Annotated in this window: 58 protein-coding genes and 1 riboswitch (1 of these 59 only partly in view); of the genes, 30 read left to right on the top strand and 28 right to left on the bottom strand. The window is 64.6% G+C overall.

Features of this window, described 5'->3' with window-relative positions; translation table 11 throughout:
- Window positions 1–240 precede the first annotated feature (240 nt).
- Together ACSU1G_RS24690 and ACSU1G_RS24695 are read left to right on the top strand one after the other, a co-directional pair.
- A complete protein-coding gene (locus tag ACSU1G_RS24690; protein WP_439282681.1) occupies window positions 241–1,287 on the top strand; it encodes a hypothetical protein in 1,047 nt (348 codons plus the stop codon).
- Entirely contained in the window at window positions 1,284–1,694 is a 411-nt protein-coding gene (locus ACSU1G_RS24695; protein WP_439282682.1) for a GntR family transcriptional regulator, read from the top strand. The genes ACSU1G_RS24690 and ACSU1G_RS24695 overlap by 4 nt, the downstream gene beginning before the upstream one ends.
- A gap of 228 nt (window positions 1,695–1,922) precedes the next feature.
- Here ACSU1G_RS24695 and ACSU1G_RS24700 read toward each other — a convergent pair whose 3' ends face one another.
- Both ACSU1G_RS24700 and ACSU1G_RS24705 read right to left on the bottom strand, forming a co-directional pair.
- Window positions 1,923–2,516, bottom strand: coding sequence for an RNA polymerase sigma factor (locus ACSU1G_RS24700; RefSeq protein WP_439283117.1), 594 nt, complete (start codon window positions 2,514–2,516; stop codon window positions 1,923–1,925).
- Complete coding sequence (locus tag ACSU1G_RS24705; RefSeq protein WP_439282683.1) at window positions 2,516–3,121, bottom strand: hypothetical protein; 606 nt, start codon at window positions 3,119–3,121, stop codon at window positions 2,516–2,518. The genes ACSU1G_RS24700 and ACSU1G_RS24705 overlap by 1 nt, the downstream gene beginning before the upstream one ends.
- Window positions 3,122–3,451: 330 nt before the next feature.
- Here ACSU1G_RS24705 and ACSU1G_RS24710 point away from each other — a divergent pair, with 330 nt between their 5' ends.
- Window positions 3,452–3,808 carry a hypothetical protein gene (locus tag ACSU1G_RS24710; protein WP_439282684.1) on the top strand — a complete coding sequence of 119 codons (357 nt, stop codon included), beginning with the start codon at window positions 3,452–3,454 and terminating at the stop codon, window positions 3,806–3,808.
- Window positions 3,809–4,031: 223 nt separating this feature from the next.
- Here ACSU1G_RS24710 and ACSU1G_RS24715 read toward each other — a convergent pair whose 3' ends face one another.
- From ACSU1G_RS24715 to ACSU1G_RS24725, 3 genes are read right to left on the bottom strand one after another with little or no spacing between them, the layout of a single operon-like run.
- Entirely contained in the window at window positions 4,032–4,430 is a 399-nt protein-coding gene (locus ACSU1G_RS24715) for a VOC family protein (protein ID WP_439282685.1), read from the bottom strand.
- A gap of 19 nt (window positions 4,431–4,449) precedes the next feature.
- Complete coding sequence (locus tag ACSU1G_RS24720; RefSeq protein ID WP_439282686.1) at window positions 4,450–5,211, bottom strand: hypothetical protein; 762 nt, start codon at window positions 5,209–5,211, stop codon at window positions 4,450–4,452.
- Window positions 5,208–5,588, bottom strand: a complete 381-nt coding sequence (locus tag ACSU1G_RS24725) for a hypothetical protein (protein ID WP_439282687.1) — start codon at window positions 5,586–5,588, stop codon at window positions 5,208–5,210. Before ACSU1G_RS24725 ends, ACSU1G_RS24720 begins: the two co-directional genes overlap by 4 nt.
- A 360-nt stretch (window positions 5,589–5,948) precedes the next feature.
- On the opposite strand from ACSU1G_RS24725, the gene ACSU1G_RS24730 reads away from it, so the two are divergent.
- The 3 genes from ACSU1G_RS24730 (at window position 5,949) to ACSU1G_RS24740 (ending at window position 7,776) form a co-directional block, all read left to right on the top strand.
- On the top strand, window positions 5,949–6,530 hold the full coding sequence (locus ACSU1G_RS24730; protein ID WP_439282688.1) for a hypothetical protein: 582 nt from the start codon (window positions 5,949–5,951) through the stop codon (window positions 6,528–6,530).
- 108 nt (window positions 6,531–6,638) lie between these two features.
- A complete protein-coding gene (locus ACSU1G_RS24735; protein ID WP_439282689.1) occupies window positions 6,639–7,208 on the top strand; it encodes a dihydrofolate reductase family protein in 570 nt (189 codons plus the stop codon).
- Window positions 7,150–7,776: an alpha/beta fold hydrolase gene (locus ACSU1G_RS24740; RefSeq protein ID WP_439282690.1), complete on the top strand. Its 627-nt coding sequence runs from the start codon at window positions 7,150–7,152 to the stop codon at window positions 7,774–7,776. The genes ACSU1G_RS24735 and ACSU1G_RS24740 overlap by 59 nt, the downstream gene beginning before the upstream one ends.
- Window positions 7,777–7,797: 21 nt before the next feature.
- On the opposite strand, the gene ACSU1G_RS24745 is transcribed toward ACSU1G_RS24740, so the two are convergent.
- The 5 genes from ACSU1G_RS24745 to ACSU1G_RS24765 all read right to left on the bottom strand — a co-directional run bounded on the left by ACSU1G_RS24745 (window position 7,798) and on the right by ACSU1G_RS24765 (window position 12,586).
- Entirely contained in the window at window positions 7,798–8,892 is a 1,095-nt protein-coding gene (locus ACSU1G_RS24745) for an ABC transporter ATP-binding protein (RefSeq protein WP_439282691.1), read from the bottom strand.
- Window positions 8,893–8,969: 77 nt separating this feature from the next.
- Entirely contained in the window at window positions 8,970–9,560 is a 591-nt protein-coding gene (locus ACSU1G_RS24750; RefSeq protein WP_439282692.1) for an NADPH-dependent FMN reductase, read from the bottom strand.
- A gap of 65 nt (window positions 9,561–9,625) precedes the next feature.
- Window positions 9,626–10,309 (bottom strand): NADPH-dependent F420 reductase, encoded by a 684-nt coding sequence (locus ACSU1G_RS24755; protein ID WP_439282693.1) that lies wholly within the window; start codon window positions 10,307–10,309, stop codon window positions 9,626–9,628.
- 42 nt (window positions 10,310–10,351) lie between these two features.
- Window positions 10,352–11,437 (bottom strand): LLM class flavin-dependent oxidoreductase, encoded by a 1,086-nt coding sequence (locus ACSU1G_RS24760; RefSeq protein WP_439282694.1) that lies wholly within the window; start codon window positions 11,435–11,437, stop codon window positions 10,352–10,354.
- A gap of 36 nt (window positions 11,438–11,473) precedes the next feature.
- Complete coding sequence (locus ACSU1G_RS24765) at window positions 11,474–12,586, bottom strand: LLM class flavin-dependent oxidoreductase (protein ID WP_439282695.1); 1,113 nt, start codon at window positions 12,584–12,586, stop codon at window positions 11,474–11,476.
- Window positions 12,587–12,675: 89 nt separating this feature from the next.
- Here ACSU1G_RS24765 and ACSU1G_RS24770 point away from each other — a divergent pair, with 89 nt between their 5' ends.
- Window positions 12,676–13,158 carry a MarR family winged helix-turn-helix transcriptional regulator gene (locus ACSU1G_RS24770; protein WP_439282696.1) on the top strand — a complete coding sequence of 161 codons (483 nt, stop codon included), beginning with the start codon at window positions 12,676–12,678 and terminating at the stop codon, window positions 13,156–13,158.
- A gap of 25 nt (window positions 13,159–13,183) precedes the next feature.
- Here the strand turns inward: ACSU1G_RS24770 and ACSU1G_RS24775 are convergent, their stop codons facing one another.
- From ACSU1G_RS24775 to ACSU1G_RS24785, 3 genes are read right to left on the bottom strand one after another with little or no spacing between them, the layout of a single operon-like run.
- On the bottom strand, window positions 13,184–13,867 hold the full coding sequence (locus tag ACSU1G_RS24775; protein ID WP_439282697.1) for an NAD(P)H-dependent oxidoreductase: 684 nt from the start codon (window positions 13,865–13,867) through the stop codon (window positions 13,184–13,186).
- Window positions 13,867–14,001, bottom strand: a complete 135-nt coding sequence (locus tag ACSU1G_RS24780; protein WP_439282698.1) for a hypothetical protein — start codon at window positions 13,999–14,001, stop codon at window positions 13,867–13,869. Before ACSU1G_RS24780 ends, ACSU1G_RS24775 begins: the two co-directional genes overlap by 1 nt.
- 41 nt (window positions 14,002–14,042) lie before the next feature.
- Window positions 14,043–14,621: a small multidrug efflux protein gene (locus ACSU1G_RS24785; protein ID WP_439282699.1), complete on the bottom strand. Its 579-nt coding sequence runs from the start codon at window positions 14,619–14,621 to the stop codon at window positions 14,043–14,045.
- Window positions 14,622–14,855: 234 nt separating this feature from the next.
- Between ACSU1G_RS24785 and ACSU1G_RS24790 the strand changes: the two genes are divergently transcribed.
- Window positions 14,856–17,624 (top strand): helix-turn-helix transcriptional regulator, encoded by a 2,769-nt coding sequence (locus ACSU1G_RS24790; RefSeq protein WP_439282700.1) that lies wholly within the window; start codon window positions 14,856–14,858, stop codon window positions 17,622–17,624.
- Window positions 17,625–17,768: 144 nt separating this feature from the next.
- A complete protein-coding gene (locus ACSU1G_RS24795; RefSeq protein WP_439282701.1) occupies window positions 17,769–18,419 on the top strand; it encodes an NAD(P)H-binding protein in 651 nt (216 codons plus the stop codon).
- Between the two features lie 29 nt (window positions 18,420–18,448).
- On the opposite strand, the gene ACSU1G_RS24800 is transcribed toward ACSU1G_RS24795, so the two are convergent.
- A complete protein-coding gene (locus tag ACSU1G_RS24800) occupies window positions 18,449–18,676 on the bottom strand; it encodes an RNA-binding S4 domain-containing protein (RefSeq protein ID WP_439282702.1) in 228 nt (75 codons plus the stop codon).
- Window positions 18,677–18,817: 141 nt separating this feature from the next.
- Between ACSU1G_RS24800 and ACSU1G_RS24805 the strand changes: the two genes are divergently transcribed.
- The 12 genes from ACSU1G_RS24805 to murQ all read left to right on the top strand — a co-directional run bounded on the left by ACSU1G_RS24805 (window position 18,818) and on the right by murQ (window position 31,941).
- Complete coding sequence (locus ACSU1G_RS24805) at window positions 18,818–20,056, top strand: MFS transporter (RefSeq protein WP_439282703.1); 1,239 nt, start codon at window positions 18,818–18,820, stop codon at window positions 20,054–20,056.
- Window positions 20,053–21,069, top strand: a complete 1,017-nt coding sequence (locus ACSU1G_RS24810; protein WP_439282704.1) for a DUF2804 domain-containing protein — start codon at window positions 20,053–20,055, stop codon at window positions 21,067–21,069. The genes ACSU1G_RS24805 and ACSU1G_RS24810 overlap by 4 nt, the downstream gene beginning before the upstream one ends.
- A 97-nt stretch (window positions 21,070–21,166) precedes the next feature.
- Window positions 21,167–22,165 carry a hypothetical protein gene (locus ACSU1G_RS24815; protein ID WP_439282705.1) on the top strand — a complete coding sequence of 333 codons (999 nt, stop codon included), beginning with the start codon at window positions 21,167–21,169 and terminating at the stop codon, window positions 22,163–22,165.
- Window positions 22,162–22,476: a PadR family transcriptional regulator gene (locus ACSU1G_RS24820; protein ID WP_439282706.1), complete on the top strand. Its 315-nt coding sequence runs from the start codon at window positions 22,162–22,164 to the stop codon at window positions 22,474–22,476. The genes ACSU1G_RS24815 and ACSU1G_RS24820 overlap by 4 nt, the downstream gene beginning before the upstream one ends.
- A 174-nt stretch (window positions 22,477–22,650) precedes the next feature.
- Window positions 22,651–23,775: an exo-beta-N-acetylmuramidase NamZ family protein gene (locus ACSU1G_RS24825; RefSeq protein WP_439282707.1), complete on the top strand. Its 1,125-nt coding sequence runs from the start codon at window positions 22,651–22,653 to the stop codon at window positions 23,773–23,775.
- Window positions 23,776–23,822: 47 nt separating this feature from the next.
- The gene (locus ACSU1G_RS24830; protein ID WP_439282708.1) at window positions 23,823–24,518 is read left to right on the top strand and encodes a PIG-L deacetylase family protein; all 696 of its coding nucleotides are present in this window, start codon (window positions 23,823–23,825) and stop codon (window positions 24,516–24,518) included.
- A gap of 37 nt (window positions 24,519–24,555) precedes the next feature.
- Window positions 24,556–25,524 (top strand): GNAT family N-acetyltransferase, encoded by a 969-nt coding sequence (locus ACSU1G_RS24835; protein WP_439282709.1) that lies wholly within the window; start codon window positions 24,556–24,558, stop codon window positions 25,522–25,524.
- Window positions 25,525–25,574: 50 nt separating this feature from the next.
- Entirely contained in the window at window positions 25,575–27,227 is a 1,653-nt protein-coding gene (locus tag ACSU1G_RS24840; protein WP_439282710.1) for an ABC transporter substrate-binding protein, read from the top strand.
- Window positions 27,228–27,303: 76 nt separating this feature from the next.
- Window positions 27,304–28,281, top strand: coding sequence for an ABC transporter permease (locus ACSU1G_RS24845; RefSeq protein ID WP_439282711.1), 978 nt, complete (start codon window positions 27,304–27,306; stop codon window positions 28,279–28,281).
- 2 nt (window positions 28,282–28,283) lie between these two features.
- Window positions 28,284–30,152 (top strand): dipeptide/oligopeptide/nickel ABC transporter permease/ATP-binding protein, encoded by a 1,869-nt coding sequence (locus tag ACSU1G_RS24850; RefSeq protein ID WP_439282712.1) that lies wholly within the window; start codon window positions 28,284–28,286, stop codon window positions 30,150–30,152.
- The gene (locus ACSU1G_RS24855) at window positions 30,149–31,000 is read left to right on the top strand and encodes an ABC transporter ATP-binding protein (protein WP_439282713.1); all 852 of its coding nucleotides are present in this window, start codon (window positions 30,149–30,151) and stop codon (window positions 30,998–31,000) included. The genes ACSU1G_RS24850 and ACSU1G_RS24855 overlap by 4 nt, the downstream gene beginning before the upstream one ends.
- A complete protein-coding gene (gene murQ, locus ACSU1G_RS24860) occupies window positions 30,997–31,941 on the top strand; it encodes an N-acetylmuramic acid 6-phosphate etherase (RefSeq protein ID WP_439282714.1) in 945 nt (314 codons plus the stop codon). The genes ACSU1G_RS24855 and murQ overlap by 4 nt, the downstream gene beginning before the upstream one ends.
- A 30-nt stretch (window positions 31,942–31,971) precedes the next feature.
- Here murQ and ACSU1G_RS24865 read toward each other — a convergent pair whose 3' ends face one another.
- Window positions 31,972–33,471: a glycoside hydrolase family 3 protein gene (locus tag ACSU1G_RS24865; RefSeq protein WP_439282715.1), complete on the bottom strand. Its 1,500-nt coding sequence runs from the start codon at window positions 33,469–33,471 to the stop codon at window positions 31,972–31,974.
- Window positions 33,472–33,533: 62 nt separating this feature from the next.
- Window positions 33,534–34,712: a serine hydrolase domain-containing protein gene (locus ACSU1G_RS24870; protein WP_439282716.1), complete on the bottom strand. Its 1,179-nt coding sequence runs from the start codon at window positions 34,710–34,712 to the stop codon at window positions 33,534–33,536.
- A gap of 53 nt (window positions 34,713–34,765) precedes the next feature.
- Between ACSU1G_RS24870 and ACSU1G_RS24875 the strand changes: the two genes are divergently transcribed.
- A complete protein-coding gene (locus ACSU1G_RS24875) occupies window positions 34,766–35,359 on the top strand; it encodes a GNAT family N-acetyltransferase (protein ID WP_439282717.1) in 594 nt (197 codons plus the stop codon).
- Between the two features lie 47 nt (window positions 35,360–35,406).
- Here the strand turns inward: ACSU1G_RS24875 and zapE are convergent, their stop codons facing one another.
- From zapE to pnuC, 3 genes are read right to left on the bottom strand one after another with little or no spacing between them, the layout of a single operon-like run.
- A complete protein-coding gene (gene zapE, locus ACSU1G_RS24880; RefSeq protein WP_439282718.1) occupies window positions 35,407–36,351 on the bottom strand; it encodes a cell division protein ZapE in 945 nt (314 codons plus the stop codon).
- Window positions 36,348–37,298 carry a J domain-containing protein gene (locus ACSU1G_RS24885; RefSeq protein WP_439282719.1) on the bottom strand — a complete coding sequence of 317 codons (951 nt, stop codon included), beginning with the start codon at window positions 37,296–37,298 and terminating at the stop codon, window positions 36,348–36,350. The genes zapE and ACSU1G_RS24885 overlap by 4 nt, the downstream gene beginning before the upstream one ends.
- Window positions 37,298–38,014: a nicotinamide riboside transporter PnuC gene (gene pnuC / locus ACSU1G_RS24890; protein ID WP_439283119.1), complete on the bottom strand. Its 717-nt coding sequence runs from the start codon at window positions 38,012–38,014 to the stop codon at window positions 37,298–37,300. The genes ACSU1G_RS24885 and pnuC overlap by 1 nt, the downstream gene beginning before the upstream one ends.
- 73 nt (window positions 38,015–38,087) lie before the next feature.
- Window positions 38,088–38,216: riboswitch (FMN riboswitch) on the bottom strand.
- A gap of 135 nt (window positions 38,217–38,351) precedes the next feature.
- On the opposite strand from pnuC, the gene ACSU1G_RS24895 reads away from it, so the two are divergent.
- The 3 genes from ACSU1G_RS24895 to ACSU1G_RS24905 are packed head-to-tail and all read left to right on the top strand — an operon-like array spanning window position 38,352 to window position 39,709.
- Window positions 38,352–39,086, top strand: coding sequence for a hypothetical protein (locus tag ACSU1G_RS24895; RefSeq protein ID WP_439282720.1), 735 nt, complete (start codon window positions 38,352–38,354; stop codon window positions 39,084–39,086).
- Window positions 39,087–39,134: 48 nt separating this feature from the next.
- Window positions 39,135–39,371, top strand: coding sequence for an antitoxin MazE-like protein (locus ACSU1G_RS24900; RefSeq protein WP_439282721.1), 237 nt, complete (start codon window positions 39,135–39,137; stop codon window positions 39,369–39,371).
- The gene (locus ACSU1G_RS24905) at window positions 39,368–39,709 is read left to right on the top strand and encodes a type II toxin-antitoxin system PemK/MazF family toxin (RefSeq protein ID WP_439282722.1); all 342 of its coding nucleotides are present in this window, start codon (window positions 39,368–39,370) and stop codon (window positions 39,707–39,709) included. The genes ACSU1G_RS24900 and ACSU1G_RS24905 overlap by 4 nt, the downstream gene beginning before the upstream one ends.
- 27 nt (window positions 39,710–39,736) lie before the next feature.
- Here ACSU1G_RS24905 and ACSU1G_RS24910 read toward each other — a convergent pair whose 3' ends face one another.
- The gene (locus tag ACSU1G_RS24910) at window positions 39,737–41,434 is read right to left on the bottom strand and encodes a DUF222 domain-containing protein (RefSeq protein WP_439282723.1); all 1,698 of its coding nucleotides are present in this window, start codon (window positions 41,432–41,434) and stop codon (window positions 39,737–39,739) included.
- 180 nt (window positions 41,435–41,614) lie between these two features.
- Between ACSU1G_RS24910 and ACSU1G_RS24915 the strand changes: the two genes are divergently transcribed.
- The gene (locus ACSU1G_RS24915) at window positions 41,615–42,223 is read left to right on the top strand and encodes a protein-L-isoaspartate O-methyltransferase family protein (RefSeq protein ID WP_439282724.1); all 609 of its coding nucleotides are present in this window, start codon (window positions 41,615–41,617) and stop codon (window positions 42,221–42,223) included.
- 109 nt (window positions 42,224–42,332) lie between these two features.
- Here the strand turns inward: ACSU1G_RS24915 and ACSU1G_RS24920 are convergent, their stop codons facing one another.
- Window positions 42,333–43,250: a DUF808 domain-containing protein gene (locus tag ACSU1G_RS24920; protein ID WP_439282725.1), complete on the bottom strand. Its 918-nt coding sequence runs from the start codon at window positions 43,248–43,250 to the stop codon at window positions 42,333–42,335.
- Window positions 43,251–43,357: 107 nt separating this feature from the next.
- Window positions 43,358–44,188 carry an SDR family NAD(P)-dependent oxidoreductase gene (locus ACSU1G_RS24925; protein ID WP_439282726.1) on the bottom strand — a complete coding sequence of 277 codons (831 nt, stop codon included), beginning with the start codon at window positions 44,186–44,188 and terminating at the stop codon, window positions 43,358–43,360.
- A 104-nt stretch (window positions 44,189–44,292) separates the two neighbouring features.
- Between ACSU1G_RS24925 and msrA the strand changes: the two genes are divergently transcribed.
- On the top strand, window positions 44,293–44,835 hold the full coding sequence (msrA, locus tag ACSU1G_RS24930) for a peptide-methionine (S)-S-oxide reductase MsrA (protein ID WP_439282727.1): 543 nt from the start codon (window positions 44,293–44,295) through the stop codon (window positions 44,833–44,835).
- A 107-nt stretch (window positions 44,836–44,942) separates the two neighbouring features.
- Here the strand turns inward: msrA and ACSU1G_RS24935 are convergent, their stop codons facing one another.
- The 5 genes from ACSU1G_RS24935 to ACSU1G_RS24955 all read right to left on the bottom strand — a co-directional run bounded on the left by ACSU1G_RS24935 (window position 44,943) and on the right by ACSU1G_RS24955 (window position 48,498).
- The gene (locus tag ACSU1G_RS24935) at window positions 44,943–45,248 is read right to left on the bottom strand and encodes a transcriptional regulator (RefSeq protein WP_439282728.1); all 306 of its coding nucleotides are present in this window, start codon (window positions 45,246–45,248) and stop codon (window positions 44,943–44,945) included.
- Window positions 45,235–45,690 (bottom strand): hypothetical protein, encoded by a 456-nt coding sequence (locus ACSU1G_RS24940; protein ID WP_439282729.1) that lies wholly within the window; start codon window positions 45,688–45,690, stop codon window positions 45,235–45,237. The genes ACSU1G_RS24935 and ACSU1G_RS24940 overlap by 14 nt, the downstream gene beginning before the upstream one ends.
- Window positions 45,691–45,882: 192 nt before the next feature.
- Window positions 45,883–46,929 carry an NAD(P)-dependent alcohol dehydrogenase gene (locus ACSU1G_RS24945; RefSeq protein WP_439282730.1) on the bottom strand — a complete coding sequence of 349 codons (1,047 nt, stop codon included), beginning with the start codon at window positions 46,927–46,929 and terminating at the stop codon, window positions 45,883–45,885.
- A gap of 123 nt (window positions 46,930–47,052) precedes the next feature.
- Window positions 47,053–47,853, bottom strand: coding sequence for an alpha/beta fold hydrolase (locus ACSU1G_RS24950; protein ID WP_439282731.1), 801 nt, complete (start codon window positions 47,851–47,853; stop codon window positions 47,053–47,055).
- Window positions 47,854–47,928: 75 nt separating this feature from the next.
- Window positions 47,929–48,498, bottom strand: coding sequence for a TetR/AcrR family transcriptional regulator (locus ACSU1G_RS24955; RefSeq protein WP_439282732.1), 570 nt, complete (start codon window positions 48,496–48,498; stop codon window positions 47,929–47,931).
- Between the two features lie 76 nt (window positions 48,499–48,574).
- Between ACSU1G_RS24955 and ACSU1G_RS24960 the strand changes: the two genes are divergently transcribed.
- Both ACSU1G_RS24960 and ACSU1G_RS24965 read left to right on the top strand, forming a co-directional pair.
- Window positions 48,575–51,127, top strand: a complete 2,553-nt coding sequence (locus ACSU1G_RS24960; RefSeq protein ID WP_439282733.1) for an MMPL family transporter — start codon at window positions 48,575–48,577, stop codon at window positions 51,125–51,127.
- 154 nt (window positions 51,128–51,281) lie between these two features.
- A complete protein-coding gene (locus tag ACSU1G_RS24965; protein ID WP_439282734.1) occupies window positions 51,282–51,641 on the top strand; it encodes a hypothetical protein in 360 nt (119 codons plus the stop codon).
- A 5-nt stretch (window positions 51,642–51,646) separates the two neighbouring features.
- Here ACSU1G_RS24965 and ACSU1G_RS24970 read toward each other — a convergent pair whose 3' ends face one another.
- Window positions 51,647–53,362 carry an AMP-binding protein gene (locus tag ACSU1G_RS24970; RefSeq protein WP_439282735.1) on the bottom strand — a complete coding sequence of 572 codons (1,716 nt, stop codon included), beginning with the start codon at window positions 53,360–53,362 and terminating at the stop codon, window positions 51,647–51,649.
- A gap of 134 nt (window positions 53,363–53,496) precedes the next feature.
- On the opposite strand from ACSU1G_RS24970, the gene ACSU1G_RS24975 reads away from it, so the two are divergent.
- A protein-coding gene (locus ACSU1G_RS24975; protein ID WP_439282736.1) for an MATE family efflux transporter crosses the window boundary here: on the top strand, window positions 53,497–54,663 show its 5' portion. 306 nt of this gene lie beyond the right edge of the window; the window shows 1,167 of its 1,473 coding nt (coding positions 1–1,167); its start codon is at window positions 53,497–53,499; its stop codon lies beyond the right edge, outside the window.

A 54,663-nucleotide genomic window follows, 5' to 3' on the forward strand; every position in this document is an offset into this window, starting at 1 on the left:
GCACGACGTCGTCACGGAACTCCTTGGGAAACGCTTTGGGCATGATGCCATCCTTCCAGGCCAGCCTCCGGGCTAGCCAGCTCAGATGTCACCTATCCGTGCAGCAGTCCCTTTCTCGTCTTCACCGCGCCAGATGGCGGCTCGTATAGGCCTTGCCATTCCACCAGTCATAGAGCTTGTACTTATGTCCTGTTACAACTTGTGGTAGACATATGACACAACAAGTGAAGCGGAGACAACATGTCGCAGAATATCTTCTCGTACGGTTTGGCCGGACTTGTGGGCGCGGCCCTCACATTGCCTGCGGTGTCCTTGCTGCTCGCGTTGATCCTCACGGTGGGCATTGCCACTTTCACGAGGGGACCAAACGCGGATCGTCGTCTTGCGAATCTCTCCGATGATGCGGCGATAGCGGTCAACTCCCGGTACACGCGAGAACGTCGTGCGCTCGGCATCTCTGCGCTTGTGGTAATCGTCATCTTTATGGCTGAGAACATCGTCCGGGGCTACTTCCTGAATACGTACAACGTCGTCTCATGGTGGCGGTTTGCCCTCCCGGTCTTTGTTGCGTTCGTCGGGTTAGGTGTGCTGCTCGCTGTAATCCGCTTCGGAGGGACGGCACGGCCCGCACAGCCCTCCGTCCTTGCTGCCCGGCGCACCTGGACAAGCTTCGCTCCGCGCGCAGGCCTGGTGGGAGCGGGCGTCGCCGTGGTCGCTCTGTTGGTGACGACGGTCACCGCCGGATTGGCATCATCGCCCGATAGCCAGGGCCGATACATCTATCTTGAGATCCCGATACCGAACGAGTCGATTGACCCAATCCGTCCGTGGTTCTACGGCTGGGCCTATGGGGTGCCTGTCCTCGCATGTCTCGTCGCTCTGACAGCAGTGACCCTGGTAGCGCTGCACCGCAATGCGGTGCGACCCTTCCTGCGTCCGGAAACTGCCGGTGTCGAGCAGACTGCTCGGTCTGGGATTGCTGCCGGGGCCGTGCGACTCGCGACCGCCGGTGTGCTGCTCGCACTTGCTGGCGCGTGGCGCTTCATCGCCAGCTCGGGGTCTATTTCAGGGCTGGTCGTTGAAGGTGACACACCGCAATCGGGAACCTACGAGGCGGCATGGCGGTATGCAGAGTTCGCTGCCGTCGTCGGCTGGCTCGCGCCCGTCGTGGAGATTGCAGGATTCGTGCTCCTGCTTCTCGTTATCCGCCAGCTTCGACGCATGCCAGTCCGCGACCAGCCGACCGCACGCACCACGCAAACGACCGATTCAGAGGTTGTGCGATGACCACCCAACGGGTGTTGTCGCCAGCCGATGAGACCAGCCCCGCACTCGACATATACCGACAGTTTCGTGGACTCATCGCCTCCGGTCAGCTCGGCGCTGGCGAGCGGCTTCCGACTGTCCGGCAAACAGCAAGTGAACTCGGCGTGGCGGCCGGAACTGCGGCGAAAGCCTACAAGCTCCTCGAGCGAGACGGACTGGTCGTCACCCGCACCGCCGCCGGTACACGGGTCGCAGAATCGGCAGCAGTACTCCCTCGTGCCGTCATCCGACACATTCGAGACCTCGTTGCCGCAGCCGACGCCACTGGCGTCAACTCCGACGACGTCATCGATGTGCTGCGCGTCGTCTGGCAAGCATCCTCGGGCTTAGGCATCCAACCAGCAGATGGTGGCGAGTCACCTGCCTGAAGCTACCCAACGCGCCCAGCACGAGCGCCTTCCACTCTTGCCGAAGGAGTATCGACGTGAATCCAGTACCTATCGACCCGGCCGCAATCTCTTTGCCACCCACTCAATCAATCGATATCACCGATCATCTTCCACGCCCCGAACCCGTCGCTCGCGATTGAGTGAGTGGCTATTGAAGCGGCAAATTGCGACCACGTCTCGAAACCCGAGACGGTTCAGAGGCGTGAGCTACTGAGTTGTGTCGGCCACAGTGGCACGGCGAAAGTCACGCTGCGCGACGATCCGCTGCTCTTCGTATTGAAGTGTCGCCTCAAGACGCCGGAGTGCGCGCCCATGACGCGTGCGCGCGGTTGATTCGTTGATGGATAGAAGTCGAGCAGCATCAGCGATGCTGAAGTTGTCCCAATAGATGAGCATGAGAAGTTCCCTCGTCCGCTCATCGAGAAGCTTCATAACCCGACGAAGCTCGCCCGCTCTCATCATCTTTTCGGCGCTGGCATCGGCAGAGTTGTCTGGCTGCGGTGCATCACGGATGTGGTCTCGCAGAGCGTTGGCGAGACCGATTGCCTTCGTCGCTTTCCGACGGTGCTCGCGGAGCACGTTACGTGCAATCCCGAAACACCACATTCTCGCGCCCTCATCAGTAGTAGGGACGCGTCCTCCCTTTTCCCACAGCGCGAGAAAGAGCCTCCCGAGCAAATCGGCTGCCTCTTCTGGCTCGTTCACGCGTCGTCTGAAGTAGCGGAGCAGATCGTCAGCATTGTCCGCGACGACGATCTCAATCCAGCCCTGAATCTCCTGCGGGAGTGGACGCCGGCGCATCACCGAAGCTGTCCTTTGCAATCCATGGTGCCGCTGGAAGATTGGACTTCCTGAGCTAGCTTCTTGGGGATCTCTTCCCAGATCAGATCCGTCGCTTGGTTGAACGAGGCTATGTCCCGGAGTTCCTGGGTGTCAACTTCCCAGTCATCGTTGGGCCCCGGGACGAACGGATTAGCAACAGCCTCCTCGTAAATGCGCTGTCCGATTCCGGTCCAGTCGTGGTTCTTCACGAAATCGGCTAGCTGTTCATCGGCATCGGTTCGTTCGGCGGGTTCACCGAAATAGATCCCGTACCGGCAGGTCACGCTGACACCGGTGTCGGTCGTATAGACGATAGGTATTTCCGCATCAAGCTCAACATTCGTGCCGTTCACGCCCAGGCTGAGGGGGATGAGAACCGCCGCACCGGTCAAAGCGACCACACCGGCAATCGTGAGCGGTATGAACGCACGTCGACGCTTCCACCAAGGTGAGATTACGGAGTCAGTGGTGCCAGACTTCCGGGCTGCGCGAGCCATCTGCTGCACGAGAACACTAAGCGTCGCATCCTCGATGTCCGAGATCGGATCAGCAGATACGAGATCCGACTGCAACTGTTCATTCATTGTGAGCTCCTCGTCATCGTCCCTTACATAGGACATGACCGGACCGCTCAAAGCGTCTCACATCGGCTCGCCCTGTGTCTCAAAACCCTAGGGTTACGAGACACATAACCCTACGGACTGGCTCTATCTGGCGGAATCGGATGTCGCGGTGAAAGTTCGCAGGGTTCTATCTGAGGCGACGACCACGGATGCCAGCATCGCGACTACCGCTGACGCTGCGAGCACCGGGCCTGTTCCGGTTGCGGCGACGTCCCGATGAATGCCGCTGTGATCAGAAGCCGCGTAATGTCTATGCAACTGCTGCTGTCAACGCATGGACCGAGGAAGAGGATGAGCGAAAACCACCTAGTAGCCCTGTTTCTCGCTGTATGGGCTGTCGCTGTACTGGTTATGAGTACTTTGTCCGTCAGCGGCCGAATCAAGATCGTGACTATCAACGGCATGAGACGTCGCCAGCCTGGTGAAAGCGTTGCCGCATGGCAGGCGGGATTGCGTGCGTACTACCCTTGGGCTCTCGCCACGGTTTGCAGCTTGCTGCTGTTCGCAGTCCTTGTGTTTTTTGCTCCGTACGAGTTTCTGCATCCGCTCGTCGCGGCCGCCCTCATCATGGTGGTCATTCAGGGTTGGCCGCTTGGCATCTGGGCCTTGAACCGGGCGATTGCTGATTTTCACGTGGAGCAGAAGTAGCGACCGAACGCTACGGAGACGACTGACTCCAGCCGCCCGCAAGCGCTCGAGAAGTCAGTGCAAGATGGCTTACTGCCGCACATACGAGCGGCCATCCGGCACGGGGAAGAAGCGCAAAGCCTCGCCACGCTGAGTGTCTCGTAACCTCGGTGTCTCGTATCCCATGGGATTCGAGACAGCATGTGACGAGAGTCGGGCCTTCGGCTGGCGAGACCTCTCCGGTTCACCCCCGAGAGGTTGCGGCAACGACCTCGGCTTTGAACCCAGACGAGTTTTCGATCCAGCCTGCATAGTGGTCCTCCCCACCTGCATGTGGATAGCGATCCTGATAGAGCGGATGCCAACCGTGTGCGGGCGCGTCCTCGATAATTGCGTCGACCGTCGTCGCGGACTCCGCCTTAAACGCTAAGTGATTCACGCCCGCCCGGCGACGGTCGTGCACGGGCGTCGACAGATTCGGCGATGTCGTTATGGTGAGGTACGCGCCGCCGGCACTCCAGGATTGCCCGTCGGGCCACGTGCTTTCGAGCGCGAATCCCAATTTGCTCAGAAGCCAGCCCCATTCCGCCTGCGCCTCCGCGAAATCCGCGACCCACAATTCGACGTGATGGAAACCTGGCATCGGCGCGCTTCTCATTGGGCTAGAAGACTCGGATGCGGAAGCGCTCTGCAGCCGTCTTCAACGCATCGTCCGTGACCAAGATCGGGTCCGGCGACAGGGTGATGATGTCGGCAGCATCAGGATGGTCGAGCCATAGTGCCTTACACCAAGCATCGCCGTGCTTGCTGCCGAAGTGAATGCCGAGCGCTCCCTGCCCTGTATCCAGCGTCAGGCTGTGGAGGTGAGCGGCGATCGTGTTGGTGATCTCACGTTCCTCACCGCGCAACGCTGCCGTCGTGAGGTGCATCACGCCGAGTTCTGCCAGGGGATTACCCATCATCCGTTCGATGGCTGAGATCGAATCAGGATGCTCAATGTCGACGAGCCAACCGGCGTCGGGCATATACACACGGATCATGCCGCGGTCGAACCGCCAGCCGGCCGGAATGGCGCCGAGACCCATGAAATCGAGCTCAGACCATTCACGCGCGATCTCCTCGACGTATTCCTCGAGAGTCATGCCGAAGAAGGCTGCATCCTTAGAGAGGGGATCGGCAGCACCGTTGGCCCGCTTGTATTGAGACAGCACCTCGGCGTGCGCGCATTCGGGCTTCTCTGCGATGTAGAAGGTTTGGCCGCCGGCGACGTCGTAGCGATTCCACGCCGTTCGTGACGACGCCTCAGGGTCGCGGGGCGCCGCCGAGAGCGCGGGGTATTCCAGCTTGCCGACGTGATAGCCGAGGATCCCCGGCGAGGCGATGAGATGGAGCCCGGTTTCCTCGCAGCGGCGAGTGGTTGTCACGCGTCGCCAGACCCCGCGATGAAGGAGCTCACCGCATCGGCGACGTCCCCGTGGCGGTCCTCACGGATGGCGGTAATAGGGGTGTCCTCGCGCAGGTGAGGATTCCCGCCAATAAACCACTGGCGTGCAACGTGATCGCCGTCCGCAGCCGCGAGCAGTGTCCACTGACGATGTGCGAACTGCAGACGACGTGTCGCGTCCGTGCGAGGCTCGGGGCCGTCGTCCTTTGCCCACCGGATGGGGAGCTTACGATCCTTCGACCCTGCGAGCCCTGCCACGAGCGTCGGCCCGAGGGCTGCGTTGAGTTCACGGACGATCTCGTGGATGTCCATCCTCATCGTTCGACCGTGCTGAGCGGTAGGGGTCAAGATCTCCATGAGCTTAGGATACCTGCAGTACACCCTAAAAGCCACCCTAGTTACACCTCGCGCCCACGCTGAGGTGATACCCGACTCTGTCTCGAAACCTCGCTGTTTCGCAACCCACGGGATACGGAACAGTCGGCTTCAGCGTCCGGCCGAGTCGGCAGCCGGGCGCGCCGCCGCTGGGTGAGCAGGTCCTCTCCCTGGTGAAGGGTGCGGCGCGCTGTCAGGGCTGGAAGTGTTCAGACACAATGCGCGCTCGACCTTGCGGGGATCTCGTTCGCTTACGGCTTCCTCTTGTGGGTTGCCTCAGCGCTGGCTAGCGTGTGGTCTACTTTCACGCAGGGCTGGAGCTCGGAGGAGAAAATGTGCAACATGCGGATTGTCCTTGCAGGGGCTGGACTTCTCGCACTGGTTGCCGTCACCTTGTCGCCGCTAACGGCGCGACGTGACCAGGCCGCGGCCGCGAGCGGTGAGGAAACATGGGGGGTTTCGTTCTCTCGCATCGTGGATCGCATCAAAGAAGCCTTCCCCGACGATTTTGGGGCCGCCGAGGTGAATGCGGACCAGAGTTCTGGGTGGATTGCCTTCGCGGGGGCGGTTCCCGACGGCGCGGAGGACGCGGTCGGGGAGCTATCGGGCATCGAACTGCGCGGAGATCTCGGGCTGAGCGAGAAAGAGATTTCTGCGACCGTTGATCTGCTCTTCCAATCGCTTCTAGAGACACACGGTAGTGACTTTCGGGTGTCCGTGTATCCGGTGCCGCGGGACCGTGAGATCGTGGTGGAGTACTCGCCGTCGGCGACCGCGCGTATCTCTGCGGAAGCCGTCGAGGAGTCAATCCGATCGGCGGCTCTGTCAACCGACCTCGGCGGATTCTCTATTCGTGCTGAAGCTGCCGATGGCATTGTCCTGGAGATCCATCAGCATGGCGCGCGCGTTCCGACAGCCAATTGAGGTGTCTAGAAACCTCGGTGTCTCGAGTTCCAGGGGATACGAGACACGGTTGGCGGCGTGGACGATCCCCAGCAGGGAGAACACCGATGCTCGAGGGAGAGCAACGAGATGAGACCACTTCGATACTCGATCAATGTCACGCTCGACGGCTGCGTCCATCACGAGGCAGGGCTCCCGCCGAACGAGGAGTCGATGCGCTACTGGACCGCCGCGATGGCACGAGCCGATGCTCTGCTGTTCGGCCGGGTTACCTACGAGATGATGGAGTCGGCGTGGCGGAAGCCGACCACGGGCGTATGGCCTGGATGGATGGATGAGTGGGAGGTTCCGTTCGCCGAGACCATCGACCGGGCGAAGAAGTACGTCGTGTCGAGCACGCTCAGCGGTGTGGATTGGAATGCCGAGCTGGTCCAAGACGACTTGGGGTCAGCGGTTCGGCGGCTCAAACAGGAGCCAGGCGAGGGCCTGTGGGTCGGCGGAGTGACGCTCCCCTTGGCGCTGGCAAATCTGGGACTGATCGACGAGTACGAGTTCCTTGTGCAGCCGGTCCTTGCCGGATACGGGCCGACGTTGCTCGCCGGTCTGCGCGAGCGCATCCAGCTCGAGCGTGTGGATCGCCATGAGTTCCGGTCGGGTGCGGTCGCCCTGCGGTACCGGCCCACACGAGCAACGCCTTGACGTGACTTGCCCTGGTGCGTTGGCCGCTATCTCACCTGGTTGTCAGCGACTCCAGCTCATCGGCTCAAGGCATCACGTCATCGTCGTCGGTCATTCGTTGGGAGGTTTCACGGCACCTCTTGTTGGTGACGAGCTCCACGCTGACGGGCTCGTCTATCTTGCCGGCATGATTCCACTGCCGGGAGAGAGCTTCATGGACTGGTGGATCAATACGGGGCACATCCATGAGTCGGTCGACGATGACACCGCCGTCTCATTCTTCAACGACGTACCCGAAGCGCTCGCCGCCGAAGCGCGGGACAGAGAACGCGACCAGCAGGGCGGCTGGATGTCGAGTCCCTGGCCGGCGGACCACCATCCCGACATCCCCACAAGAGCCATCCTGTGCACGGATGACCAGTTCTTTCCCGCGCCGTTCATGAGGAGGCACATTCGTGAACGACTGGGGATCGAACCCGTCGAGATACCGGGCGGACACTACGCGGCGCTGAGCGAGCCCGCCGCGGTCGCGGCCGTACTGAACGACTTCGCAAGTGAGCTCGCCTCGGCAGGGAGCAGCCCATGGTGAACTGCGCCCTGCCGTCGGTTCTCAGCTGACGATCCCGGGGTTCAACCGTTCTCCGCTGTCCACGTCGAACAGATGGATCCGTCCGGGCTTGGGTGTCGCCGAGACCGTGTCGCCCGCCTTCGGGTGCATCCGCCCGTCGACGCGCGCGGTGACGTTCACTCGCTCGTCGTCGATGATCGCGTGGCCGTAGAGGTAGCCGTCGGCGCCGAGTTCCTCGACGAGATCCACCGTCATCGTGAGCCCGGGCTCTGTCGCGCCCGCAAGGGTGATGTCCTCCGGTCGGATACCGATCGTGACGCGGGTGTCGGCCGCGTCACGTATCTCGCGATCCACCGCAACGGTCTCTGTGCCGAAGCGCACTCCGCGCTCGTTCACATCCGTGATGAACAGGTTCATCGCCGGCGATCCGATGAACCCGGCGACGAAGACGTTCCTGGGGTTTTCATACAGATCGCGAGGCGTACCCAACTGTTGCAGCGTGCCGTCGGCGAGCACCGCGATCCGATCTCCCATGGTCAGCGCCTCCACCTGATCGTGAGTCACGTAGACGGTCGTGACGCCCAACCGACGCTGGAGCGAGGAGATCTGGGTGCGAGTCTGCACTCGCAGCTTCGCGTCGAGATTCGAGAGTGGTTCATCCATCAGGAACACCTGTGGGCTGCGGACGATCGCTCGGCCCATCGCGACGCGCTGTCGTTGACCGCCGGAGAGGGCCTTCGGCTTGCGCTCCAGGTACGGGACGAGATCCAGCAGCTCCGCGGCATCGAGCACACGCCGCGCGCGCTCCTCTTTGCCGACCCCGGCGATCTTCAGGGCGAAGCCCATGTTTTCCGCAACAGTCATATGCGGGTAGAGCGCATAGTTCTGGAACACCATCGCGATGTCGCGATCCTTCGGGGGAACATCGGTCACGTCGCGATCGCCGATGAGGATGCGGCCGCCATTGACCTCTTCAAGGCCTGCGAGCATCCGTAGCGACGTGGATTTACCCGAGCCAGAAGGGCCGACAAGCACGAGGAACTCGCCGTCGGCGACCTCCAGATCCAGTTTGTCGACGGCGGGGCGTTGTACTCCGGGGAACGTTCGTGTTGCCTGGTCGAACCTCACGGTTGCCATTTCTTCTTTCCTTTCACCGGCAGGTACGTGCCGGACGATCCGTGGTGATGAGGGTGGTGAGGGGTGGCCGGGCCGGCTCAGGCCGCGCGTTCGATGAGGTCGATGATCTCCGGGTTCCGTACGTCTTCGAGAGCCTTCGACCACGCGATGAGCTGGTCGAACAGGGCGTCCAGGAAAGCGGCCTGAGAGTCGCCGGGGGTGAAGGTGGTGTAGTTCTCGAACTCGGTCGTGAGTGAAAGCGTCAGAGTCTGGCGCACTGTGGCGACGTGAAGTTCGGCGAGCACGAGCCGCAGGTGCTCGATCGCGCGAGCCCCACCGACTCCGCCGTATCCGACCAACGCGGCGGCCTTGTTGTTCCACTCCCGGTGCAGGTAGTCGATCGCGTTCTTGAGCACGCCGGAGGTGGAGTGGTTGTACTCGGGCGTGACGAAGATGTATCCGTCGAACTCGGCGATCTTCTCGGACCATTTCCGGGTGTGGTCATTCTTGTACTGGCCTGTCGCCGGCGGCATCGGCTCGTCGAGGTGCGGGAGCGGGTAGTCGATGAGATCGACGAGCTCGAACTCCGCGTCGTCGCGTCGGGCGGCCTGCTCGAGAACCCAGTCAGCGACCTGCTTTCCGTTGCGACCGGGGCGAGTGCTGCCCAGGATGATGGCGATCTTCGTCATTGTGATGGTGCTCCTTCTTGGTATGGCTGGTGGGCTCGGTGTTGCTGGTGGCTGGTTGGTGGAGGTCAGAACGCGGTGGCGGTGGATGAGCCCGCGGCAGCCGTCGCGTCGATGAGTTCGCGCAGGTCATCGATCGGCAGGTTGGCACCGAATGTGGGATTGCCCGGCTGCAGGTGGACACCCGCGGCGAGAGGGCCAGCAATGACGGGGTCGAACCCCAACGCGTCGATGAACTCTGCGATGCGTGCGAGATCACTCGCCCGGTCACCGGCGATCGCGATTGCCTTGCGGCTCGCAGAGCCAGCGGGCTGAGCTTCTTCCTCGAGATCGTGGTAGCCCATGTGGTTCAGCGCCTTCACGACGCGTGAGTCGGGAAGGAACTCTTGGATGACCTCACTCGTCGAGGTGCGAGGGTCGTTGAGGTCGTCGCGGATTCCGTCGGTCTCCCACCAGTAGTTCATCGCGTCGACCACGAGTTTTCCGTCGAGCTCCGCCATCGGAATGCGGCGGTACTTGCCGAGAGGGAGCGCGAGCAGGACGATGTCGGCCTCGCGGGCAGCCTCTTCTGCGCGGACGGCAGTCGCGCCGGGCGAGAGCACCTCGATCGTGAGAGCGATCCGCTCTGGGTCTCCGGATCCGGCGATGAGCACCCGGTAGCCCGCGGCGACCGCCAGGCGGGCGAGCACGGTGCCGACCTTGCCGGCCCCGAGGATGCCGACAGTCCTCCGGCCGCTGATGTTGCTGTCCATGTCATTCCTCCCGTTCATCCCTGGAAACTCATCGCTGGAAACTCATCGCCGAAAAGCAGCGCCGGTCATGGGCGACAGTGCGGGCGTCTCAGCGAGCAGTTCACGCACCATCGGGATCACTTTCGTGCCGTACAACTCGACAGCACGAAGACGTGCGCTCGCAGACAGGGCGCCGCCGGCTGAGTAGATCAGGTCGAACCGACCGACATCCAGCGTGCGGATGGCGTCGGCCATCTTTCGGGCGACGGTCTCCGGCGAGCCGACGTACAACGATCCCTGTGCGACATCGGCTTCGAATTCGGAGCGACGCAGGGGCGGCCAGCCGCGCAATGCACCGATCCGGTCGCGGATCACTTTGTACCCGGGGTAGAACGTCTCCATCGCCTCTTCATCTGTCTCGGCGATGAAGCCGGGGGAGTGCATACCCACCGGGTGAGCGGTGGTGCCCAGCTGCTCGGTCGCCCGTCGATACAGGTCGACATACGGTGCGAAGCGGTCGGGAGCGCCCCCGATGATGGCGAGCATGAGCCGGAACCCGTAGTGCGCAGTGCGGATCACTGACTGCGGGGTGCCACCGACGCCCACCCAGGTGCGCAGCCGTCCCGAATCGGTCTTCGGGAAGACGTCTGCCTCATGCAGCGCCGCGCGGGTAGTTCCTTCCCAGGTGACCGGCTTCTCATCGAGCAGAGCATGGAACAGGTCGATCTTCTCGTCGAAGAGCAGCTCGTAATCGGTGAGCTCATAACCGAACAACGGGAATGACTCGGTGAAGGATCCGCGGCCGAGGATGACCTCGGCGCGCCCGTTCGAGAGGGCGTCAACGGTCGCGAAACGCTGGAAGACCCGCACCGGGTCGTCCGATGACAGCACGGTGACACCGGAGCCGAGACGGATCCGTTCGGTCGCGGTGGCGATCCCGGCCAGAACGGTCTCCGGTGAAGAGATCGCGAATTCGGGGCGGTGGTGTTCCCCGATGGCGATCGCGTCGACGCCCAGGTCATCGGCGAGCACCGCTTCGTCCAGGGCCGCGCGGATCGCCGCGCCGTACGAGACGACAGCGCCGTGGTCATCGCGGGGCAGGTCTCCGAACGTATCAAGGCCGAACTCAAGGTTGGTGAAGTCGTTCATGATCTCTTTCTTCTCGTGATCTCAGCTCTCGTGATTTCAGGCATGGACGGCTTTACCGCCCTTGACGATCTCTTCGGGAGCGCGCCCGGTGAGGTGCCACGCGCCGGGATTCTCGTCGAGCAACTCGCGCACTCGAGGCGCGACGCGCTCGCCGAAGAGGCGGATGCTGTGCTCGCGAGCGCTCTTCGGCAGGTGAAGCAGGTCGTACTTCAGGTCGAAGCGGGACAGATGATTGGAGCGGACGCTGTTCGCGATCTTCTGCGCCACCGTCTCTGGTGATCCGACGAACAGCGCCCCGGTGTCGACCTCGATCTCGTACCGCTCGGCGGTGGGCGGGTAGAACCCGCGCTCCTTGCTCAATGCGGTGACAACGGGCTGCCAGTACTTCCAGTGCGTGTTCTTCGCCTCTTCATCGGTGTCGGCGATGAAGCCGAGGGAGTGCTGGCCGATCGGCAGTTCCGGTCGTCCGAACTGCGAGAGAGCGCGCAGGTACAGTTCGGCGTGCCCGGCGAAGCGGTCGGGACGTCCACCGATGATGGCCATCATCAGCGGCAGGCCGTTCTGGGCGGCGCGTACGACGGAATCGGGGCTTCCGCCGATCCCGATCCAGGTGGGGATGCCACCCGCCTGCATCCGCGGATGCAGGCGTACATTCTCCAGCGGCGTACGGTGCTGCCCAGTCCAGGTCACGTGATCCTCATGCATCAGACGCAGAAACAGGTCGAGCTTTTCCTCGAAGATCTGCTCGTATTGGGCGATGTCGTATCCGAAAAGTGCAAACGACTCGATCGCCGAAGCGCGTCCGAGCACCAGTTGTGCACGCCCGCTGGAAAGCCCATCGACGGTCGCGAACTGCTGATAAAGCCGTACCGGGTCCTGTGTCGAAAGGACAGTTACCGATGTTCCCAGCTGGATGGTCGATGTGGCCTGCGCCGCGGCGGCGAGGATCACGGGAGTGGCCGCGTCGACCATTCCCTCCCGGTAATGCTCGCCGACGCTGAACACATCGAGCCCGACGGACTCCGCCAGCTGCGCCTCATCGACGAGGAGCCGGAGCGACTCGGCATCCGACATCACACGCCCGGCGTCGGTGGCAATGTCGCCGAAGGAGTTCAGTCCGAACTCGACTTCGTTGATCTGGATTCCCATGATCAGATCCCTTCTCGCCACCGGACCTTCCGGATTGACGTGTCAATGCTGCAACATGGGTATTGACATATCTATTCCAGGGAGACGAGATGCCCGAGAATCACCGAACGATGCCCACGCGAGAGCAGCTGCGCATCTGGCGGGACTACATCGAGACGGCGCAAACGCTGCGCACGCGTCTCGGGAGTCGTCTGCAGAGTGAATCGTCGCTGTCGGCGGGGGACTACCAGGTGCTGCTCGCTCTGACGGAGGCGCCGCAGCAGACTCTGCGGTCGGCGGAGCTGGCGACGCTGATCGGATGGGAGCGCAGTCGGCTCTCGCATCACCTGGGCCGGATGGAGAAGCGCCACCTGATCCGACGGGTCCCCTGTGCCGACGACGTGCATGGGGTGGATGTCATCGCCACGGAATCTGCTCGAGAGGCTTTCCGAGCCGGGTCCGTTCCGCACCTGCGCGCGGTGCGCGAACTCTTCATCGATGCGCTCACGCCCGAACAGTTCGCTCATCTCGACGACATCTCCGACGCACTTCGACGGCATCTTGGCGTGGATGGCCCTGTCTCGAAGGAGTGAACCCGAATAGTCGAGGCGAGCGTGCTCACGGAGCAGTGCGCGAGCCCAGCACGCGCCGACGCTCGAGGTGTTCCTCTTTCGCGTGACGGGCCGTCCTGTCGGCAGAGGCGAAGGCGCGTCCGATCTCGCGCGCTTGAACACGTCCCGCTTCTCGGTTCGTGGTGTTGTGGTCACCTTCCACGTCGTAGATGAGGTGGCTTTCGACATCGTCGACGCCGCAGTAAGCGAAGATGCCGACGTCCAACTGCGTGCGCATCGCCTCGTCGTAGCCGTACTTTTCGTAGGTGCGCTCCTTCGAGCCACCGATGCCCATGAGCACGGTGGGTATCGACGGAAGGAGCCCCTGCACTGGTGCCCTGCCGCGATCCTCAACCCCCGCGCCGTATTGGTACGCCCAACCCGCCGTGAACACCCGCTCGATCCACCCTTTCATCAGCGCCGGCATCGACCACCAGTACACGGGGAACACGAACGCGAGCCGGTCAGCCGCTTCTACCCGTCGATGCATCTCCTCGATACCCGGCGGGATCGACTCGCCCCAGAAGTGGGCGTGGTCCGCCGAGGTAAATCTCGGGTCGAAATGCTCGCGGTGCAGGTCTAGTACATCGATCGTATGGTCCGCTTGCTTGAACGGGCCATGGAAGGAATCCATGACCGCGGCGGGGTACCTATCGCGGAAGGGATGGGAGAAGACAGTCAGCAGGTGCATTACGCCGCCCGCTCAGAGTCGTCCGGGTTTTCCGTCGTGGATGCCCCGGCCTCAGGCACAATCACGACGAAATGACTCAGATCGATGGAAACGGTCGGTGGCAGCGCAATGTCGCTGGGTCGCAGTTCGTACATGTCGTTCCTCCTCTGTAAGGCGGCTTTATGTGGCCTGTGACTCAGACCCCGACGAGGAATGTGAGGGCGGCCCAGGTACTCACGGTGGCCACCGCTCCCCAGATGACGATCGCGACGGCCTGCCACAGCAGCACCCACCCACGCGGCGTTCCGCCGGCGACGAGGATCGCTGAGGTGACCTGGGTCGGGATCGCGAGGGGGCCGAGGATGCTCGCGCCGGGTACGCCGAAGCGAACGACCCACGTCCTGAAGCGCCGGCGTCCCTTCGACTCGGGCTGGACCGGTGCAGCCTCCTCGAACGCGGCACGATCCTCGTCACCCAGGGGGAACCGTGCGGCGCCCACTGTGGCCTTGACGCGGACTCTGTTGCGGTTCACGACGGCCGTGCGAGCCCGCGACGTGAGGGCCACCACGAGAAGCACGGATAGGAAGTTGCCCACGACTGCGGCGATGGCAGCGACGATGAGGTTAAGGCCGCCGGCAATACCGATCAAGGACGCCCCCTCCACTTCGATGAAGGGGATCGCGCCGGCGAGCATCACGATGAAGGGCTGGACGATCTCTGGCACCTGGGCTACAAGGTCTTGGAAGTTGCTGATGAGTTCCTGAATCGGGTTCATGATGGGGCTCTTCCTTTCTTTCTGTAGGGTCGTTCCGGATGGCTGAGATTCAGCGATCCGATTGCCGCTGTTGCGGCGGTATCGCCAGGTTCGCACCGCCGGCCACGCCTTCGCATCGGTAGAAGTCCCGCTACTGGCCGCTCGCGCGAAGCCACCTACACCTGGTTTGCGTTGCTCGCGTCGGTGATACTTACGTAGTACGGGCGCCGACGTGCTCTGGAGGGAGCAACATTGGTGGATCTGTTGGGTCGGGGCGCCGAGTGCGAAGCGGTCGACACGCTTCTCTCCAGGGCGCGGGCCGGGCTGAGCGGGACGTTGGTGGTGCACGGGGAGGCCGGCATCGGCAAGACTGCGTTGCTTGAGCATGCCCGGGCCGCGGCGGACGCATCCGGGTTTCGAGTGGAGTCCTCGGTCGGCGTCGAGTCTGAGACGCAGTTCGCGTTCGCAGGCTTGCACCAGCTGTGCGCGCCGCTGCTGGACCACGCGGGTGCGCTGCCCGATCCGCAGCGGGCCGCTCTGGGTGTGGCCCTCGGGCAGCAGGGCGGCGAGGCGCCGGACCGCTTCTTAGTCGGTCTCGCGACACTCAACCTGCTGGCAGAGGTCGCCGAAGAGGGGCCACTGCTGTGTCTCGTCGACGATGCGCAGTGGCTGGATGAGGCTTCGGCCCAGGTCCTTGCGTTTGTGGCACGACGGCTGGGGGCCGAGCGGATCGCACTTCTGTTTGCCGTCCGGGACGCTGATCGGGATCAGCCGAATCGCGACCAACTCGGGCATGGGCGGACGGCGTTGGCCGGATTGCCAGAGCTGCGCGTGCATGGACTCAGTGAGGTCGATGCGCGGGCGCTGCTGGCATCCGCGCTCGCCACGCCCTTGGACGACAGAGTGCTCAAACGCATCGTCGCCGAGTCGCGCGGCAATCCGATGGCGCTTCTGGAGCTTCCGCTGAGTGCCCAGTCCGCACAGATGGCGGGCGGGTTCGAGCTGCCGGGCGCACTGGATGTTCCGCGCCGCGTCGAGGAGAGTTTCAGACGCCGCTCTGGGAGCCTGCCCGCGGACACGCAGCTGCTGCTTCTCGTCGCGGCGGCCGAGCCCACCGGCGACGTCGCCCTGCTGTGGCGCGCGGCTGCACAGCTGGGGATCGCGGAGAGCGCGGTCGGACCCGCCGAAGTCGCAGGGCTCCTTGAGATCGACAGCCGGGTGAGGTTTCGGCATCCGCTGGTGCGCTCGGCGATCTACCGGGACGCGTCACCACCTGAACAGCGCCGAGCGCACCACGCGCTGGCCGCCGCCACTGATCCGGACTCCGACCCTGACCGGCGCGCATGGCACCGCGCACAGGCGGTGCTGGGCACCGACGAGGATGCCGCCGCGGAGCTGGAGCGCTCAGCTGGTCGAGCGCGCGCCCGCGGTGGGTTGGCTGCCTCGGCGGCGTTCATGGAGCACGCAGCCCGGCTGACCCCCGAGCCCGCTGCCCGTGCGGGCCGGTCGCTGGAAGCCGCATTCGCCATGCATGAGACCGGTGCGTCCGAGGCCGCATCGGATTTGCTCACGCTCGCCGGAGCCGGCCCGCTCGATGCGCGGCAGCAGGCTCGATTGGAGCTGCTGCGCGCTCGTATCGTGTTCTACCGGGCGCGAGCGGGCGAGGGTCTGGGGATGCTTCTGGATGCAGCCAGAGGCCTCGCCACGCTGGATCCGGCGCTGTCCCGCGAGACGTACCTCGACGCATTGGATGCGGCGATCGTCACCGGCGGTCTCGGTCTCGGCCTCGGCGTGCGGGAGGTCGCCGAAGCCGCCCGCGCCGCGCCCGCCCCGCCTGGGTCGCCGCGGCCGGCGGACCTGCTGCTCGATGGACTCGTGACCACGTTCACGGAGGGGTACTCGTCTGGTGCACCCGGCCTGCGGCGGGCGTTGGTGGCCTTCCGCGGAGACGAGTCGAACACGGATGCCGCGAGCGATGCGGATATCCTCCGATGGGGGTGGCTGGCCAGCCGGACGGCGATGGCGGTCTTCGACGACGAACTGCTCTACGCGTTGACCTCCCGTCACACCCAGCTGGCGCGCGAGGCGGGTGCCCTTGCCACTCTCCCGGCAGCGCTGCTCGTCCAATCCGTCATGCTGGTGCTCTTCGGCGAGTTCGCGCGGGCAGCCGAGCAGACCGCGATCGCGGCGGTGACCCAGACCGTACAGGTTCTTCACGCCCAACTCATCCTGGCTGCCTGGCGAGGCGGTCCGGCCGAGACCGCGGAGGTCTACGAGGCTATCGTTCAGGAAGCCGCCGCACGTGGGCACGGCACCGAGGTCTCTCTGGCACAGTACGGCATGGCCGTGCTGCACAACGGCGTGGGTGACTACCCAGCGGGCCAGGCAGCCGCGGCGCGTGCCTTCGAATCCGACGAGCTGACGCACAGCAACCTTGCCCACGCCGAACTCATCGAAGCGGCGTGCCGTTCCGGCCGACCGGAGAGCGCGGCCCATGCGCTCGACGAGCTCTGCTCACGGGCCGTCGCCAGTGGCACTCCGTGGGGGCTCGGGCTGGCGGCGCGCTCACGCGCGCTAACCAGCACCGGGCATGCGGCCGAGAAACTCTACCGGGAGGCGATCGAGCACCTCCGAGACTGCCGGATAGTTACCCACCTTGCCCGCACGCACCTCGTCTATGGAGAGTGGCTACGCCGCGAGGGCCGGCGCAAGGACGCCCGCGAACAGCTGCGCACTGCTCATGAGCTTCTGTCGGACATGGGCGCTGAGGCGTTCACCGCACGTGCCGCCCGCGAACTGATCGCCACGGGGGAGCATCCGCGCAAGCGGACCGCCCAGCCGACCGACGAGCTCACCTCTCAGGAGCGGCACATCGCGCGATTGGTCGCCACCGGGGCGACCTCCCGGGAAGTCGGTGGCCAGCTGTTCCTGAGCCCGCGCACGATCGAAGCCCACCTGCGCAACATCTTCCGAAAGCTCGGCATCACCTCTCGCCGGCAACTCCGAGAGCTGCCCCTCTCCTGACTCAGCCGGTCCGGATACAGATAGGGGTCTTCTACCGACGCGAAGCTCTCCCCATCAGTGCGAACCTGACGGCAGGCGTCCCGGGGAGGCCAACGACGACTGCACTCAAAATCGCCCGGGGCGGGCGCAGAAGGGAGCACTCAAGTGAAGGTATTCATCATCGGAGTCAGCGGTGCCGTGGGAAGGCTGCTGGCGCGAAACCTGACCGAACGAGGCGAGGATGTCTCGGGCTTGGTGCGTCGCGACGAGCAGAGAATGGCTCTTTTGACGCAGGGCGTAGATGCGCATGTGGGTGAGCTTGCGGACGTGACGGCCAGCTCCCTGGCATCCATGCTCGGCGGAATCGACGCCGTCGTATACACCGCCGGATCGAACGGGGGTGCCAGGGAGGTCACAGCGGCCATCGACGGTGAGGGCGTCGTGAAAGCTCTCGAGGCGGCGAGTATGGCCGGCGTGAATCGGTTCGCGTTGGTGTCCGTGCTTCCCGAAGCCGGGCGGGGGCAGAACCTCAGCGATGACGAGGAGTTCTATTTCGCGGTGAAGAAGCTCGTCGATGTCACCGTCAGTGTGAGTGACCTCGACTGGCTGATCCTCCGGCCCTCCATGCTCGTTGATCGCGCCGGAATCGGCAGGATCTCCCTCGGGCCTGCTCAGCCGCACGACGAGATTGCGCGCGAAGACGTCGCCGCCACCCTGGCGGAACTACTCCATGAGCCCCGGATCCGCCAGCAGATTCTCGAGCTCACTCAGGGCTCGACGCCGATCATCAACGCCGTCCGGGCGAACATTCGCTGACGCCGCAATCCGGTAGCGACCGAGCGTGCTCAGGGCCGAACGCGAACCGTGCGCCCCTCGAACGTGACGAGGTCGCCGTCGTGCAGCTGGCGCCCGCGCCGTCGCTCTTCTTCGCCGTTGACGCTGACGTACCCGTCGATGATGACCTCCTTGGCATTGCCGCCGGAGTCGAGGAGCCCCGAGAACTTCAGGAACTGCCCGAGGCGGATCATCTCTCCGCCGATGGAGATGTCGTCGATCGGGTTGGTGCTGGTCACTCCTGAATGTTATATGTCGATACGCGCAATCCGTTTTGCAACGTGGCATATTCGGCATACGCTGATGCTCTCGTGTTTGCCGCACCCGATGGCCCAGCGCGAGGCGACCCGCGACGATGACGCCGCGGAGAAGGAAGACCCATGAGCACTGTGTTACCTGCGCGCCCGCAGACGACGGATCGACGACTTCTGACCTGGCTGTTCGTCATGAACGCCGCGCTTTTGACCTGTTACGCAGGCTTCATGGTCATCTTCATCCCCGACCAGGTGCAGCAGATCGACCCTGCCAACAAGGTCGCCAACCTTGCGATCGTCATGACCGCGGCATCCATCGGCGCGATCATCATCCACCCGCTGATCGGAGCGTTCTCCGATCGCACGCGCAGCCGATTCGGCAGGCGCGCACCATGGATGGTCATCAGCGCCGCGACCGCCGCCCTGTGCATGGTTCTGCTCTCCGGAGCAGGCGAGCTGTGGACACTCGGCGTCTACTGGGTGCTGGTGATGCTGGCGCTCAACTCCGTCGCGACGGCGCAGGCGGCGGTGGTGCCCGACCGGATTCCGCGCGAGCGTTTCGGCGTCGCCTCCGGCATTCTGGCCATGGGTACGTTCGTCGGCATGGGCCTCGGCGTCGCGGGTGCCGGATTCTTCATCAACAGCATCGGAATCGGGTACGCGACCTTCGGTGGCATCATCCTGGTGGCGACGCTGCTGTTCACGATCTTCAACCGTGACTTCTCCTCGCGTGACCTGGATGTGCCGCCGTTCCGCTGGAAGGAGTTCTTCTCGAGTTTCTGGGTAAGCCCGAAGGCGTACCCGGACTTCTGGTGGGCCTTCGCCGGCAGGTTCCTGCTGATCCTCGCCTATCAGAGCGTGCAGTCCTACCTGCTCTACATCCTGCGTGACTACATCGGGGTTTCGGATGCCGAGTCCACGGCGCTGAGCACACCCCTGACCGCGGTGATGCTCGTCGGCGCGCTGGCGACCGCGTTCATCACCGGCAAGATCAGCGACCGGATGCAGCGGCGGAAGATCTTCGTGATCGTGGCATCCGTGATCATGGCCGCATCCCTCGCGATCCCGCTCTTCTCGCCGACTGTCGCCGGCATGTTTGCGCTGGCGACGATCTTCGGGCTCGGCTACGGGATCTACATGAGCGTCGACTCGGCGCTGATGAACGAGGTACTGCCCAAGGCCGAAGCGGCCGCAAAAGACCTCGGCATCCTGAACATCGCCACGACTCTGCCGCAGGCGATGACACCGGTGATCGTGTGGGCGTTGATCACGCTCACGGGCAACTACACGGCGGTGTTCATCGCGGGAATCGTGTTCGCCATCGTGGGCGCGCTGTCGGTGCTGCCGATCAAGTCGGTGCGATGAGCGAGTGGAATGTGAACGACTACGAGATCACCGAACCCGTCCGGCTCGTCGATGCGCGTGGGCGGCTGGATCCGGCATCCATCGGGTGGACGAGACATCAGCTGCATGACACCGACGGCGTCGGTCGTGGCTGGTACGGATGGGGTCGCAACAAGCGCTGGGAATATTGGGGGATCGTCACCCCCACGCACATCTTCGCGCTGACGATCGGTGCGCTCGACTATGCGAATGTCCGACAGGTGTGGGTGCTCGATCGCGCGAACCTCACCACGATCGACGCCTTCGAAATTTCGCCGCTGAGCAGGGGTGTTTCGCTCACCGGCACGCATGGCGCGGGCGTGAACACCTCGCGCGGGCGCACCATAGAGCTGCGCTTCGAGGATTCGGATGCCGGCACGCGGCTCATCGCCCGCACGCCGCGCGTGCAGGTCGATCTCATGGCCGAGACCCGGGCCGGCCATGAGGCCATGGGGCTGGCATCGCCGCACAGCAGGCTCCTCGTCGACTACACGGTCAAGGATGTCGATCGCCCGACCCGCGGAACGATCACGATCGACGGTGTGGTGCACGACGCGACAGGGTTCGCGGTGCTCGATCATGCGCGCTCACGAGGTCCGTACCGAACCGACTGGAACTGGGGTGCCGCGGTCGGCGAGGTGAACGGGAAGCGGATCGGCATCAACCTCGGCGGTGGTGGCGCGGACGGACTGCGTAACGGAATTTCGCATACCGGCGTCACGATCGAAGGCCGGGTGCACAAGATCCCCACGGTGCTGGACTGGGAGTTCGACCCGTCGAACTGGATGATGCCGTGGCGCATGACAACTGAGCGCATGGATCTGACATTCACGCCGTTCTACGACCGGTACGCGCGCACCAATCTGCTGATCATCCGCTCCACCACGCACCAATGCTTCGGCACCTTCACCGGACGCGTGCAGACCGACGAGGGCGAGTGGCTCACGATTGACGGCCTGGAGGGCTGGGCGGAGGACGTGCACAACCGGTGGTGAGGCGGGGGGCGTGCAGGCACGCGCTGCCGAAGTTGCGAGCGCTCCCCAGATGATGCAGTATCTAGATACGAAATGTATCTAGATACTAAGGATGAGCATGGCGTCAATCAATGACTGGCCGGAGCGCGACAAAAAGTGGGCCTCGCGATACATGATTGCCGTTGCGCACCCCCGTGTTCCCTCGGCGGCTCGAGAAGAACGGGCGCGTGAGCTGATTTCGTCGCTGCACGCGGCGGACGTGTCCGCCGATGTGCTCTTCGGCGACCCGGTGGACATCGCTCGGGAAGATGTTCGTGCGCTCGGGACTGAGGAGGAAGCCGTTGCCGCTTCAGAGGGTGGCGGGCTGCGGCAGGCGCTCGCCTACACCGGCACGGCCCTGACGTTCTTGGGGGCTTCGAGCGCGCTGGTGATGTTGACTCGCGGTGTGTGGCGCACCGACATCGGCGTCGGGCCACTGTGGGTCGTGCTCGGCATTGCCGCCGCAGCGATCGCCGCGAATCTCGCCTGGACGCTTTTCATCGCAGGCAGAGCAGGATGGACGATCGGCTTCGGCGTCGGAGGTATTGCGGTCATGCTCGCCTGCGTCGGCATCGCGGCGAACGCAGACCCCGACCATGCGCTGCTCACCGACGTACCGATCTGGATGCTGATGATTGCCATGGTGCTGCCCGGAGTTGCTGTGCTCCTGGTGGCGCGTGCGGTTCCCCGGCTGCCCCTCCGTTCCACCTGGTCGGATGACGAGTGGCTCGCCCGCTTTCGTGGCGCAATGCGCAGTCGCGGAATCTCCGAAAAGGCCGCTCGGGAGCACGAGCGCAGCGTGCGATCTGCAACCGTCGGTGGGGACTGCTACGGCGAGTTCGGTCATCCTGCCGTGTTCGCGCGATCCCTGGCGGCCGATGACAGCGGTGCAGCGGTGCGCCGCTGGCGCTGGAGCACTTCCTTCGGTGTCGGGGTCCCGCTGATGCTGTGTATCTTGATTTCGTTCACCGGTTCATTCGGTGCGTGGAAGGAGCCCGCCATGCTCTTCCTCTTCGTCAGCAGCGTTGTCACCGGTTACATGAACTGGCGGCATCGACCGAGAGGACAGGAACTGTGAGCCTTGCATCCTGGCAGCGAGCGTCGTTGCCGATGCTGATCCTCAGCGTGCTGGCGGCACAGCCCCGGCACGGATACGGAATCTCACAAGCGCTCGTAGAGGCCGGCCTCCAGCCCATTAAGGGCGCTCAGCTGTATCCGACCCTCGTGAAGATGGAAGCCGAGGGTGCAATCTCCGCAGTGTGGGAGCCTGCCGCGTCAGGGCCGGCCCGCAAGGTGTATTCCATCACCGGTCCTGGCCAGGAGAACCTCACGGCGTTACGCGCCGAGTGGGAGGCGTTCCTCGCGGCGTCTCGAGCGCTCGGCGTCTGATCGCTTCGCGTCGGGCTGCTCGCCGCGGCAGGTGCACCCGACTCGCCGTATTTGTAAAGGATTGACACAAATCATCAAACATGCGTAATCTGCTTACATCGGTCGATGGTGAGTGGAGGGGTCCTCGTGATTGAGGTCGTTGAGTCAAGGTCTGTTGCGACTGGTCTGAGCCGAGTGCTCGCCCAGCCAGGGCTGATCGGCGCGGGTCGCACTGGCATCTGCACCAACTACACCGGCGTCACCGCAGACCTGCGCCGTGGCGTGGATGCGCTGATCGACGCGGGCATCGCACTGACCACGATCTTCACTCCTGAACACGGCTACTGGGGCGCAGTGCAAGCGGGCGAGAGCGACGGCGATGGCATCGACGCTGCGACCGGCATCCCCGTCGTCGACACGTACCTCTGCGAGGGCGAGAAGCTCGACGCGCTGCTGCGTGAGTCGGGCGTTGAGCAGCTTCTGGTCGATTTCCAAGACATCGGAGTCAGGTTCTACACCTACACCTGGACGCTGTACGACCTGCTTTGCTCGGCCGCTCGCCTCGGCATCCGCATCGTCGTCCTTGACCGCCCGAATCCGCTTGGCGGCACCGTGCGCACAGGTCCCGGGCTGGATGCCGCGAACTCGAGTTTCGTCGGACGCGTGTCGATTCCGGTGCAGCACGGTCTTACTCTCGGTGAACTGGGCCGCTGGTTCAACGAAGTCCACGTGCCGGAGGCCACCGGCCGCTCGGCCGACTTCGACGTCATCGAGCTCGACGGTTGGAACCGGGAACGCCAGAATCCCGCCGATTCCTGGGTGATGCCCTCGCCGAACATGCCGACGCTCACGACCGCGACGGTCTTCCCGGCGATCGGGCTCTTTGAGGGAACCGTGCTCTCCGAGGGCCGGGGCACGACCCGACCGTTCGAAATGTTCGGTGCCGCCTGGACGGACGCTCGGCTTGCTGCAGCGCTGAACGAGCGCGAGCTCCCAGGAGTCGTCTTCCGCGAATCCGTCTTCCGCCCGACGTTCAGCAAGTGGCACGGAGACGTGGTGCACGGCGCTCAGCTGCATCTGCGCGATGCCACAGCCTTTGATCCGATCACGACCGGCATCACGGTGCTGCAGACGATCGCAGAGCTGTACCCGAACGAGTCGCTGTGGCTGCCGGCGAACCCGGGGCGGCCGCCGTTCATCGACCTGCTGTGGGGATCCGCGGCACTGCGCGAGGGGATCCATGCCGGCGACGACCAGCGCGCGATTCTCGCCTCGAGCCCCGCGACGCCGCAGGTACCGGCATCCGCCCTCATTTACTGACCGCAACAACTCCGCAACGCTTCCGCAACGAACAAAGGACCACCACTGTGTCACCTCAGACGATCATGGCCGTCGGCGGCCATATCGGAGATATGGATCTCACCGCTGGTCCGATGCTCGCGCAGAACGTCATCGATGGCGGGCGCTCCGTCTTGGTCGCCCTCACTCCCGGTGAGCGAGGTCACCCCCGACTCTCCGTCGAGGAGTACCGCGAGCAGAAGATCGCTGAAGCGCGTGCCTTCGCCGAGGGGATCGGTGCGGAGGTCGTCATCTTCGACGACATCTCCGACGGATTCCTGAAGGCAGATGATGCGACCGCTGAGCGCCTCGCCGATCTGATCCGCGAGGTCAAGCCGTCGATGCTGCTCGCGCACTGGAAGAACAGCATGCACACTGACCACGAGAACGCCTCGGTACTTGCCGAGCGTGCGCGGTTCCTCGCTGGGCTGCCTGGTTGGAAGAACGAGACCGCGCGCCATGGCGTCGGACGACTGCTTTTCACCGAGAATTGGGAAGACGCATCCGGCTACGACGGCGACGTGTTCGTGGAGATTTCCGAAGAGGCGCATCAGCGATGGACCGCGGCGATCAGCGGCCAGGCTTTCGCCCGCGGTGAGACCTATGGCTTCCGCTACATCGACTTCTACTCGGCTCAGATGATTTCTCGCGGATGCCTCGCAGGCGTGCCCTACGCCGTGGCTCTCTCCTCCGGCCGCACCTGGGGCATGGCGCCGCTCGGCTGAGCGCTCGCGTCACACGTCGACCAACGATTCGCAGAAAGTGGGTACTCCCTTGCTCGTCACCTACCGTGGGCACCGCAGCGGCGACGCCGTCCGCCTCGCCGACCTCACTGCCGTCGCGATGCCTCGCGATGCGATCAGCGCGGACTGGTTCACGCACACTGTCCTTCTCGACCCGAACTTCGACCCTGACGGACTGATCGTCGCGGTCGATGCCGACACCGATGATGTGCTCGGCTTCGTCTATGCGGTGCGCGCCGGACGCGGAATCGGCCCCGACCCGGACGGCGGCTGGATCACGATCGGCTGTGTGGACCCGCACGCGCGACGGCAGGGCATCGGCACCGAACTGCTGCGTCGCGCGAAGTCCTTCCTCGCTGGCAAGGGCGCCAAATGGATCAACTACGCTGCCTACCCGCTGGCGTACTTCGTGCCGGGGCTGGACGCTCAGGCGTACCCCGAAGCTGCCGCGCTCTTCGAGAAGAACGGCTTCCAGAAGCTGTACACCGCGGCAGCAATGAGCATCAACCTGTCCGAGTACGCGATGCCGGAAGAAGTGCGTGAACTGCGCGCCACTCGCGTCGCCGAGGGGTACTCCTTCGCAGCCGCTGGCCCTGACGACCTCCCCGAGACGCTGTCGTTCGCCTCGCAGCGGCTGGCTCCAGATTGGGGCGAGGCCGTTCGCGACTCCGTCCTGCAGAACGGCCGCATCGACCGGGTCATAGTGGCGCGTCACCCCGATGGCCAGATGGTCGGGTTCGCGACCTACGGCGCCTACCGCGGCCTGCGCGAGCGATTCGGTCCCTACGGCGTCGACGAATCCTGCCGAGGAACCGGTCTCGGCAAGGTGCTGCTGCACGACACCCTCACGCGGATGCGTGCCGAAGGTGCCCAGAGCGCCTGGTTCCTCTGGACGGGCGAGGAATCTCCCGCAGGTCACCTCTACCTTCGTTCCGGATTCCACATCACTCGCCGGTTCGACGTCCTGCGCGCCGATCTCGGACACTGACCGTTTTCCCTGTAGTTCCACGCACCTCATACACGCACTGAAAGGCATCTATGAAAGCCCCGAAACTGTTTCGCTTTGCGGCAGTACTCACTGTTGGCGCCCTGGCGCTGTCCGCATGCTCCGCTGGCGGTGAAGACGTAGCCGATGATGGCGGCGTCGCTCCGCTGACGATTCACGCGAACACGGCCACCACCTACCAGCCGAACTTCAACCCGTTCGCCCCGACGGCCCTGCAGGGCACGAAGGGCATGCTCTACGAGCCCCTCATGATCGCGACGCCGATGGCGACGGGTGAGACCACGCCCTGGCTGGCCGAGTCGCTGGAGTTCAACGAGGACGGCACAGAGGCCACCTTCGTACTCCGCGAGGGCGTCACCTGGTCCGACGGCGAGGCGTTCGATGCAGAAGACGTCGCCTTCACGTTCAACCTGATGCGCGACAACCCCGCTGCAAACGCGGGCGCGTTCGACATTGCCGCTGCAGAAGCGGTCGATGAGAACACGGCCGTTGTGAAGTTCAACAAGTCGATGTTCGCCTTCCAGGCCGCACTCGCCAACACCATCGTCGTCCCCGAGCACGTGTTTTCCGAGGTCGACCCGGTCGAGTTCACCAACGACAACCCGGTCGTCACCGGACCGTTCGTGCTGGACCAGTTCGGTCAGCAGCTGTACACACTCAAGACCAACGAGTCCTACTGGAACGCGGACGAGGTCGAGGTCGAGCAGGTTCGCTACCCGGCATCCTCCGACCAGACCTTCAACAGCTCACTGCAGGCCGGTGAGTTCGACTGGTCGGGCGGCTTCGTCGCCAACATCGAAAAGATCTACATCGAGAAGGACCCGGAGCACCGCGCCTACTGGTACCCCGGTGACGGCCTCGTGAACCTGCTTGTGAACACGCAGTCTGCGCCGTTCGATGACGTGGCACTGCGCGAGGCGATCAGCATGGCGATCGACCGCGACCAGCTCTCCGAGGTGGCAATGCAGGGTTACACCCCGGCCGCTCATCCCACCGGTCTGCCACTGCCTGCCTATGAGTCGGTCATGAGCGACGAGTACGCGGACATCGAATTCGAGTTCGACGCCGATGACGCGAACACGCTTCTCGACGAGGCGGGCTACGCCATGGGCAGCGACGGCGTGCGCACCACCCCTGCCGGGGAGAAGATGTCGTACAGCCTGCAGATTCCGTCGAGCTACGTCGACTGGGTGACGATCAGCAGCCTGCTGCAGGAGCAGCTCGCCGAGGTCGGCATCGTGCTTGAGCCGCAGGGCGTCTCCTTCGAGGCCTGGCTGGAAGCGCGCAACTCCGGCAACTATCAGATGACCATCGCCTCGGTCGCGATGGGCCTGACGCCGTACACCCTGTTCCGGTCGATGATGAGCTCCGAGTACAAGACCGGTGCGGGCGAATCCGTCGTCTCGAACTACAACCGCTACTACGACGACGAAGCGGATGCTCTCCTCACAGCCTTCGCATCGACCGTCGACCCGGCCGCGCAGCAGGAGGCGCTGGACGGACTCGAGCAGATCATGGTCGAGCAGCTTCCGGTGATCCCGATGCTGCAGTCGCCGAACTGGTTCCAGTACAACACTGAGCGCTGGGAAGGCTTCCCGACCGCAGAAGACCCGTACGCACTGGGCGCACCGTTCCAGTTCCCCGACAACCTCCTTGTCGTCACGAACCTGACCCCCGCCAAGTAATACACGACTGGGGCGGGTGGCGCCTTCGCGTCGCCCGCCCCAGCCATTCCGTTTCGATCCGAGAGGTCGTCCCCGCTTGAAGTACCTCCTGCGCAAGGTGATGCTGTACGTGTTCATCGCCTGGGCTGCGCTCACGATGAACTTTTTGATCCCACGGCTCATGCCAGGCGATCCCGTCTCATTGCTCGTCGAAAAGCTACAGGGCCGCATCGACCCGGCAGCCATGGCTGCGATCGCCGAAAGCTACGGCATCACCGATGCCCCGTTGCACGTGCAGTATTGGGACTACCTGGTTGACCTGGCACACGGTGATCTCGGCCTCTCGATCGGCTTCTTCCCTGTCCCCGTCGCGGACATCGTCTGGACCGCGCTGCCCTGGACCATCGGCCTGGTCGGCATCACCACGATCATCAGCTTCCTCCTCGGCACCGGCCTGGGCGTCGTGCTCGCATGGCGTCGTGGCACATGGAGCGACCACGCACTTCCCGCGCTGACCTTCCTCAACGCGGTTCCGTACTTCTGGATGGCACTCATCCTGGTGCTCATCCTGTCGGTGAACCTCGGATGGTTCCCGGTTTCTCACGCCTATCAGCCAGGGCTCATGCCCGGATGGAACTGGGAGTTCATCTCCTCTGTTCTCTATCACGGCTTCCTCCCCGCAGTCACGATCGTCCTGGCCTCGTTCGCCGGATGGGTCCTCGGCATGCGGAACATGACCGTCACGGTCCTCGGTGAGGACTACGTGACCATGGCTGAGGCCAAGGGCCTGCCCAAGCGCATGGTGATGCTCAACTACGCCGCGCGTAATGCGATCCTGCCCTCGGTCACCGGCTTCGCGCTCTCGCTTGGCGCCGTCGTCGGAGGATCGATGCTCACCGAGGTCATCTTCAACTACCCCGGGGTCGGCTACACGCTCTTTGAGGCCGTCGGTAATCAGGACTTCCCCCTGATGCAGGGGCTGTTCCTCATCATCTCGCTGGCGGTGATCGTCGCGAACCTCTTCGCGGACATCGTCTACGTATTCCTCGATCCGCGTACGCGACAGGAAGGCTGACCATGAAAATCTCACGCTTCATCCCGGCGTCAGGCAAGGTCCGTGCCGGACTCGTCATCGTGATCTTCTTCGTGCTGCTGGCCGCGTTCGGCCCGCTGCTCACTCCGTACTCGCCCCAGTCGAGCAGTGCCGATATTCTGCAGGGGCCTTCGGCCGAGCACTGGTTCGGCACCACCCAGACCGGGCAGGATGTCTTCGCCCAGTTCGTCTACGGCGCCCAGATTTCGCTGGGTGTGGGCGTATTCGCGGGCATCATCTCGCAGCTCGTTTCGGTCATCGTCGGTGTGATCGGCGGATACTTCCGCGGAGTGTCGGATGACCTGCTTTACATCCTCACCTCCGTGTTCCTCGTCGTTCCCGGCATGCCGCTGCTCATTGTGCTCACCGGCTACCTTCCCTCGCGAGGAATGATCTCCGTCGCGATTGTCATCGCGATCACCTCATGGGCAGGATCTGCGCGCGTGCTGCGTGCGCAGACGATGTCGCTGCGCCGTCGGGAGTTCATCGAGGCGGCCCGTGCGACCGGTGAATCGCGCACGCGCATCATCCTCGCCGAAATCATGCCGAATGCGCTCCCGCTCATCGCGTCAGGATTCCTGTTCTCGGTGATCGGCGCCGTTCTCGCGGAGGCCGGGCTGTCATTCCTCGGCCTTGGATCGCTCACCACCACGAGCTGGGGCTCGATGCTCTACTTCGCACAGAGCTCTCAGGCGTTCCTGTATGGCGCGTGGTGGTGGTTCGTACCTCCAGGTCTTGCCATCGCCATCATCGGCGCGGGCCTCGCGCTCATCAACTTCGGAATCGATGAGTACTCGAACCCGCGTCTGCGCACGGGCAAGAGCCGAGCCAAGGCAGCGCCGGTGTCGAAGGCAGCATCGCTGAGCACAGCCGGTGCCGCTGCGATCGCCGGCTCAGAAACGGTGACGGTGGCGACGCTTCCGGATGCCGCTGCATCCGACGGTGTCACGCCTGACAGCGCCCAAGAGCGCGTCGAGGTCGAGTTCCCCGCGCAGATTCGTCCGATCGATGTGCCGGGCGTACCCGTCATCGAGGTGCGAGGACTCAAGGTGGACTACCCCACGGCCGAGCAGTTGGTGCACGCCGTTGATGATGTCTCGATCACACTTCATCGCGGGGAACTGCTGGGACTTGCGGGCGAGTCTGGGAGCGGAAAGTCCACTCTCACGAACGCGATCACCCGCCTGCTTCGCAGCCCAGCAGAAGTCACCGCCGGGTCGATCACCTACTACCGCCAGCCGAAACCGCGGGCAGGGCAGGAGCAGACGACGCAGGAGATCGATCTGCTGTCGATTCCGACCGAGGAACTTCGTCGCTACCGCTGGGACGAGATCGCGATCGTGTTCCAGAGCGCGATGAACGCACTGAACGCAGTGACACGCATCGGTGAGCAGTTTGACGACGTCCTTCGTGTGCACCGTCCGAAGATGGTGGCCGCTGATCGTAAGAAGCTCGCCCGCTCGATGCTCGAGAAGGTGGGCATCGACGGCGATCGGATCACGGCGTACCCGCATGAACTCTCCGGCGGAATGAAGCAGCGCGTGGCAATTGCCATCGCGTTGGTCCTCGAGCCGGACGTCATCATCATGGACGAGCCGACCACGGCGCTGGACCTGCTCATTCAGCGCGAGGTGCTCGAACAGATCATGGCGCTGCGCGACGAGTACGGCTTCGCGATCATCTTCACGACGCATGACCTGTCACTGCTGTTGGAAGTATCCGACAGCATCGCCATTATGCAGCGCGGTCGTCTGGTGGAGTATGGCCCCGCGCTCGAGGTGTATGCCGATCCGCGGCATCCATATACGAAGAACCTTCTCACCTCACTCGCCGACCTGGGAGCACTCGTATGACCGCCGACACCGTCGACACCTCTGCCGATCGCGGCCGTGTGGTTCTCGAGGCACGCAACCTGGTGAAGGACTTCCGAACCGACAAGCGTAAGGGGCTTTTCGGCCGGGAGCACTTCCGTGCTGTCGACAATGTGTCCCTCGAACTGCGCGCAGGCCAGGTCACCGCCCTGGTCGGCCAGAGCGGGTCAGGCAAGAGCACGATCGGGCGTCTGCTGGCGCAGCTGATGCCGCTGACATCTGGTGAAATTCTGCTGGATGGCACACCGACCTCGGCGAACCGGGGTCGGGCGTTCATCGAGTACACGCACACCGTGCAGATGACACTGCAGGATCCGTTCTCCTCGCTGAATCCTTTGCATCGGGTCAGCTACACGCTCGGGCGCGCACTGCGTATCCACGGTGGGCGCATGTCTGATGACGAGGTCGAGGAACGGAGCCTGGCACTGCTGCGCAAGGTCGAGCTCTCGCCGGCCGAGCGCTATCTGCACCGGTTCCCGCACGAGCTCTCCGGTGGCGAGCGGCAGCGAATCTCGTTCGCACGGGCGCTCGCGGCGCAGCCCAAGGTGCTGCTCGCCGATGAGCCCGTCTCGATGCTCGATGTCAGCATCCGCAAAGAGATGCTTGACCTGATCGACAACTTGCGACTGACCGAAGATCTCGCGGTTCTCTACATCACGCATGACCTCGGCTCGGCGCGAGAGTACTCCGCCGAGACTCTGGTGATGTACCACGGCAAGGTGATCGAACGCGGTGCCAGCAGGAAGGTGATCGATTCGCCTGAGCACGAGTACACACGTCGTCTGCTTGCCGCGGCGCCGAACCCACGCCGACGTCTGGCGAAGGGATGAGCTTGCCGGCGAACCCGACTGAGGAGCGCACACCTATCAACGATCGACCAGGGCTTCTTGCCACAGAACAGATCGACGAGCGCTATCGCGACCTCGACACCATTTCGACAGTGGACGCCATGCGCGCGCTGAACGAGGCCGAGGCTTCCGTTCCGCTCGCGGTGGCGGCCGCTCTGCCGCAGATCGCAGCGGTGGTGGATGCTACGGCAGAACGCCTCGCCGCAGGAGGGCGCTTGCTGTACTTCGGCGCCGGCACGTCCGGTCGTCTGGGCGTGGTGGATGCTTCGGAGTGTCCACCGACGTTCCATTCCGACCCTGAGCAGGTGCAGGGGATTATCGCCGGAGGCGTCGGGGCGATGTTCACGGCAGTGGAGGGCGCTGAGGATTCCGCCGCGCTCGGCGCGTCGGCGGTTGCTGAGCTGAGTGTCACCGAGCTCGATGTCGTCTTCGGTATCGCTGCGAGTGGGCGCACGCCCTACGTGCTCGGAGCGATCCACGCAGCTCGAGCCGTAGGTGCGCTGACCGTTGGTCTGGCCTGCAACCTCGACTCCATCCTCGGTGAGGCCGTAGACATGCCGATCGAAGTTGCGGTCGGACCCGAGGTGCTGTCTGGGTCCACCCGACTCAAGGCCGGTTCAGCAACGAAACAGGTGCTGAACATGGTGTCCACCGGGGTCATGATCAGGCTCGGCAAGACTTACGGCAATCTCATGGTGGATCTTTCCGTCACCAATGAGAAGTTGCGCGATCGTGCCGAGCGGTTGATCAGGACGATCACCGGTGTCGACGCGGAAACTGCAGCAACGACGTTGACCGATTCCGGGTTACGGGTGCCGGTTGCCGCAGTCATGATCGCGCGTGCCACTGGGCGAGCCGACGCCGAGCAGCTGCTGCTCGCGGCCGGCGGTCGACTCAGCGAGGTGCTCGGCGCTCAGGCCTGACCACTTGGCGGTCAGGCCTGAGCACTCGGTTCAGGCTTGGCCGCTGAGTAGCCGCGCAGCGTTTCTGGCGGTCGCTCGGGATGCGCCATATGTCACGATGGCGCGTCCCGCAGCGGGCGCCGTTTTGGCCGGCCACCCGGCGTAGATCACGACCGTGTTCGGTCGGGCCTGCAGCACTGCATCAAGAACGGATGCTTCAGAGGTGTTGTTCTGCGGCTGATTGACGACCAGCACGACCTCGCCGGGGCGATCTGCGAGTACGGTCCGTGCCTTGGCTACGGCATCCGCGTCGCTGAGCCCGCCCAGCGGTACGCGATCAGTTTCCAAGAACTCGCGCAGTGCGACGTCGAAGAAATCGGGCGCGTCTCCTACCGCGATGCTGCGGCGTGGGCGCGCGTCGATCAGCGTTACCGTGCCTCGGGCGAGGCGCACGTCGCCGATTACGTCGGCCGCGCGTGCGGCAAGGGGAGCCCCGTCGAAGACTCCGGCGTCGTCGGCGGAAGCGGGCTGCTCGTGGCGCCAGAGCGCGAGTGCCGCGTTGCGTGCTGCGGCTTCTTCCACGCGTTCCACCGACAGGGCCCCTGATGCGAGGGCGTCATAGACCGCGTGCAGCGGTTCGGTGAAGTCGAGCTCGTCGATGCGAGGGCCGCCTGCCGCGGAGACGCGCCCCGGGTTACCGATGCAGATGAGATCTGCGCCTGCGCCCAGCGCCGCGACGGCTCCCTGGCCGGACCCGACAGTGGCGCGGATTGCGGCCATGTCCACAGCGTCGGTGATGAGCACTCCGTCAAAGCCCAGCTCGCGAGCGATGCCCAGGCTGGTGCTGTTCAGCGTGGCGGGAGCATCTCCCAATGCGGGCACGCGGATGTGTGCGCTCATCAGCGCCTTTGCGCCCGCGTCGATGGCCGCGCGGAATGGGGGCAGGTGGATGCTGCGCAGTTCTTCCAGTGTGATGTCTGAGGTTGCTACATCCAGGTGGGAGTCGGTCATGGTGTCGCCGTGGCCGGGGAAATGCTTGGGGCACGCCGCGATTCCTGCGCTCTGGATGCCGCGCACGTAGGCAGCCGCATGCCGGGACACGACGTCGGTGTCGGCGCTGAACGAGCGGACTCCGATCACCGGGTTGCGCGGGTTGGAGTTGACGTCGACGGTCGGTGCGAGGTTGATGTCGATGCCCGCGGCCCCCACGAGATTACCGATCCAAGCGGCGGTGCGTTCGGTGATGTTGACGTCATCGATCCGGCCGAGTACGGCATTACCGGGTGTGGATGAGCCGGTGGATGCCTCCAGACGCGTGACGATGCCACCCTCTTCATCCACGCCGATCAGTGCGTTCGGATTCGCGCCATGGATGCTCTTCGAGAGGGCGCGCACCTGCTCGGGATCTGACGGGGAAATGTTCTGCTCGAAGTAGACCGCGCCGGCCAGGCCCTGATCAAGAGCGTGCATCAGCCAATCGGGCGCGGTGAGGCCGTCGAAGCCGGGCCAGAGGACGCTGTGAGCCAGACGGAGTAGGGACGGGTCGTGCATCAGAAAATTCCTCGGCTCTGTTGTGAAGGGCTTTGTTGTGTCGGGCGCTATTTAGTGGGGCGCTATTCAGTGGTCTGGGCTTCGTATGCGATCGTGCTGATCGAGTGGCGCAGCGCAGTGACATCCGCTCCATCACGCGTGGGGTGCACACGGTTGGTGAGAAGCACGACGACGAGTTCCTTATCGCGATCGATCAGGAGCGACGTGCCGGTGAACCCGGTGTGCCCCCTGGCGTGACGGCCGGCGTCGCTCATCCAGCTGGTCTGTCCGATGCGTAGCCCGAGGCTCTGGCCGTAACCGATCTCCTGTTCGACACGACCGGCGGTCCCGCCGAGCAGACCAGGCAGTTGGTCGTTCCAGAGGCGTTCGAACGACTGCGTACTGAGCACACCGGGGAGGCCGTTGAGGAGAGCCGTGCCGAGCATGGTGACGTCGTGTGCCGGAGCGAATAGCCCGGCATTTCCGGCCGCTCCGCCCAGTGCGCTCGCGGTCTCATCATGGACGATCCCGTGCACCATTCCGCGGCCGAAGTGCGGCTGATGCTCGGTGGGCGCGGTGTGGGCTTTGTCGGGGGTGAACGTCGTCTGGGTGAGGTGCAGCGGGTCCAGCACGTGCTGGCGGACCAGCTGCGCCCAGGGCAGCCCGGTTGCCGCCTCGGCCACGGCCATCGACGTGATGTATCCGAGGCAGGAGTACACCTTGTCGGTGCCCACCGGGTGCGCGAGCGGGAGCGTCAGAATGTCTTCCAGAAGCACGTCGCGGCTCGGCGTGACCCAGCTCACGTGGTCGGTGCCTTCGCCGTGAACGCTGCGCTGCAACGTATACGGATTGGTCGGGGGCAGGCCGGACGTGTGGCTGAGCAGATGTGCCAGCGTCACGGCCGATTTCTCGCCCTGGCGGTATGCGGGGAGCCACTCGGCGACGCTGACGTCGAGATCGACCAATCCCTTGTCTGCCAGGCTCAGCAGCGTGATCGACGTATAGAGCTTGGAGACCGATGCGAGGTCGTACACCGTGGCATCCGTGACCGGTTGGCGAACATCAGCGACCAGTTCCGGTGCGTCAGCGGCGATCGGCTGGCCGGTGGCGTCGAAGGATGCGGTGTGCCCTGCAGTCGCCGTGATCGTGGGGGAGCCGGATCGTGAGATCATGCAGACGCCGCCGGGGATGACCCCTTCTGCGACGGCGTGTTCCAGTGCAATCGACAGGCGTCGTCGGATGGCGGAATCCGTGTCCGTCATCGGGTACTTCTCCTCGTTCTGGTGTGGCCAGTGCTCTATGCAAGTATGAAGGAATGCCGGACATTCGTCGATTTCTTGAAGCCGATCGCGACGATGTCGCTGACATTTGTTTGAAGACTGGAAACGGGGGAGCGGACGCGACCGGGATGCACGGCAGCGACGAGCTGCTGGCCGATATTTTCGCGCTGCCGTACGTCGATTTCGAGCCCGACTTGACGTTCGTCGTCGATACCGGCGAGCGGGTTGAAGGGTACGTCGTCGCCACCGCCGATACCCAAGGATTCGTAGACCGTTACCGGCGCGATTGGCTGCCCGGATTCGAGCGGAAATACTCGTCGCTTGAGCCATCGAACATTCTGGAGATGGGGCTGAACCCCGAGCGGATGATGATCGAGGAGCTGGATGAGTACCCGGCTCATCTGCACATCGACCTATTGCCGTCAATGCAGGGCAAGGGGGCGGGGCGACGCCTGATCCGCGCGCTTCTTGCTGAGCTCCGCGGGCGAGGGGTGCCCGGAGTGCACCTCGGAGTGTCGCCGAGCAACACGAACGCCCGTGCCTTCTATCAGCGGCTCGGCTTTCGCCCCTTGCCGTCGGATGGTGGCGGCGGCAGTCTGCTTGGCATTCGCAGTGACGCTGTGGTCTGATCGTTTCGCGTTAGCTAATCGTTTCGCTTTACGGTGATCGCTTCGCGTCAGGCCGCTGACTGCAGCAGTTGCAGTCGGCTCACCATGCGGAACGCATCCGGCCGCGCTGACGTCCCGGCGAGGAAAGCGTCACGTGTGTGAGGTGAGACGAACGTCACCGGCACGTCCGCGTCGGCCAGTACGTCGATCATGTTGATGAACCGCTGCTGCGCTGGCGCGCCGATGGCAGCGAAGGTCGGAACCTCGGTCACCACCCACCGCGGGTACACCCGCGCCCACTCCAGATACTCGATGGTTGCGATCGGAGCTTCGCAGAGCTGAGCGAAGGTCGCCCACAGCGCATCGGGCCGGCTTGCCAGCACGCTGAACTGGCGGTCGCGCACCGTGATGGTCGTTGCCTCAGCCGGAGCCGGATGCCGCGCTGGCGACGCGGTGGTCCACGTGCCGGAGGCGAACCCACGCGAATGGTCCTGCGGGAGCGTGCGATAGTCGGTCGGGCCGTCGAGATGAAACACGTCCATGTTTGCCTTGATCAGGCGGATGCCGGGTTCGAAAAGGTGATGCCAAATCGGGCTCGGCAGCAGGTCGTCGGGTGCGTAGTTCGATGTGGCGATCACCGTCACACCGCGGCGGAAAAGCCGATCCAGCAGGCGCGTGAGCAGCCGGGCATCGCCGGAGTCGTGCACGTGGAATTCATCGAAAAACAACACGTGGCTGTCGCCGGCGATGTCGTCGATCGCACGCCCGAGCGCGTCCTCGTCGCTCCGGTGATGGTGGATGCAGCGGTGCAAAGCGGCGAGGAACCCATGAAAGTGCACGCGGGCCTTGCGCGAGGTCGGCAGCGCTTCGAACGTCGTATTTGCGATCCACGTCTTGCCTCGGCCCGCAGGACCGTGGATGTAGAGGCTGCGGGGAGTGCCGGCATCCTGGGCGATGTCGTTCAGCCGGTCGCGCAGGTCACGCTGGCCGGAGTCGAGCGTGAACCCGTTCACACGAACCGCAGGGTGTGCTGCAGTCGGGTGCGCACGTCGAACAGCTCGTTGCCGCCGATGTCTCGTGCGCCGGGGACGCCGCGGCGCAACACCGTGTGCAGGGCGCTGCGGCGGACGACCACGACCGGGACTCCACGGACTTTACCGAGTGAGGTGATCGCCTGATCCAGGTCGTCGTCGGGCAGAACGATGATCGCGCCGCCAAAGCGGACACGTGCAGCTTTTGCGATGACGCGCATGCGCGCGAGGAGGGCTGCGATGGGTGCGTCGCCGTCGACGGAGCGGCCGATGATCTCTCCGCGGCGGAATCGCACCACTTCGCCGAAGTCTTCTGACAGCACCCCGTACAGGCCGGACGGGCTGAGGATGACGTGGTCGAGCTTGTCGCGGCCGCGGTCGCCGGCGGCGACATCGTGCCACACCGTGAACCCCATGCCGAGGTCGGAGACGGTGCGTGCCGTCTCTTCTTCGGCGAGAGCATCCGCAAGCATGCGACGCAGTTCTCGTGGCATGGAGCGCACGAGTGCCGGGTCGTATGGGTCGGGGACGTCGACGCCGTGGCCGGCCCATTCCCGGATGAGTGTCAGATAGCGCTCGCGACGCCACCCACCCGGATGCCCGTACGCACGTGCCTTGGGGCGAGAGTCGGCGCGCGGGACGGGGACCTGCCACCCGTTCCAGCTCTGTCCCTGGGGTTGTGCTTGGCCCGGCGCCGTGGGATAACCGGCGCCGAAGCCATGACCGCGGTCATAGGCTGCGCGGCCCTCGGCGGTGCCGATGAGTTCCCAGGCGCGCTGCACCTGGATGAATTCCGCTGCGTCGCCGCCGGTGTCGGGGTGCGTTTGGCGCAGCCTCAGGCGATATGCCTTCCGCAGCTCATCGTCGGTGGCGGCGGGGTCGACACCGAGCGCCTCGTAGGCGGAGGCAGAGAGCGGGCTGTCGAACATCACTCACTATTGTGCCCCGGCGAAACCACTCGCGGATCCGGCATGATCGTGTCGATCTTGGGTTTGGCGTTCGCGTGCGCCCGCCACCAGACGAAGAATCCGACCGCGGTGAAGACGCCGTAGAACACGTACATGAACCCGGTCGCGTAGTAACCGGCGCTGAATAGCAGGGGCACGCCGACGACGTCGACGGCAATCCAGATCAGCCAGAACTCGGTCCAGCCCTTGGCCATGCCGTAGGTCGCGAGCAGTGAGCCGACGAAGGTCCACGCATCCGCCCAGACCGGCTCGTACGATCCGAGCACACGGAACAGGGGAGTGAGCGCGACGGTGCCGAGAACAAGTACGAGCACGAGACCGACACGGGCGTTGTTGGGCGCCCAACGGGGCGTGATCTGCCCGCTGTCGGCCTTCGCCTGTCGCCAGCGGATCCAGCCGTAGATCGCGACGGCGATGAACATCACCTGGCGTCCGGCCTGTCCGAGCAGGTTCGGCAGCGAGTGAGCGGGGTTGAGGATCGACCCCAGGAAAACGGTCAGCAACAGCAGGTTGCCGATGATGCCGACCGGCCATGCCCAGATTTTGCGTCGCATGCCGCCGAGCGCACTCGCGAGGCCGAAGATGTTGCCCACGACTTCGCGGATCAGCAGGGTCTGCCCGCCGGGCAGCATCCATTGCGAGTTGAAGGCGTCGACCAGCCAGCGCAGGACGTCCATGATTCTCCATTCGGCTTTGATGCCGCCGAGGGAGAGTGAGGGCCGGTGCACGCGTCGTCGCATGCAGCCCACCACTGTGCTTCTTCCATCCAGACTGTGACTGTCGGTACCGGAATTTCACCGGTTCAACCTCAGCCCCGAAGGGCTTTGGGTCGCGGACTATGACCGCCGGTTCGGAATTTCACCGACCCCGGAGCACGTGCGTGTTCACTCGGAACATTACCGGAGGATGGATGCTGCGCCGTCTCGCTCTGCACGGGTCTGGGTTTCATCGAGTTCTGCACCATTCGTGGGTTTCGCCCGGTTGTCGGCCCTGTGGGGGAACAACGATGGCGGTATGACAGACCACGACACCCTGCTGGGGGAGCCCCTCATCCACCTTCCCTTCGTCTCGGAGGAGGACAGCAACGAGCTCGCCGAGCTCCTGCTGGACCTCGCCGCCGACCTGCCCGAGCTCGGTTTTGCCGTGCCGACGAGGCACATCGGATCGATCGTGCGACGATTCGAGGAGTACGGGCCCACAGCCCTCGTGATTCCGGTCGTCGAGACGATCCTCGATGCGGAATTTCCGCGGCCCACCGACGTTGAGCTTCGCGCGCAGCTCATCCTTGTCAGTGAATTTGCCACGGTCCCCGAGACCATGGCGATGCAGATCGCCTTCGGGCGCGGCGCGGGTGAGGAGGTCCTTCGCAAACAGGGGCGATTCATCGAGGGCGCGCGCCGAGAGGGGGTCTCTTTGGATGAATATGTGCTCGGTCTCGCCCGAGTGGATGCCATCCCGAAGGACCGTACTTACCAACTCTTCCGAGGCGAGTCGGTCGAGATTCCTGATGCGGAGCGGGTGCAGCGCGGCATTGAGTTTCTGCGCATGACTGTGGCATCCATGCCGGAGCCCTTCCGTCCGCCGCTGTTCGGCGCCCTTGCCTGGTTGCATTGGGCGCGCGGGCAGCGTGCGATCGCAATGGCATACCTCGCCGACGCGACGCGCATCGAACCGGACAACATTCTCGCCGGTGGGCTGAGCGTGTTCTTCCGGTCAGTGACCCCGGACTGGCTGGAGGTAGGACCGTGATCGAGATGAGCCATTGCATCGCAGATCGTTACATGTAACGCTGTACCCATGACCGTGAAGTCGCGAGTGAGTGAGTATCGAAGGCGCATGCGCGAGCGCGGCTACCGCCCGGTGCAGACGTGGGTGCTTGACGTGCGGACACCGGCATTCACAGCTGAGGCGAAGCGCCAGGCTGCCGAGGTCGCGCGAGCTGACTTGACCGGGGCTGACTTTGCCGGTGCTGGCTCGACCCGTGACGGGCAGGCACCGATTGGTGCGGGTTCAGCGTCATGGGGCGACGAATGAGCGACGCCTCGGGCGTTCGGGGGGAGATCTGGACGGTGGAACGCGGCATAGCGTCGTCGACGCCGTGGCCCGCGGTCATCGTTCAGGACGAGGCGTTCGATGGCACGGCATCCGTGACCGTGCTGCCGCTGACGAGCAACTTGATCGATGCACCGTTCCTCCGGGTGCGCGTTCCGAGGACGCGTAGGTCTGGGATCGAGCGCGAGAGCGACGTCATGATCGATAAGCCGACGACGGTGCGCAGGGAGAACATGGCGGCGCGGGTGGGGCGGTTGTCGACTGCGCAGCTTGCAGAGGTGGAGCGAGCGATGATGGTCTTCCTCGGGCTCGCCCGCTGATCTCGTCGCAAGCTCAACCATCCACCGTCACCAGGTGTTCCGCGCCAGGTCGTGTTCGCCGTCGATGGCTTCGTCGACTGCCGTGTAGTTCAGGTGTGGTGCTCGCCATCGGGCGTAGGGGTCCCACCAGTTCGGTCCGCGGATTTCGGGTGTCCCGTCGCGCATTCGGATCAGCCAGATGTGTTCGTCGAGGGTGCGGTGGTGATGCCAACACAGGGGTACCCCGTTGCTGGTGTGGGTGGGTCCGCCATGTGAGTGTTCGGTCACATGATGGATTTCGCACCATTCCGCACGGATGTTGCATCCGGGGATGAGGCATTTGCGGTCGCGGAGCACGATCGCGCGGCGTTGGCGGGCGTTGAAGATCCGCGCAGTGGTGCTGATGCCCACGATCGCACCATTCTCGTCGAACAGCACACGCTCCACACCGCCCGCGCATGCGGCGTGGGCGGCGGCACCGAGGGGCACGTCGTATCCGGCGCCCTCGACCGTTGCCCGTCCGGTGCGGCCGAGGTAATCTTCGGCGCTGACGGAGACGACCAGGGTGGGTGCGGCGCCGCCGAGGGTGGGCATGCCGTCGGATGCGGCCGCGACCATGATGATGCTCGCGAACGCGTCGTGCCGTTTCTGCGCATGCGTGCGCAGGTCCGCGGCGTCTGGTGGGGGCGAGGCGGCCTTGTGGGGCGGGAGGCCGTCGGCACGGCCGGTGAGCGTGTCGCCCTCAGTCGCGGACGCGGCATCAGTCGCCGTGCTGTACTTGGCGTCGAAGCGGTCACCGTCATCGGTGGAACCTTCGCCGGTGCCACCGGCGTTGTCGGCACCGACGTCGTCGGCGTCAGCACCATCGCTAGCTGCACCATCGCTGGCGGCACGATTGTCAGCACCGTCGTCGGAGGGTCGGAATCGCACTCCGGCCCCGGTACTGGACTCGTCATCGACTTTCGGGTTCATCAGACTGTCGATCAGCTTCTCCAACTGGGCGGCGACTTCCGGAAGGAGCTCCCCACGTACGGGAACGGATCCATCGCGGAGGCGCCCGATCGTGAAGTACCGGCGGCGCTTGCCCGCCCGGTCTTTCGGCTCCGCACCGTCCGGGTCGAGGCGGTCGATGATGTGCGCGGTCAGCCCGGCGAGCTCATCCGTCGTCGGCAGCGGTGCCGTCTCGCAGGCCCCGGACGCGTCGTCATCAGCGTCATCGCTGTCCAACGGCCGTCCGGTCGCGAAGCGTGCGAGCACGGCATCCGCCGCCAACCGGTCCGCGGTCCCTAGCCGTCTGGCCTTCAGCAGCGGTGTCGTGCACGCCAGGAATCCACTCAACGACATCGCGCCCGCAGCCAGCGCCGCGGACAGCTCAGGGAATGGCGCCGGTAACAAATTCCCGGAGGTGATGTCCAGATCGCGGTGCACGGCTACCACCGCTGACACGTACCGGCGGGCCGCAGGCCCATCGATGAGGAGCGTGCGTCGCAGCAGCTCTGCGGCATCACGGCATCCGAGCTGTGTCGTCAGCCGGGCGTCGCGTTCACACTGATCCCGCTCGACCACCCGGTCCGTGGCTTCGACGATCGCACCATCCAACCGGCGCTGAATACGCCCCAAGACCTGCACGATATCAACAAGCTCACCATCACCCACCAACCGCACGCCCCCACGCGCGGTGGAACCGGTCATCGCGTCGGCCAACTGCCGATCGATGTTCTCCAGTTCCGCTGCAAGGGATGTCATACCTCTATTACACAGGAGGCCACAGACATTCGTCAGCCAGATAAACCGCAGATCAGAAGCCATTCACGAATGGTGGATAACTCCACAAACAGGCAGGCCTGTGCAGAACGAGTCGCGCCGAGCGCGGCCCGAGTGCGACATCCACTGTCCCGGCTTGCCCTGGCGGCGTAGCGTCGTCATATGGTCGGAATCAGAGTGGATCCCGCCACCGCAATCCGCGTACGTGAAGCGATGGCCGCGACACCGCGGGCGACCTTTCTGCCACCCGCGGTGCGCCACCTCGCGGGCGCCGACCGCCCGGTGATGATCGGCTGGGACGCGACGAATTCACAGCCGTCGACCGTGGCGCGGATGCTCGAACTGCTCGACGTGCAACCCGGCGACCGGGTGCTCGATGTCGGCAGTGGCTCGGCGTGGACGACTGCGATCCTCGCCACGCTCGCGGGCCCACGAGTCTCCGTGATCGGCGTGGAAATCGTCGCAGAATTGGTGGATTACGGCCGAGAGCGACTGGCCGAAGCGGGCGTACACGCCGAGATCCGTCACGCCGAGATCCGTCACGCCGAGTCGGGGGTGCTCGGTCTCCCCGAGGAGGCGCCTTTCGACCGCATCCTGGTCTCCGCGGGAGCAAATTCGCTGCCGGATGTGCTCGTGGACCAGCTCGCGGACGGCGGGCGCCTGGTCGTTCCTGTCGCCGGGGTGATGACCGTCGTAGACATGCACGCGGGTCACGCGCGGCATGCGCAGGATCAGGGGCTGTACAGTTTCGTGCCGCTGCAAGGATCCTGAGCGGATCGACGCGCTCACGCGTCGCCGTCCGACCCAGCCCGGCGCACCAGGCCGTCCCGGCGCACCAGGTCAGCCCACGCTCCCGACGGCGCACCCGCGAGCAGAACCTCTACGCGTGCACCTTCACCGGTGATTCGCCACCCTCGGTGAAGCTCGGCGACTTGCCGAGCATCCGTCCGATCAGCAGTATCGCACCGACAATCAAGAGGCCAACCAGGAGCCCTGCGATCGCCGATACCAGCGTCTCGCCGATCCAGGCGATTACTCCGCCGAGCGGCGCGAGGAAGTGCTCGATCCCGTGCAGCAGGTCGCTGAAGAACGACAGTCCCACGTCGCCGAGGTTCGCGAGCAGCAGGTGTCCACCGACCCACAGCATCGCGACGGTGCCAACCACGCTGATGACGCGGAATACCGCCGGCATCGACCGCACGATCCGCGTACCCGTGTGGCGCACCCGGCGGGAGTCGTTCTTCGCCATCTTCAGACCGATGTCATCGATCTTCACCAGCAGTGCGACCGCGCCGTAGACAATGCCGGTCATCATCAGTGCGATGACGGTGAGGATGGCCAGCGTCATCCCGAAGCTGAGCCCCGCTTCCAGATTCGACAGCGAGATGAGCATGATCTCTGTGGAGAGGATCAGGTCAGTGCGGATGGCGCCCCACACCAGCTTGTTCTCGTTGCGTGCGCCCTCTTCCACGGCGCCGTGATGGAAACCGAACCACTCCATCACCTTCTCCGCGCCCTCGAAGCAGAGATACGTGCCACCGATGATGAGCAGATACGGCAGCACCCACGGCGCGAACGCGGTCAACAGCAACGCGATCGGGATGATGATCACGAACTTGTTCACGAGTGAGCCGAGCATGATCTTGGCGACCACGGGAAGTTCGCGCGCCGGCGAGATGCCCTGCACATATTGCGGCGTCACCGCCGCGTCGTCGATCACGACGCCGGCCGATTTCGCCGACGCCTTCAGCGCGGCGGCCAGGATGTCATCGACGACCGCGAGTAGACCAACCGACATGTGTTCTCCCGTGGATGGATCAGAGTGGGTGGATGAAAAGTGAGAAGTAGGCAAGCAACATTACTGGCACTTCACGAGACACTGACACTTCACCAGACACTGGCACTTCAGGGGCGCCCGGTGAACCTGTCCATCGAGGAGTAAACCTTGAACACCCTGTCGGCGACGACATCCCAGGCGCGTGTGGGCAGGATGCCACGCAACGCCATTGCAAGTTTCACCGTCCAGGGGCGCAGCACCATCGGTGTGCCCTTCAGCATCCCGTTCCACGCCGCCGAAGTCGCTCTCCTCGGCGTCATGATCGGTGTCAGCAGCGGACCGCGCGCACCCTTGAACATGCCGGTCGAGACGAAACTCGGACAGAACGTCGTCACCGCGATGTGCCGATGGCCGTGCGCCGCGAGTTCCAGACGAACCGATTCGCTCCAACCGATCAGCGCCCATTTGGATGCCGCGTACACGCTCATGTTCGGATTCGCGAGTGTCCCTGCGGCCGAGGCGATGTTCAGGATGCGCTTCGGGCGCGAGCTGTCGGCGATCATCGCGGGCAGCACCTCGCGGGTGAGCCACATCGCGGCCAGCGCGTTGATGCGCATGGTCGCCTCAATGTCGCGCTCAGGATCGTGCTCCCAGAACGGCGCGCCCCGAACGATGCCGGCATTGTTGATGATCACGTCAGGCGTGCCGAAGTCGACGCGTACACGCTCGAGCCCGGCGACGATCTCCTCGTGGCGTGAGACGTCCACCCGGTAGGCGCGCACACCGACGCCGGAGCGTGCGAGCTCCGTGGCCAGTGCCGTCGCGGCATCCTCGTCTATGTCCCAGAGCGCAACGGCGCGCGCGTTCGCGGCAATCGCGCGTCTGGCATACAGCTCGCCCATGCCGCGAGCGGCGCCAGTGATGAGGACAAGAGCATCAGCGATCGGGTTTTCGGCCATGGTGCAACGCTATGGCACATCCGGAATTCGGCGTTCACATAGCGCAAACGCGCCGCCTCCGCCTGAACTGCGTCAGACTGGATGACAGAAAAGGAGCGTTCACCATGACTGATACCGGAACAATCACCCGCACACCCGGCGCCGAGACGGCCGTCCTCGCTGGAGGATGCTTCTGGGGCATGGAAGACCTCATCCGCCGTCAGACCGGGGTTCTCGACACCCGGGTCGGCTACACCGGCGGCGAGAACGCGAACGCGACGTACCGCAACCACCCCGGTCACGCCGAGGCAATCGAGATCGTCTTCGATCCGACGAAGACGACGTACCGCGACATCCTCGCGTTCTTCTTCCAGATTCACGACCCGTCGACGCTGGACCGCCAGGGAAATGACGTCGGCTCGAGTTACCGCTCGGCGATCTTCCCGCTCAGCCCCGAGCAGGAGCAGGTCGCCCGCGACACCATCGCCGACGTGGATGCCTCAGGCCTCTGGCCGGGCACTGCAGTCACCGCGCTCGAGCCCGAGGGCCCGTTCTGGGAGGCCGAGCCCGAGCACCAGGACTACCTGATCACCTACCCGAACGGGTACACCTGCCACTTCCCGCGCGAGGGATGGGTGTTGCCCAAGCGGGACGCCGTCGCCCGCTGACGCCGCGAGACAACACTCCCGTCTGTACGCACCGTTTTCCGCGTGAGACACCACGTCCTACGTGGTGTCTCATGCAGGACATGACGCGCGACGTACGTGATGGTGCGCTAACTGCGCTCTGTCATCGCAGTGAGTGCGGCGACGTGCGCACGAAACGCACGTCGCCCCGCATCCGTGAGCTGCACCCAGACCCGGCTCTTGCCTGCGCGGACCGCCCGACGCTGAGTGACATACCCCGCATCCGCAAGCGCGGTGACCTGCTTGCTGAGGGCGGAGTCCGACGTCTCGAGCAGATCGCGCAGGGTCGCGAACTCCTCTTCAGTGATGGGGTCGAGCAGCGCGCAGATCCGCAGACGTGGGAGCGGATGGATGGCGGGGTCGAGGCCTAGCGATGCCTCGTCAGCCTTCGACACGGCTGACCTGCCGCGCCCAGGAGCGGTCCATGCGCGGGCCGATGCCTGCCACGAAGCCGAACAGCACGATCGCCGCGATCAGCGGAAGCCACCACCAGCCGTGCTCGGAGTACAGGGCTCGGCTGATGCCGACGATGACTCCCGCGACCACGGCGAAGCCGATGAGCTGGAGCACCATGCGCCCAGACAAGCGGATCTTGCGCACCGCGGTCGGCTGCTTCCACGCCGCCGTCACCCCGATGATGATTATGAGAGCGGCTGGGGCGAGGTACTGAACCAGGGGCGGCCAGCCCGTCGTGTACGGCGTGAGTGCGAACACGGCGAGTATCCCGCCGAACATGATCCAGTACCGCCGGGGGCGACGCAGCCGCTGCGCGTTGATCTCCCGCGCCTCATGGACGGCGTCAAGCGCTTCCCGGGTGGACGGAGCATTGTTTTCCATGCAGGAAACTCTATGGGTGTTTTTCCTGTAAGGCAAGTGGGCCACGGGATGGCGCTCGGCTGACCGCGCGAGGCGCCATGTCCGCCCGTTCGACACACTTTCCGCATGAGACACCATGCCCTACGTGGTGTCTCACGCGCAGGATGTTGCCCGGCGCAGCCGCTGGCGTCTCGCGAACGCCGAGCCTCCAGGTCAGCGGATCGTGGAGACGTCGATCACGAAGCGGTAGCGCACATCGGCTGCGAGCACCCGCGCCCAGGCCTCATTGACCTGATCGGCAGAGGTGATTTCGACCTCGGGGGCGATGCCGTGCTCGGCGCAGAAGTCGAGCATCTCCTGCGTCTCGGCGATGCCGCCGATGTTGGACCCTGCGAATGAGCGGCGGCCACCGATCAGGTTGCCCACCTTCACCGGCAGTGCTTCTGGCGGTAGTCCGACATTGACGAGAGCGCCGTCCAGCGCCAACAGCTTCAGGTGCGCGTTGATGTCGATCGTCGCGGACACCGAGTTGATGATGAGGTCGAAGTGGCCCCGCAGCGCGCGGAACGTCGCGGGGTCCTCGGTCGCGAAGTAGTGGTCGGCGCCGAGAGCCAACGCGTCGTCCTTCTTCGCCAGCGAACGCGAGAGCACGGTGACCTCGGCGCCCATCGCGTGCGCGATCTTGACCGCCATGTGACCGAGCCCGCCGAGGCCGATGACGGCGACCTTCTTGCCGGGGCCGGCGTTCCAGTGCCGCAGCGGTGAGTAGGTGGTGATGCCGGCGCACAGCAGTGGTGCGGCCTTCTCGAAGGGGATGGCCTCTGGCACGCGCAGCACGAAGTCCTCAGTGACGACGATGCCGGTGGAGTAACCGCCCTGCGTGATCGCGCCGTCGACGTCTTCAGCGCCGTAGGTTCCGGTCATGCCCTGCAGGCAGTACTGCTCTTCGCCGGCGACGCAGTTCGCGCATTCGCCGCAGGAGTTCACCATGCATCCGACACCCACGCGGTCGCCGACAGCGAACTTCGTCACCTCGGATCCGACTTCGGCGACGGTGCCGGCAATCTCATGACCGACGGTCAACGGGTAGTGCTGCGGACCCCAGTCACCCTGAACGGTGTGGATGTCGGAGTGGCAGATGCCAGACCAACGAATGTCGATGCGCACATCTGCAGGGCCAACGTCGCGGCGTTCGATGGTGCCGGCAACGAGCTGATTGGTGGGCGAGGACGCAACAATGGCGGGGATGATCGTGGGCATGCGTCCAGCGTAAGGGTGAGAAACGCTCTCCGGCTTGAGAATGGGTGTGCCAGGCACAGTTTCGGGCGGGAAACCCATTCTCGCGGCTGGATCGGGTGGCGCGGCTGGATCGGCCGGCGTGACCTACTCCTCGGCGAAGAAGTCCAGCGCGGCATCCTTGAACGCCCGTGAGCCTGGCGCGTTGAAGTGGTGCCGGTCGGGGATCTCGAAGAACCGGCCATTGGGCGCGGAGCGAGACAGTTCGCGCGAGCCCTCGATGACGGCATCCTTCGATCCGGTGGCAAACAGGATCGGCCTGGTCGGCGCGTTGGTCGGATCCGGGTCGATCGTCCGCGTCGCGCGCATCCCCTCGGCAAGTGCGAGCAGCGAGCGCAGGTCGTTGCCGGGCACGCGCTGGGTGAGCGCGATGTAGTTCTGAGTGGTCTGATCGGTGACGGGCACGCCATCGTCGACGAAGGCGCGCACCTGCTCGATGTCGAGCCGCTCGAGCGGGATGCCATCGGGCACGCCGCCCAGCACCGCACGGTTGATGCGCTGGGGCAGATCGCGCACCACCTCCCACCCGACGCGTGCGCCGAGTGAATAGCCGAGGTAGAAAGCATCCTCTACGAGGTAGGTGTCCATGACCGTTTCGACATCGGATGCGAGAGTGCGCATGGCGTACACCGTCGGGTCGTGCGGTTTCTCGCTCAGCCCGTGGCCACGCTGGTCGAGGGCGAGCACACGGTAGCCGGCACGGGTGAGGTCGCGAACCCATCCGGTGAGCACCCAGTTGTCGCGCACATTCGAGGCGAATCCGTGCGCGATGACGACGACAGGGGCATCGAGATCACCCCAGGTATATGTCGCAAGACGTATGCCGTCTGCGGCGTACACGAGCTGCGGTTTCGGCATCCGGGTCAGTTCAGAAAGAGGTGCGGCCACTTCTCCATCATGCTCCTTTCGGCCGCGGGATGCTCCCCCAGCGCACGGGCTGTGTCAGACACGCAGCGGGCTGTGTCAGACACGCAGTAGCGCCTCGACGAGTCGCGCCGCATCTTCGGGCTCGGTCGAGCCGCCACCGAGGGCCTTGAGCAGCAGCGCGCCCACGAGGGCTTCGCTGAGCTCGACGACCGGAGCGTCGGATGCCAGGTGACCCGTCTGGATGCCGGAGCGCAGCCGATCGATTACCGACTCAGCGCCGCCGAGGCTGTCTCGAAGTCGAGCACCGATCTCTTCGTTCGCAGTGGCTGCCGCGATCAGGGAGTTCACTAGGCTGCGGCCGGTCGGCTCGCGCATGACCGCGAAAATTTGCTGTACCCAGTCGATGAGGTCCTGTTTCAGATCGCCGGTGTCGGGGAGGCTCAGACGCCCAGGGAGCAGTCGGCCCTCCAGCAGGCACTCCGCGACCAGCGCACTCTTCGCCGGCCACCAGCGATAGATCGTCTGCTTGCCCACTCCGGCCTCGGCGGCGATGCCCTCGATGCTGAGGTTTTCGTAGCCGCGAGTCTGGAACAGGTGAGCCGTGGCCTGCAAAATGGCTTGTCGTGCGGCCTCGCTGCGAGGGGCGCCGCGGCGTGGTTCAGACATGCTCACAGTCTATTCGCGCTTTGCGAGACGAACCGTTCCGTATTATGGATGCTGCGGCTCGACGAAAGGCACACCAATGGCGGAACTGCTCTACCGGCTCGGACGATTCTCTGCGCGGCGCGCATGGGTAGTCATACTCTCCTGGCTGGCGGTCATCGCAGTGTCCGTCGGAGGGTTCCTCGCCGGTTTCGGAACTCTCACGTCGAGCTTCGACATTCCGAACACGCCCTCATCGAAGGTTGTCGATGAGCTGACCGAGCAGCTCCCCGCCTTTGCCGGCGCATCCGGCACCGTCGCCTTCCACACCGAGGACGGTTCGGCATTCACCGCTGAGCAGCAGACGCAGATCAGCGCGGTCATCGCCGACGCTGACGGACTGCCCGACGTCACGGGCGCGATCGACCCGTTCGTAACGGAGCAGCAGCGCGCCGACGGTGCACAGCAGCTCGTCGACGGTCAGGTCGCGATCGACGCCGCGCGCACGCAGTTGGATGACGGCCAGGCCCAGCTCGACGCCGGACGGGCCCAGCTCGCGGCGGCCCAGGGGCAGCTCGATGCCGGGCGCGCTCAGCTCGACGCTGCAGGGCTCCCGACCGATCAGCTCGATGCTCAGCAGGCGCAGCTCGACGCGCAGCTCGCCGAAGTCGACGCTCAGCAGGGAGCCATCGACGATGGCCGCGTCGAACTCGAACAGAACGCCGCGCAGGCCGTTCTTGGCACGCAGCTGCTGTCGTATGCGGACGGCATCCGCATGGTCTCCGCCGACAGCGCGGCGGCTCTGTCGAACGTCTCCTTCGAGCAGCCAAGGATGGAGCTTTCACAGGAGGCGAAGGATGCTGTCATCGCCCACTTCTCCGCGGCTGACATCGATGGCGTGGCCGTCGACTTCTCCACCGACATCGCGCAGGGCGTGCCTCAGATCCTCGGCGTCGGGGAGGCGATCGGCGTCGTAATCGCCGCGATCGTGCTGCTCGTGATGCTCGGCAGCGTCCTCGCGGCATCCTTCCCGATCGTCACTGCCTTGGTCGGCGTCGCGGTCGGGGTGCTTTCGACACTCGCGTTCTCTGGTGTGATCCAGATGGCCTCGGTCACACCGGTGCTGGGCGTGATGCTGGGACTCGCGGTGGGTATCGACTACTCACTGTTCATCGTGAATCGGCACCGCAAGCAGTTGCTGCAGGGTGCAGAGGTCGTGGAGTCAGTCGGCTTGGCGAATGGCACAGCAGGCAACGCCGTCGTCTTCGCAGGCTCGACCGTGGTCGTGGCGCTGCTTGCGCTGAACGTCACCGGCATCCCTTTCCTTGGCCTGATGGGTACGGTCGGCGCGATCTGCGTGGCTGTCGCGGTGCTCATCGCGATCACGCTGACGCCAGCGCTGCTCGGACTCGCGGGCGAGCGGATTCTGTCGCGAAAGACAAAGGAGACAGCTGCCGAGGCGCGCCTCGCATGGGCGGATGCCGCGGCGCCGAGCGCCGCACCGGCGCCGAGCGCCGCACCAGCCCCGGGTGCCGTACCGGCCCCATCCCGAGCCTCGACGATGTCAACCTGGCGAGCCATCGTCACCACGCTGGTCTCTGTGGTCGTATTGCTCGTCGTGGCGCTACCGGCCATGTCGATGCGTCTCGGGCTACCGGATGGTGCTTCCGAGCCGGAGGGATCCACCACGCACACGGCCTTCACCGTCGTGGAGGAGAACTTCGGCGCGGGTGCGAACAGTCCGATCCTCGTCGCGGCGAATGTGGCTGAGGCAGTATCGGACGACGACCTGGTCGCCACACAGGTTGCGGTTGCCGCTGAGCTTGCGGCACTCGACAACGTGGTCGCGGTCGCCCCGGTCGGCGTCTCGGATGACGCGACGATGATCGCTTTCCAGCTCGTGCCGGCCGAGGGACCGAACAGCGAGTCGACTGAGCAGCTGGTGCGGGACCTCCGTGCGCTCGGAACCCTCGACGGTGACATCACCCTCGGTGTCGCCGGTCAGGCAGCGATCAACATTGACATCTCGGAGAGTTTGCAGGACATCCTGCCGGTCTACCTCGCGGTCGTCGTCGGGCTCTCGTTGCTGATCATGATCGTCGTGTTCCGGTCGTTCCTCGTGCCGTTGATCGCCACCGGAGGCTTCGTGCTCTCGCTGCTGGCGACCTTCGGTGCAGTGGTTGCGGTGTTCCAGTGGGGCTGGTTCGCCGGCATCATCGGGATAACGAGTCCAGGGCCCATCCTGAGCTTCCTGCCGGTGATCCTCGTCGGCATCCTGTTCGGCCTGGCGATGGACTATCAGCTCTTCCTCGCATCAGGGATGCGGGAGGCCTATGTGCACGGCTCTTCGGCGAGGCAGGCGGTGGCAGAGGGCTTCCGCGCCGGACGATCGGTGGTCATTGCTGCGGGCCTGATCATGGTCGCCGTCTTCGGCGGGTTCGTATTTAGCGAGTCGACGATCATCCGCGCGTTGGGCTTCGGCCTCGCATTCGGCGTACTGATTGACGCGTTCGTGGTGCGACTTCTGCTCATGCCTGCGCTGATGCATCTGCTGGGGAAATCGGCCTGGTGGTTCCCGCGCTGGCTCGACCGCATCGTGCCGAATGTCGATGTGGAGGGCGCTTCACTCGAGCGACGCCATCACCTGCACTGAGGCAGAGTGCGCCCCCTGACACCGTTTGAATAACATCATCCTTCCGGTGGATGCGAATGTCTGCGGCACTGCGTACCGTAGAGATCACGGAGGATGACCGGGGGGTCAAAAGATGTCGTCAATAGGTGTGGTTCGTGACCTGGCAGAGTTCTTCATGCCGATCGGAATCGTCGGCGCGGTGATCGCTGTGCTGTGTGCGCTCGTCGCGGTGGTGGCTCTTGCGCGAGGATCGGCGGGAGTCGGTGGCGGTGCTGTCGCGGTCTGGATCGTCGGCGCGCTGCTGAGTCTCGCGTCGGGCTTTTCCGGCGAGTGGATTCCGGCGCTCGTGGCCGCAGGGGCCCTAGTGGTAGCCCTCGTGCTCGGCGGACTGCTGCGTGGCATGGTCAGTGCTTTCGCTGTCAGGCCGAAGCCGGTGCGTGCGGTCAGCGCAGAGCCCACAACGGTCGCCGTCGCGCAGCCGCGTCTTGTCGAACGCTTCGGCGCAGACGCGCGCGTCGAGACCAGTCGGGCCTAGCGCTCTCAGCGGTAGTCGCGGTCCAGGTGCTGGCCGGCGGCGTCCCCGCTGGTGACCCGCTCTGCTTCGCGCGCTCGCAACTCGACCCTGCGGATCTTGCCCGAGATCGTCTTCGGCAACTCTGGCACGAACTCGATGATCCGCACCCACAGGTGCGCCGACAGACGCTCGCGCGCGAAGGCGTAGATGGCGCGCGCAGCGTCTACCTCGGCATCCGGCCCGTCCACGGCATCCGCTCGCAGGCAGACATAGGCTTTCGGCACTGAAAGGCGCGTCGGATCCGGACTCGGGATCACCGCGGCTTCGACGACCAGGTCGTGCTCCAACAGCACAGACTCGAGCTCGAACGGCGAGATCTTGTAGTCGGATGCCTTGAACACGTCATCCGCTCGGCCGACGTAAGTAAGATAGCCGTCCGCATCGCGCGCGGCGATGTCACCGGTGTGGTGGAAGCCGCCTGCACGTGACTCCGCGGTCTTGGCCGGGTCGCCGTAGTACCCGGCCATGAGCCCCAGCGGGGTCTGCGCGAGATCCAGCGCGATCTCGCCCTCATGCGCGTTCACCTCGCCGGTGACCGGATCCAGCAGCACCACCGGATAACCGGGCAGCGCCCGCCCCATTGAGCCGTCCTTGACGATTTGCCCCGGGGAGTTGCCCACGCAGCATGTCATCTCGGTCTGGCCGAAGCCGTCGCGGATCGTGCCGCCCCACGCATCGCGCACTCGGCTGATGACCTCGGGGTTGAGCGGCTCACCCGCGCCGACCAGTTCGCGCGGCGGGTGCGTGAGCCGGGATAGATCGGCCTGAATCAGCATCCGCCACACCGTCGGCGGTGCACAGAACGTTGAGACGTCGTGGGTGTCCATCACGTGCATCAGCGTGTTCGCGTCGAAGCGGTCGTAGTTGTAGACGAACACGGTCGCCTCGGCGAGGAATGGTGAGTAGAAACTCGACCAGGCGTGCTTGCCCCAACCGGGGGACGAGATGTTCAGGTGCACATCTCCCGGACGCAGCCCCAGCCACCACATGGTCGACAGATGCCCGACCGGATAGGACACCTGGGTGTGCTGCACGAGTTTCGGCCGGCTGGTCGTGCCGGAGGTGAAATACAACAGGCCGGTATCGGATGCTGGGGTTGGGCCATCCGGTTCAAAATCCGTGGCGGCGCTCGCCGAAAGGGCGAAGTCGTGCCACCCTTCTGGCACTTCGCCTGTCCCGATGCGCAGCACGTCAGCGTCGATTTCGCTGAGCCGATCAGCGAGCGCGCCCAGCGTCACGACCGCGCGCGCGTGGCCGCGTTCGACGCGGTAAGCGAGATCGGATGCCGAGAGCAGAGTGGATGTCGGAATGGCGACGGCGCCGATCTTGGCGATGCCGAGCATCACCTCCCACAGTTCGATCGTGTTGTTCAACATCACGATGAGATGGTCGCCGCGGCCGATGCCGAGCGAGCGCAGCCAGGTGGCGACCTGATCGGAGCGGCGCGAAAGGTCGGCGTAGCTCCAGCTCTCGAGCGTCAGATCGGCCGAGACGATCTGCACCGCGGGGCGGTCGGGATTCTCGGCCGCGACGACGTCGAACCACTCCAGACCGAAGTTGAACTCATCGAGCTGCGGCCACCGGAATCCCGCGACCGCTCCGTCGTAGTCGGTGGCGTGCGCGAAGAGGAAGTCGCGCATCTCACGGATCGCAGTGGTAGCGGCGGTGGCAGTGCGGGTCATGGAATCCATCCTGCACCCAGTGCGGTGAATCTCGCCGCAAGTCTTCCGTTACCGAATCGATTCGATAAACTAAATGCTCGCCGGTTCTCGGCATCCTCATTTCCCATCCCGAGTTCCGGAAGTCTTTTCTCCGCATGGCCACCTCCCTCACCACAGGCCGCCCCTGGCGCGTCATCCTCGCATTCTCCGTGCCGCTGCTCATCGGCAACGTCGTCCAGCAGCTCTATCAGGTCGTCGATACGATCGTCGTCGGCCGAGAGCTGGGGGTGAACTCCCTCGCCGCTGTCGGCGCGACCGGTTCTCTGCTGTTCCTGCTGCTCGGTTTCGCCTGGGGCATGACCAGCGGTTTCGCGATTCCGACCGCGCAGGCCTTCGGCGCGAAAGACCATGAGGCTGTGCGACGCTCGGTCGCCACTGGAACCGTGCTCGCCGCGATCGCCAGCGTGATCATCACGATCGCGGGGCCGCTGCTGGCCGAACCCGTGCTGGTGCTCATGCAAACACCGCCCGAGCTGCTCGCAGAGGCCGTACTGTTCACGCAGATCAGCTTCCTCGGTGGCGGCGCGACGATGTTCTTCAACTACCTCTCGGCGATCATCCGCGCGATCGGCGACTCGAAGACCCCGCTGGTATTCCTCACGATCTCGTGCGCCGTGAACGTCGTGCTCGTGATCGTTCTGGTGGGACCGGTCGGATGGGGTGTCGCTGGTGCCGCGCTGGCTACCGTCGTCGCCCAGGCGATCTCGGTCGTGCTGTGCCTGGACTTCGTCAGACGGCGGATGCCGGCGCTGCACATCCGCCGGGCAGACTGGAAGATTTCGAAGGCTGACCTCACCGAGCACCTGCGCTTGGGTTTGCCGATGGGCTTCCAGGCATCGATCATCGCGATCGGAACCCTGGTGGTGCAGGTCGCCCTGAACCTGCAGGGAGCCGATGCCGTCGCCGCATACACAACGGCATCCCGCGTCGACAGTCTCGCGTCCGCGCTGCTGGCTTCGCTGGGACTTGCCGTCTCCATGTACGTGGCGCAGAACTTCGGCGGACGCCGGCCCGACCGCATCCGTGCCGGTGTCGTGCAGGCGACATGGATGGCCATCATCGCCTCCCTGGTACTGGGTGTTGTGCTGATCGCTTTCGGCACCAACCTCGTGCGGCTGTTCATCGGCGACGGATCGGACGAGGTCGTCGAGCTCGCGCATCTCATGCTCATCATCAACGGTGCGACGTACTCGCTGCTGGGCGTGCTGTTCGTGCTGCGCGGTGCACTGCAGGGGCTCGGTCAAGCGCTGATTCCGACCGTG

This window comes from Microbacterium sp. A93, assembly GCF_051842835.1.

Bases quoted from the DNA above. Each gene is read 5' to 3' on its own strand.
- ACSU1G_RS24690 (WP_439282681.1), top strand. From the start codon at position 241: ATGTCGCAGAATATCTTCTCGTACGGTTTGGCCGGACTTGTGGGCGCG.
- ACSU1G_RS24695 (WP_439282682.1), top strand. From the start codon at position 1,284: ATGACCACCCAACGGGTGTTGTCGCCAGCCGATGAGACCAGCCCCGCA.
- ACSU1G_RS24700 (WP_439283117.1), bottom strand. From the start codon at position 2,516: ATGCGCCGGCGTCCACTCCCGCAGGAGATTCAGGGCTGGATTGAGATC.
- ACSU1G_RS24705 (WP_439282683.1), bottom strand. From the start codon at position 3,121: ATGAATGAACAGTTGCAGTCGGATCTCGTATCTGCTGATCCGATCTCG.
- ACSU1G_RS24710 (WP_439282684.1), top strand. From the start codon at position 3,452: ATGAGCGAAAACCACCTAGTAGCCCTGTTTCTCGCTGTATGGGCTGTC.
- ACSU1G_RS24715 (WP_439282685.1), bottom strand. From the start codon at position 4,430: ATGCCAGGTTTCCATCACGTCGAATTGTGGGTCGCGGATTTCGCGGAG.
- ACSU1G_RS24725 (WP_439282687.1), bottom strand. From the start codon at position 5,588: ATGGAGATCTTGACCCCTACCGCTCAGCACGGTCGAACGATGAGGATG.
- ACSU1G_RS24730 (WP_439282688.1), top strand. From the start codon at position 5,949: ATGCGGATTGTCCTTGCAGGGGCTGGACTTCTCGCACTGGTTGCCGTC.
- ACSU1G_RS24735 (WP_439282689.1), top strand. From the start codon at position 6,639: ATGAGACCACTTCGATACTCGATCAATGTCACGCTCGACGGCTGCGTC.
- ACSU1G_RS24740 (WP_439282690.1), top strand. From the start codon at position 7,150: ATGAGTTCCGGTCGGGTGCGGTCGCCCTGCGGTACCGGCCCACACGAG.
- ACSU1G_RS24745 (WP_439282691.1), bottom strand. From the start codon at position 8,892: ATGGCAACCGTGAGGTTCGACCAGGCAACACGAACGTTCCCCGGAGTA.
- ACSU1G_RS24750 (WP_439282692.1), bottom strand. From the start codon at position 9,560: ATGACGAAGATCGCCATCATCCTGGGCAGCACTCGCCCCGGTCGCAAC.
- ACSU1G_RS24755 (WP_439282693.1), bottom strand. From the start codon at position 10,309: ATGGACAGCAACATCAGCGGCCGGAGGACTGTCGGCATCCTCGGGGCC.
- ACSU1G_RS24760 (WP_439282694.1), bottom strand. From the start codon at position 11,437: ATGAACGACTTCACCAACCTTGAGTTCGGCCTTGATACGTTCGGAGAC.
- ACSU1G_RS24765 (WP_439282695.1), bottom strand. From the start codon at position 12,586: ATGGGAATCCAGATCAACGAAGTCGAGTTCGGACTGAACTCCTTCGGC.
- ACSU1G_RS24770 (WP_439282696.1), top strand. From the start codon at position 12,676: ATGCCCGAGAATCACCGAACGATGCCCACGCGAGAGCAGCTGCGCATC.
- ACSU1G_RS24775 (WP_439282697.1), bottom strand. From the start codon at position 13,867: ATGCACCTGCTGACTGTCTTCTCCCATCCCTTCCGCGATAGGTACCCC.
- ACSU1G_RS24780 (WP_439282698.1), bottom strand. From the start codon at position 14,001: ATGTACGAACTGCGACCCAGCGACATTGCGCTGCCACCGACCGTTTCC.
- ACSU1G_RS24785 (WP_439282699.1), bottom strand. From the start codon at position 14,621: ATGAACCCGATTCAGGAACTCATCAGCAACTTCCAAGACCTTGTAGCC.
- ACSU1G_RS24805 (WP_439282703.1), top strand. From the start codon at position 18,818: ATGAGCACTGTGTTACCTGCGCGCCCGCAGACGACGGATCGACGACTT.
- ACSU1G_RS24810 (WP_439282704.1), top strand. From the start codon at position 20,053: ATGAGCGAGTGGAATGTGAACGACTACGAGATCACCGAACCCGTCCGG.
- ACSU1G_RS24815 (WP_439282705.1), top strand. From the start codon at position 21,167: ATGGCGTCAATCAATGACTGGCCGGAGCGCGACAAAAAGTGGGCCTCG.
- ACSU1G_RS24840 (WP_439282710.1), top strand. From the start codon at position 25,575: ATGAAAGCCCCGAAACTGTTTCGCTTTGCGGCAGTACTCACTGTTGGC.
- ACSU1G_RS24850 (WP_439282712.1), top strand. From the start codon at position 28,284: ATGAAAATCTCACGCTTCATCCCGGCGTCAGGCAAGGTCCGTGCCGGA.
- ACSU1G_RS24855 (WP_439282713.1), top strand. From the start codon at position 30,149: ATGACCGCCGACACCGTCGACACCTCTGCCGATCGCGGCCGTGTGGTT.
- murQ (WP_439282714.1), top strand. From the start codon at position 30,997: ATGAGCTTGCCGGCGAACCCGACTGAGGAGCGCACACCTATCAACGAT.
- ACSU1G_RS24865 (WP_439282715.1), bottom strand. From the start codon at position 33,471: ATGCACGACCCGTCCCTACTCCGTCTGGCTCACAGCGTCCTCTGGCCC.
- ACSU1G_RS24870 (WP_439282716.1), bottom strand. From the start codon at position 34,712: ATGACGGACACGGATTCCGCCATCCGACGACGCCTGTCGATTGCACTG.
- ACSU1G_RS24875 (WP_439282717.1), top strand. From the start codon at position 34,766: ATGCCGGACATTCGTCGATTTCTTGAAGCCGATCGCGACGATGTCGCT.
- ACSU1G_RS24885 (WP_439282719.1), bottom strand. From the start codon at position 37,298: ATGTTCGACAGCCCGCTCTCTGCCTCCGCCTACGAGGCGCTCGGTGTC.
- pnuC (WP_439283119.1), bottom strand. From the start codon at position 38,014: ATGGACGTCCTGCGCTGGCTGGTCGACGCCTTCAACTCGCAATGGATG.
- ACSU1G_RS24895 (WP_439282720.1), top strand. From the start codon at position 38,352: ATGACAGACCACGACACCCTGCTGGGGGAGCCCCTCATCCACCTTCCC.
- ACSU1G_RS24900 (WP_439282721.1), top strand. From the start codon at position 39,135: ATGACCGTGAAGTCGCGAGTGAGTGAGTATCGAAGGCGCATGCGCGAG.
- ACSU1G_RS24905 (WP_439282722.1), top strand. From the start codon at position 39,368: ATGAGCGACGCCTCGGGCGTTCGGGGGGAGATCTGGACGGTGGAACGC.
- ACSU1G_RS24910 (WP_439282723.1), bottom strand. From the start codon at position 41,434: ATGACATCCCTTGCAGCGGAACTGGAGAACATCGATCGGCAGTTGGCC.
- ACSU1G_RS24915 (WP_439282724.1), top strand. From the start codon at position 41,615: ATGGTCGGAATCAGAGTGGATCCCGCCACCGCAATCCGCGTACGTGAA.
- ACSU1G_RS24920 (WP_439282725.1), bottom strand. From the start codon at position 43,250: ATGTCGGTTGGTCTACTCGCGGTCGTCGATGACATCCTGGCCGCCGCG.
- ACSU1G_RS24925 (WP_439282726.1), bottom strand. From the start codon at position 44,188: ATGGCCGAAAACCCGATCGCTGATGCTCTTGTCCTCATCACTGGCGCC.
- msrA (WP_439282727.1), top strand. From the start codon at position 44,293: ATGACTGATACCGGAACAATCACCCGCACACCCGGCGCCGAGACGGCC.
- ACSU1G_RS24940 (WP_439282729.1), bottom strand. From the start codon at position 45,690: ATGGAAAACAATGCTCCGTCCACCCGGGAAGCGCTTGACGCCGTCCAT.
- ACSU1G_RS24945 (WP_439282730.1), bottom strand. From the start codon at position 46,929: ATGCCCACGATCATCCCCGCCATTGTTGCGTCCTCGCCCACCAATCAG.
- ACSU1G_RS24955 (WP_439282732.1), bottom strand. From the start codon at position 48,498: ATGTCTGAACCACGCCGCGGCGCCCCTCGCAGCGAGGCCGCACGACAA.
- ACSU1G_RS24960 (WP_439282733.1), top strand. From the start codon at position 48,575: ATGGCGGAACTGCTCTACCGGCTCGGACGATTCTCTGCGCGGCGCGCA.
- ACSU1G_RS24965 (WP_439282734.1), top strand. From the start codon at position 51,282: ATGCCGATCGGAATCGTCGGCGCGGTGATCGCTGTGCTGTGTGCGCTC.
- ACSU1G_RS24970 (WP_439282735.1), bottom strand. From the start codon at position 53,362: ATGACCCGCACTGCCACCGCCGCTACCACTGCGATCCGTGAGATGCGC.